At 33.2% G+C, this 51071-nt stretch carries 47 protein-coding genes; 26 read left to right on the top strand and 21 right to left on the bottom strand.

The features are described 5' to 3' along the window. From LPB88_RS23045 to LPB88_RS23020, 6 genes are all read left to right on the top strand, one after another. A partial coding sequence (locus LPB88_RS23045; protein WP_230718025.1) for a condensation domain-containing protein occupies positions 1–729 on the top strand: 729 nt, incomplete at its 5' end. Positions 730–1320: 591 nt separating this feature from the next. Next, positions 1321–3393, top strand: coding sequence for a hypothetical protein (locus tag LPB88_RS23040; RefSeq protein ID WP_230718023.1), 2073 nt, complete (start codon positions 1321–1323; stop codon positions 3391–3393). 207 nt (positions 3394–3600) lie between these two features. Further along, positions 3601–4248, top strand: coding sequence for a bacteriocin fulvocin C-related protein (locus tag LPB88_RS23035; protein ID WP_230718022.1), 648 nt, complete (start codon positions 3601–3603; stop codon positions 4246–4248). A 44-nt stretch (positions 4249–4292) separates the two neighbouring features. Beyond that, the gene (locus LPB88_RS23030) at positions 4293–4688 is read left to right on the top strand and encodes a DUF1573 domain-containing protein (RefSeq protein ID WP_230718020.1); all 396 of its coding nucleotides are present in this window, start codon (positions 4293–4295) and stop codon (positions 4686–4688) included. A gap of 82 nt (positions 4689–4770) precedes the next feature. Beyond that, entirely contained in the window at positions 4771–6630 is a 1860-nt protein-coding gene (locus LPB88_RS23025) for an O-antigen ligase family protein (RefSeq protein WP_230718018.1), read from the top strand. A 474-nt stretch (positions 6631–7104) separates the two neighbouring features. Further along, positions 7105–7563: a TlpA disulfide reductase family protein gene (locus LPB88_RS23020; protein WP_230718016.1), complete on the top strand. Its 459-nt coding sequence runs from the start codon at positions 7105–7107 to the stop codon at positions 7561–7563. 234 nt (positions 7564–7797) lie between these two features. Here the strand turns inward: LPB88_RS23020 and LPB88_RS23015 are convergent, their stop codons facing one another. Both LPB88_RS23015 and LPB88_RS23010 read right to left on the bottom strand, forming a co-directional pair. Beyond that, positions 7798–9075 (bottom strand): hypothetical protein, encoded by a 1278-nt coding sequence (locus LPB88_RS23015; protein WP_230718014.1) that lies wholly within the window; start codon positions 9073–9075, stop codon positions 7798–7800. Positions 9076–9604: 529 nt separating this feature from the next. Continuing rightward, positions 9605–9967 carry a helix-turn-helix domain-containing protein gene (locus tag LPB88_RS23010; protein ID WP_230718012.1) on the bottom strand — a complete coding sequence of 121 codons (363 nt, stop codon included), beginning with the start codon at positions 9965–9967 and terminating at the stop codon, positions 9605–9607. A gap of 118 nt (positions 9968–10085) precedes the next feature. On the opposite strand from LPB88_RS23010, the gene LPB88_RS23005 reads away from it, so the two are divergent. The 7 genes from LPB88_RS23005 (at position 10086) to LPB88_RS23925 (ending at position 14510) form a co-directional block, all read left to right on the top strand. Beyond that, entirely contained in the window at positions 10086–10445 is a 360-nt protein-coding gene (locus LPB88_RS23005; protein ID WP_230718010.1) for a DoxX family protein, read from the top strand. A gap of 49 nt (positions 10446–10494) precedes the next feature. Further along, on the top strand, positions 10495–11373 hold the full coding sequence (locus LPB88_RS23000) for an SDR family oxidoreductase (RefSeq protein ID WP_230718008.1): 879 nt from the start codon (positions 10495–10497) through the stop codon (positions 11371–11373). A 429-nt stretch (positions 11374–11802) separates the two neighbouring features. Beyond that, the gene (locus LPB88_RS22995; protein ID WP_370635909.1) at positions 11803–11982 is read left to right on the top strand and encodes a hypothetical protein; all 180 of its coding nucleotides are present in this window, start codon (positions 11803–11805) and stop codon (positions 11980–11982) included. A gap of 255 nt (positions 11983–12237) precedes the next feature. Next, positions 12238–12996, top strand: coding sequence for a siderophore-interacting protein (locus tag LPB88_RS22990; RefSeq protein ID WP_230718003.1), 759 nt, complete (start codon positions 12238–12240; stop codon positions 12994–12996). A gap of 111 nt (positions 12997–13107) precedes the next feature. Then, entirely contained in the window at positions 13108–13419 is a 312-nt protein-coding gene (locus LPB88_RS22985; protein ID WP_370635912.1) for an ATP-binding protein, read from the top strand. Positions 13420–13649: 230 nt separating this feature from the next. Then, on the top strand, positions 13650–14075 hold the full coding sequence (locus LPB88_RS22980; RefSeq protein ID WP_230718001.1) for a MauE/DoxX family redox-associated membrane protein: 426 nt from the start codon (positions 13650–13652) through the stop codon (positions 14073–14075). Positions 14076–14222: 147 nt separating this feature from the next. Continuing rightward, a complete protein-coding gene (locus LPB88_RS23925) occupies positions 14223–14510 on the top strand; it encodes a winged helix-turn-helix transcriptional regulator (RefSeq protein ID WP_370635908.1) in 288 nt (95 codons plus the stop codon). A 419-nt stretch (positions 14511–14929) separates the two neighbouring features. Here the strand turns inward: LPB88_RS23925 and LPB88_RS22975 are convergent, their stop codons facing one another. From LPB88_RS22975 to LPB88_RS22960, 4 genes are read right to left on the bottom strand one after another with little or no spacing between them, the layout of a single operon-like run. Beyond that, positions 14930–15229: a putative quinol monooxygenase gene (locus tag LPB88_RS22975; protein WP_230717999.1), complete on the bottom strand. Its 300-nt coding sequence runs from the start codon at positions 15227–15229 to the stop codon at positions 14930–14932. Between the two features lie 5 nt (positions 15230–15234). After that, the gene (locus LPB88_RS22970) at positions 15235–16662 is read right to left on the bottom strand and encodes an L-dopachrome tautomerase-related protein (protein ID WP_230717998.1); all 1428 of its coding nucleotides are present in this window, start codon (positions 16660–16662) and stop codon (positions 15235–15237) included. 26 nt (positions 16663–16688) lie between these two features. Then, positions 16689–17447 (bottom strand): acetolactate decarboxylase, encoded by a 759-nt coding sequence (locus LPB88_RS22965; protein ID WP_230717997.1) that lies wholly within the window; start codon positions 17445–17447, stop codon positions 16689–16691. 53 nt (positions 17448–17500) lie between these two features. Continuing rightward, complete coding sequence (locus LPB88_RS22960; RefSeq protein WP_230717996.1) at positions 17501–18100, bottom strand: nitroreductase family protein; 600 nt, start codon at positions 18098–18100, stop codon at positions 17501–17503. Between the two features lie 98 nt (positions 18101–18198). Here LPB88_RS22960 and LPB88_RS22955 point away from each other — a divergent pair, with 98 nt between their 5' ends. The 4 genes from LPB88_RS22955 to LPB88_RS22940 all read left to right on the top strand — a co-directional run bounded on the left by LPB88_RS22955 (position 18199) and on the right by LPB88_RS22940 (position 20792). Continuing rightward, positions 18199–18546, top strand: coding sequence for a helix-turn-helix domain-containing protein (locus LPB88_RS22955; protein ID WP_230717995.1), 348 nt, complete (start codon positions 18199–18201; stop codon positions 18544–18546). A gap of 545 nt (positions 18547–19091) precedes the next feature. After that, positions 19092–19424, top strand: a complete 333-nt coding sequence (locus tag LPB88_RS22950) for an LLM class flavin-dependent oxidoreductase (protein WP_230717994.1) — start codon at positions 19092–19094, stop codon at positions 19422–19424. Next, positions 19411–20430 (top strand): LLM class flavin-dependent oxidoreductase, encoded by a 1020-nt coding sequence (locus LPB88_RS22945; RefSeq protein WP_370635911.1) that lies wholly within the window; start codon positions 19411–19413, stop codon positions 20428–20430. Before LPB88_RS22950 ends, LPB88_RS22945 begins: the two co-directional genes overlap by 14 nt. Positions 20431–20444: 14 nt before the next feature. Then, complete coding sequence (locus LPB88_RS22940; RefSeq protein WP_230717992.1) at positions 20445–20792, top strand: helix-turn-helix domain-containing protein; 348 nt, start codon at positions 20445–20447, stop codon at positions 20790–20792. A gap of 582 nt (positions 20793–21374) precedes the next feature. Here the strand turns inward: LPB88_RS22940 and LPB88_RS22935 are convergent. Beyond that, complete coding sequence (locus tag LPB88_RS22935) at positions 21375–22007, bottom strand: NAD(P)H-dependent oxidoreductase (protein WP_230717991.1); 633 nt, start codon at positions 22005–22007, stop codon at positions 21375–21377. A gap of 149 nt (positions 22008–22156) precedes the next feature. On the opposite strand from LPB88_RS22935, the gene LPB88_RS22930 reads away from it, so the two are divergent. The 6 genes from LPB88_RS22930 to LPB88_RS22910 all read left to right on the top strand — a co-directional run bounded on the left by LPB88_RS22930 (position 22157) and on the right by LPB88_RS22910 (position 28541). Continuing rightward, complete coding sequence (locus LPB88_RS22930) at positions 22157–22462, top strand: helix-turn-helix domain-containing protein (RefSeq protein WP_230717990.1); 306 nt, start codon at positions 22157–22159, stop codon at positions 22460–22462. Between the two features lie 46 nt (positions 22463–22508). Further along, positions 22509–22688, top strand: a complete 180-nt coding sequence (locus LPB88_RS23920; RefSeq protein ID WP_370635907.1) for a winged helix-turn-helix transcriptional regulator — start codon at positions 22509–22511, stop codon at positions 22686–22688. 328 nt (positions 22689–23016) lie between these two features. Then, complete coding sequence (locus LPB88_RS22925; RefSeq protein WP_230717989.1) at positions 23017–23703, top strand: Crp/Fnr family transcriptional regulator; 687 nt, start codon at positions 23017–23019, stop codon at positions 23701–23703. Positions 23704–23785: 82 nt separating this feature from the next. After that, positions 23786–24382, top strand: coding sequence for a peroxiredoxin-like family protein (locus LPB88_RS22920; RefSeq protein ID WP_230717988.1), 597 nt, complete (start codon positions 23786–23788; stop codon positions 24380–24382). Positions 24383–24520: 138 nt separating this feature from the next. Continuing rightward, entirely contained in the window at positions 24521–24943 is a 423-nt protein-coding gene (locus LPB88_RS22915; RefSeq protein ID WP_230717987.1) for a DUF417 family protein, read from the top strand. 1405 nt (positions 24944–26348) lie between these two features. Then, complete coding sequence (locus tag LPB88_RS22910; RefSeq protein ID WP_230717986.1) at positions 26349–28541, top strand: alpha-galactosidase; 2193 nt, start codon at positions 26349–26351, stop codon at positions 28539–28541. Between the two features lie 625 nt (positions 28542–29166). Here the strand turns inward: LPB88_RS22910 and LPB88_RS22905 are convergent. The 14 genes from LPB88_RS22905 to LPB88_RS22840 form a co-directional block, all read right to left on the bottom strand. Beyond that, the gene (locus tag LPB88_RS22905) at positions 29167–30036 is read right to left on the bottom strand and encodes a universal stress protein (protein WP_230717985.1); all 870 of its coding nucleotides are present in this window, start codon (positions 30034–30036) and stop codon (positions 29167–29169) included. Positions 30037–30113: 77 nt separating this feature from the next. Continuing rightward, positions 30114–30704, bottom strand: coding sequence for a TetR/AcrR family transcriptional regulator (locus LPB88_RS22900; protein WP_230717984.1), 591 nt, complete (start codon positions 30702–30704; stop codon positions 30114–30116). 156 nt (positions 30705–30860) lie between these two features. Then, the gene (locus LPB88_RS22895; RefSeq protein ID WP_230717983.1) at positions 30861–31670 is read right to left on the bottom strand and encodes a phospholipase A; all 810 of its coding nucleotides are present in this window, start codon (positions 31668–31670) and stop codon (positions 30861–30863) included. Positions 31671–31960: 290 nt separating this feature from the next. After that, complete coding sequence (locus LPB88_RS22890) at positions 31961–33379, bottom strand: TolC family protein (RefSeq protein ID WP_230717982.1); 1419 nt, start codon at positions 33377–33379, stop codon at positions 31961–31963. A gap of 130 nt (positions 33380–33509) precedes the next feature. After that, entirely contained in the window at positions 33510–36671 is a 3162-nt protein-coding gene (locus tag LPB88_RS22885) for an efflux RND transporter permease subunit (RefSeq protein ID WP_230717981.1), read from the bottom strand. Between the two features lie 11 nt (positions 36672–36682). Beyond that, positions 36683–37906, bottom strand: a complete 1224-nt coding sequence (locus LPB88_RS22880; RefSeq protein WP_230717980.1) for an efflux RND transporter periplasmic adaptor subunit — start codon at positions 37904–37906, stop codon at positions 36683–36685. Between the two features lie 131 nt (positions 37907–38037). Further along, complete coding sequence (locus tag LPB88_RS22875; protein ID WP_230717979.1) at positions 38038–38631, bottom strand: TetR/AcrR family transcriptional regulator; 594 nt, start codon at positions 38629–38631, stop codon at positions 38038–38040. Between the two features lie 342 nt (positions 38632–38973). Next, positions 38974–39870 (bottom strand): AraC family transcriptional regulator, encoded by an 897-nt coding sequence (locus tag LPB88_RS22870; RefSeq protein ID WP_230717978.1) that lies wholly within the window; start codon positions 39868–39870, stop codon positions 38974–38976. Between the two features lie 942 nt (positions 39871–40812). Then, positions 40813–41574, bottom strand: a complete 762-nt coding sequence (locus LPB88_RS22865; protein ID WP_230717977.1) for a lysophospholipid acyltransferase family protein — start codon at positions 41572–41574, stop codon at positions 40813–40815. Positions 41575–41892: 318 nt separating this feature from the next. After that, positions 41893–42687 (bottom strand): DJ-1/PfpI family protein, encoded by a 795-nt coding sequence (locus LPB88_RS22860; RefSeq protein ID WP_230717976.1) that lies wholly within the window; start codon positions 42685–42687, stop codon positions 41893–41895. A gap of 705 nt (positions 42688–43392) precedes the next feature. Further along, positions 43393–44289, bottom strand: a complete 897-nt coding sequence (locus LPB88_RS22855; RefSeq protein WP_230717975.1) for an AraC family transcriptional regulator — start codon at positions 44287–44289, stop codon at positions 43393–43395. Positions 44290–44347: 58 nt separating this feature from the next. Beyond that, positions 44348–45169 carry an SDR family NAD(P)-dependent oxidoreductase gene (locus LPB88_RS22850; RefSeq protein WP_230717974.1) on the bottom strand — a complete coding sequence of 274 codons (822 nt, stop codon included), beginning with the start codon at positions 45167–45169 and terminating at the stop codon, positions 44348–44350. 610 nt (positions 45170–45779) lie between these two features. Next, a complete protein-coding gene (locus LPB88_RS22845) occupies positions 45780–45947 on the bottom strand; it encodes an AAA family ATPase (protein WP_370635910.1) in 168 nt (55 codons plus the stop codon). Between the two features lie 64 nt (positions 45948–46011). Then, positions 46012–46758 carry an SDR family oxidoreductase gene (locus LPB88_RS22840; protein WP_230717973.1) on the bottom strand — a complete coding sequence of 249 codons (747 nt, stop codon included), beginning with the start codon at positions 46756–46758 and terminating at the stop codon, positions 46012–46014. A gap of 297 nt (positions 46759–47055) precedes the next feature. Here LPB88_RS22840 and LPB88_RS22835 point away from each other — a divergent pair, with 297 nt between their 5' ends. The 3 genes from LPB88_RS22835 (at position 47056) to LPB88_RS22825 (ending at position 50581) form a co-directional block, all read left to right on the top strand. After that, the gene (locus LPB88_RS22835) at positions 47056–47175 is read left to right on the top strand and encodes a winged helix-turn-helix transcriptional regulator (protein WP_230717972.1); all 120 of its coding nucleotides are present in this window, start codon (positions 47056–47058) and stop codon (positions 47173–47175) included. Positions 47176–47446: 271 nt separating this feature from the next. Next, positions 47447–48460 carry a GntR family transcriptional regulator gene (locus LPB88_RS22830; RefSeq protein ID WP_230717971.1) on the top strand — a complete coding sequence of 338 codons (1014 nt, stop codon included), beginning with the start codon at positions 47447–47449 and terminating at the stop codon, positions 48458–48460. Positions 48461–49192: 732 nt separating this feature from the next. After that, positions 49193–50581, top strand: coding sequence for an MFS transporter (locus tag LPB88_RS22825; RefSeq protein WP_230717970.1), 1389 nt, complete (start codon positions 49193–49195; stop codon positions 50579–50581). Positions 50582–51071: the final 490 nt, after the last annotated feature.

Below are 51071 nucleotides of genomic sequence, written 5' to 3'. Positions count from 1 at the left end.
GCTTATTGGTTAAATCAATTTGAAGGAGAATTACCTGTTTTGGATCTTCCGAGTTTTAAGACACGTCCTTTGGTTCAGACCTATAATGGGGCTAATATCAGTCATCATTTTCCGAAAACATTTTTAGAGGAATTAAAAGCATTCTCAAAAGCGCAGGATGTTACCTTGTTTATGACACTTATGGCGGGAATCAATACTTTATTGCATAAGTATTCAGGTCAGAATGACATTATAGTTGGAACACCAATAGCGGGTAGGGAACATCCTGATTTAGAGAATCAATTGGGATTATATTTAAATACACTTGCTATCCGCACGAGATTTGAGCAAGGAGGCAGTTTTTTAGATTTGGTATCTGCTCAGAAAAATACCCTTTTAGGAGCTTATGAACATCAGAGTTATCCATTTGATGCCTTGGTAGGCAAGTTAAATCTGCAAAGAGATCCAAGCCGTTCTTCATTATTTGATATTTTGGTTGTTTTACAAAACCAGGGACAATTGAATAATCTAAAAGGCGAAGAACTCAGAGATCTTGAGATGGGACCTTATGAATTTTCTAATGCAACAGCTCAGTTTGATATCAGTTTTACTTTCGTCGAATCAGAGGGATTGAGTTTAATGGTTTCCTATAATACAGACATCTATGAGGAATATCTGATCGAAAGAATGTTTACCCATTTTGAGAATTTACTAACACAATTGCTAAAGCAACCTGAAAATATTATATAAAGGTTAGAAAAACACCAAATAATATTGCTGTTGTTTTTGAAGAAACAAAACAGACGTATCAGGATACTATCCAAAAGAGGAGTTGAAAAACGGGTTAAAATATTGTTTGCCAATATTCTAACCCGTTCGTTTATTGTTGTTTTGTATACTATTTTCCGATGCAGAAATTAGCAATATATTATTTGTAAGGCCTGAGCCATTTTTAGGTACAAATGGGGTACAAATTTTAGCAAAATATCGCAAAAAAATCAGACTACTTTTTTGATGGGAATACAAAATTTTGTTAAAATGTAAAAACAGCCCATTTAAGAAAATATTAACCCAATAATTAAGTCAAAATTATAAGATTTAATTTTAAATATTTTTTTTAGTAAAAATAATTAATTCTTGTTTATTTATATGAAAACAAGTCATAAAAAATGAGATTCATGTCGAAAGTTTTTAATGTTGAACTTCGTTTATATATAATTTAAAGGCTATTTCATTTGTTTCCTTTACTTCAATTCTTAATCTTTCCCAACATGTTTTTAAGAGTGTTGAAGAAGCTTTCTTAACTCTGCTCTTTTTATGTAATTAAAAAAAATATGCGTTTTGCTTGTTATTATAAAAAATATCTTATATTTACAAACCGAACCAAACCAAACCAGACCAAGATACTGTGGAAATAATAGTGTTGAAGAAAAAATCAATATCCGACTTAGTCAAATCGATAATTCTATAAATTTTGCTAAAAATGATCTCATGAAAATAATAACTTTAATTTGGTCTTTACATTTTATTTTAATCTCTTGTGGCAACTCTCTGAGTAAAGTAGAATATGTTTTGAATGAAGCAGGAGATAACAGGGAAGAAATAGAAAAAGTCTTGGCATTTTATAAGGAAAAACAAACCGATAGCTTAAAATATAAAGCGGCCTTATTTCTTGTAGAAAATATGTCCGGTCGTAGTTCTTATCAAAAACTTCCGAGATTTGATGTTTTTTTTGATAGTATTGGTAAATATCCTAACAAAAGTGACTTAGATTATAAGAACCGCATGGACTACTTTAAAAATTGCCAAGATAGTGTCCACAAAATAAATAGTGAGTATTTTACTAAACTAGTTTATGACAGTCAATTGATAAGTTCAAAACACTTTATAAATAATATTGAATTAGCATTTAAAGCTTGGAACAGAATACCTTTGGATAGACGTGCCTCTTTTAATGATTTTTGTAATTATATTTTGCCATACAAAACACGTAACGAACCCATTGAAGAAAATTCTCGTTTAAAATTGTCCCAGCAATATAATTGGGCACTCAAAGAATTACTTGATGGGCGTTCTTTACAATCAGTAGTAGACTCAGTAAAAGCAAATTTCAATTATCATATTAATTTAAAGATTGACGAATTTTATCCTCAGCCGTTAAGTGTTAGCCAAATTGAGAATACCCGATTCGGAATTTGCGATGATGGCTCGAATTATTTAGTTCAGGTGTTTCGATCCCTAGGAATCGTGAGTACTATAGACAAAATTCCACATTGGGGAAACAATAGAAGAGGGCACTCTTGGCTGTATGTTAAGTATGGAAAGGATGAATATGCCACCGACGTTATTTCTCGGAATGATAAACTAAAAGAAATATATAAAAATGAAAGCATACCAAAAGTAATGCGGGAAACTTATTTTTTCAAGAATAACGATACTCTTTATCCCAATCAACAGGATGTCACCGCTGATTATATTAAAACAGTAAACCTTAAAGTAAAAAACTTATTTAACGCACCAAGTAATCAAGCTGTTTTATTTGTTTTTGATAGAGAAAAAGAGTGGCTACCTGTTTGTTCTGGAGAAATTAAGGGTTCAACTTTTTGCTTTATGACTATGGGTTGCAATGTTTTATATATGGCAGCTAGTGTGAAAAACGATAAAATTAGTCCTATAAATTATCCGTTTTTTATAAAAAAAAATGGCGCAATTTCTTTTTATAAGCCGAATACAGATACTATGATTTCTGTCATTTTGACCAGAAAAAATAGTCTTAGTACCCCCAGACTTTATCATAAGCGCAAATGGATAACCGATCTTACGGGAGGTGTCTTTGAAGGCGCTAATAACCCAAATTTTGCTAATCCAACTTTTCTTTACAAAATAGAAAATTTAAATAGCACACAGAGAAAGAACATTAAGTTGAAAACAGATAAAAAATTTCAATATATCCGCTTTTATGCGCAAGATGCTAAAAAATATATAGCCAAACTTATATTTTATGATGAAAATCATCAGCCGCTAAAAGGAGATACATTTATTAAAAACAATGTTGCCAACAGTGAATACGACAAGATTTTTGATCAAACAAACTCCTTGCAATTTGCAGGAGGTTTAGCACATTTCGAAATAGGACTTAAGTTTAAAAAACCGACGAGAGTCTACTCCATTACATTTCAAGCCAGAAATGACAATAATCATATAAATATAGGTGAAACTTATGAATTATTTTATTGGGATAGAGAATGGAAAAGCGCGGGCACTCAAGTAGCAATAGACACCTTATTGAAGTATAAAATTCCAGAAAATGCATTGCTTTGGCTCAAAAACAAAACAGTTGGCAAAGAGGAGCAGGCATTTATTATTGACAAAAACAAAAGACAATATTGGCTTGGATCTGATAATTATAAGTAGTGAAAAAAGACTGTGGAACAAGTCAAATATTTTAAGAATTAACAAAACTTTTAATAAGGTGAAAATTACAAAGAATATTAACCTTAATAAAAAATAACACAAAATTTATTATATAGTGTGTGGTTTATTTCAAGTAACACCTCTCAATTATTAAGATTTTTTTATCAATTATTAACTATTTTCAATTATTAACTTAAAAAAAAAATTATGAAACAATTTTTAACCAAAAATTTGATTTTAACGCTTACTATTTGTCTAATGACTAGCTGTTCAGAAGATAGTACAGTTGAATCTTTACCAGTTAGTATTAAATCTCAACTTAAAATTTCTAAAGTACTAGGTGAAAAAAATGAAGAAAATCAAAAAATAGCCTATGTATTGCTATCGAGTGAAGAAAAATACTCCCTTTGGTCTAATAAGTATGATGAATTACTAAATGATAGAACGCATTTAAAATCTCAAGGAATAATTTTAAATGATGAACAACAAGAATTAATTGAAGAGTTAAAAAATAAAATAACTAAGAAAATTTTCGAAGATAAAGATAGTGATGAAAAAGCTTATTTCAAAAATATCTATACACCAGATTTCCTAAAAAGGGCAAAAAAGGACTTTACTAAGGAACAGTTAGGTATAATTTTCTTTAAATTATCAGCACCTAATTCTAATACTACTTTAAAACAGTTGTCTACATCTCGAATAGCTAATTCTGAAGAAAACTGTGATTGCAATATAGGAGCAATTTTCACATGTCAATGGGGAGCTGACAGATGTAATGAAGCGTCTTGTGAAATTAAATCAAATGCATGTGGTTTTTTAGGGCTGTGGGAGTGTAATGGAATGTGTGCATTCTAATAATCGAGCAAATCAAAATTATTACATCAAATAAAAAAATTAACATGAAATACCTTTTCATATCTATATTGTTGGTGCTTTTAGTAAATTGTAAACTTAAAAAAGATGATTCTTCGGAGCGATTTAAACAATCAAAAATTAAAATAAGTTATACTACTTTTAATTTCGGAAAAATTACTATTGGCGATACGGTTAATTGTACATTCTTTATTAAAAATATATCAGAGGAAAAATTCATCATCGATACTGTCGGAACTAGCTGCGGATGTACAACTACAACTTTTACAAAAGATTCGGTACAAAAAAATGGTTTTGCTAAAATTAATATTCAGTATATCGCAGATAATGTTGGGAAAATCTCAAAATCAATTGTCGCATCTGATAATACCCAGCAAAGCTTTCATACATTTTATTTAAAGGGAAGTGTAGTTAGTCATTAAATGACTTTTAGAATTTATTAGATTTAATCATTCTTTCTAACTTTGATTTCACGTTGAAGTTAGAAAGATTTAAAAAAAAAAATTGTACAATAGTAAACATTTAATTGCAGTTTTTAATTTCATTAAGATGCTCATCCTATGCGCATTATTTCTTTACATTCCAGTAGTTGAAAATTTAGACTTTTACAATTCCACTATAATAGCGAAATTTTTTAGTTTTAATTATTTATTACTTGTTTTATTAGTAATACAATTATTTATTTTTTTAATTAACCAAAAAAGTTTTTGTCTTAGAATAAAAAAATTAGAAATATCTCTTTTTCTTATACTAGCCTTTATAATTATAAATAGATTTTTTATACAAACAGATTACGGTTTTTCCATTCGCTTTTTTGAAATTATTGGCTTATCAATCCTATATTTAATATTAAGAACTTGCAAAATATCATTTCTTATTCTGTTAATTGCAATAATAATTTTATCAGGAATAATCCAGGCCTTTTATGGACTATTACAAATTAAAGGGGCAGCACATGTATATAACTTTAATTTTATTATAACGGGAAATTTTTTAAATCCTGGCATCTATTGTGGTTTCTTAGGGATTATTTTTGTTATTAGTTTTGGAGTTGTACTATTTCAAAAAAAAATTAAAGATCATCTTTCTAAGGAGTATTCTAGTTATAGTAAATTGCTAATTACTTTAATTAAAATTATTGCAATTATTGCATTAACTATAATTACGATTGTTTACACATATATAAATTCCAAAGCCTCTATACTCGCTATAATTTGTGGCTGTTCAATAATTATTTTTCGCTCAAAAATTTTTTATTTAAAAAAAAATAAAAAAACAACAATTGCCTTAGTAATTTCTTTTATTTTATTATCTGTATGCTATTTCTCATTAACAAATAAAAAATCAGACTCAACTAGAGGAAGAATTTTTATATGGAAAATAAATACCCGAATAATTAAAGATAATATTTTTACAGGCATTGGATATGAAAACTCTAAAGCATATTATATGGATTATCAAGCTCAATACTTTCAAGAAAATGTAAGTACAAAAGATGAAAAAAGATTATCAGATGACATATATTATACTTTCAATGATTTTATTCAATATGTAGTAGAAAATGGCGCAATTGGATTAAGTCTTCTCGTATTGAGTATTCTCATTTATATACGTACTTCTGTAGAACATCACGTATTTAAAATTTTTATGACTGGGATAATTACGTCTATTATTGTTCTCGCTTTATTTTCGTATCCATCTCATATTTTGCCGATTAAAATGATTTTTACATTTTGTCTTGCATTTATTTCTATTGATAGTAAAGATGTTTTTTATGAAAAGTCTATAACAGTATTAACTAACACGCAAAGATTGTATATAAAGCTGTTAGTTTCGATAACCTTCATCGCTTGTCTACATACCATGCTATACTTGGGGAAATTACAATATTCTTATAAAATTTGGAATATAGCTATGATAGATTATGATAATAAAAATTTTACTGAAAGTAGCAGAAAATTTGAGGCTGTATCACATCATTTTAGAAAAAATGGTGATTTCCTTATGAATTACGGAAAAACCTGCACATTAAACAATCAAAATGAAAAAGCTATAGGAATACTAATTACTGCAAAAAAATATTTAAAAAATTCTATTATTGAAATTGCATTAGGAAATGCTTATCAATCTGTGGGAAATTATAGAAAATCTGAAGAATCATATAAAAAGGCCATTTACATGACACCAAATCGTTTTTATCCATTATATCTCTTGGCCAAACTTTATCAAAAAACAGGTCAGAAAATTAAAGCCAAAGAAGTTGCTCGCGAGATATTAAGTAAAGATGTAAAAGTAAATTCAACTGCAATAGAGGAAATTAAGGAAGAGATGAGTCAAGTGTTAGAACAATATAATCAAACATGAAACTACATGCAAATGACTATTTAACTGCAATAAATAATTTTAGTAATAAGTAAAACTATAATGAATAAATTCGCTACAAAAAGTAAAAAAATCAATTATCTAATTTGGTCAATCTTACTGATCTTCGTTTATATTTTGTCCCTAATAATATTTGATGGAAATCATATCTGGATGAGCTTCACTGTACAGATAGCTACTATTATAGTGACTTATCTATATGTAGAGATTAATAAAACAAAAATAATTATTGGATTCATAAACATTATACTACCTCTTATAACTTTGCTCTGGGTTCCATCTTTATTTTTCGAAGGTTATTCATATAGATTAATTTGGATTTATTTATTAATGGTACCTCTTCTTTATGTAATAACTTGTTTATTACATTCGCGCAAACATATTTTTTATTTAATATTACTCATTTTTCCTGTTATCACTTCCTTCCTAATTTTGCCAAACGTAATATCGTACAGTTTGAGTTTAGACATAAAAAAAGGAACTCAATTTCCAAATATTAAATTTGTTGATAATAATAGAAAATCATTTAAAATTGAAAACGACAAAATTATACTTTTTGATTTTTGGTCAACAAAATGTGGTATATGTTATGAGAAATTTCCGGATTTGGAAAGACTGTACCTAAAATACAAAGACAATAAAGATGTACAGATCTATTCCGTTCATGTACCATATCCGCAGGATAACTTTAGCAGTACACTAGAGCTAATTGAAAAATTGAACTATAAATTTCCAACACTTTTTGCAGTTTCAAAAAATGAAACAATGGAAAAATTAAACTTTAATAGTTTTCCTTATTACATAATAATTCAAAACAACAAAATAGTATATTCAGGATTTTTTGAAACAGATGAAGGTATAATAGTAGGTAATACAGAAAGGGAAATTGATCGGTTATTGGAGATTAATAAATAACATCTAGTTTGCAAAATTAACTTCGATAAAGTAAAATTTCAACTTAATGAATTTTGACATCAATTAGATAATCTAATGTTTACTCATTTTATTTAAGATTAATAGTAAAATAGTTGGAGGATTGGCCCATTAGAGCAAAACTGCGCAGAAATCTAGATCTTTTTTAGTTAAGATAAGTTCATAAAATTGAGTGAATTTATAAGGACTGGAATTTTATTTTAACCTCATAATAAACTATTTATTAACCGCCTTAGAAACGTGTAGAAGCTCATTCAATCCTTCTTTATCAAATAATATTCTGCCAACTTTGATATTGGACCATCCTTTTTTTAATTTATAGGTAAAAGTTGGCATATCATTAATCAATTCACAATCTAAATAAAATGTAGATATATTATTGTTAGTAATATCTCGTAATTCCTGGATATGAGTGGAAATAAAAAAATATGAATTATTATACTTACTAACACCATTTATTGTTGTTCTACAAATTTCCAAAGCGTCTTCAACATTTGTTCCACTGAAGAGTTCATCAAATACAGCAAAACATCTTTTTCCTTCAGCTGCTTGTAGAACAACATCTTTTAGATTAATAATTTCTGTCATAAAATGACTGTAGCCACTTAAAATATTATCACGCTTAGTAATTACAATTGAAAAATCACTACAAAAAGGAATTATTCCTTTTGATGCTGGAATGGCAAGTCCGAGATTTCCTAAATATATACATAGACTAATGGATTTAAGAAAAGTTGACTTTCCCGACATATTAGGTCCATTTAATACAATAACGTTACTGAAAGCTGTAAAGTTATTTTTAATTGGATTTTTTATTATTGGATGATAGAAATCATTCAAACTTATTTCTTTTTCTTTAAAAGTCGGAAACGAAAAATTTTTATTTTTTATTGCCACACTAATAGAACAATAAGATTCAAACAAAAATAAATCTTCCCAAAAGGCTTCGATCCTTTGTTCAAGCTTTAATTTCAGAATTTTATTGATTAATTCTTTAACATGTTTTCTTCTTAAACGCTTTTCTCTAATTATTAACTCATAATGTTTCAAGTCAAAGAATGAAAGAAAGGATAGAATTCTATTTAAATCTTTTCTATAAATTTCAGGAAAATCTTTTAAAGTAATTCTTGAAAAATAGACAGATTCCAGCCTGTTAAAAAATAATAACATTTGATGCAATTTATTATTTAAAAGAATTTCATCATCACTAGGACCTGAAAAGAGTAAACTCCTCCCTTTGAGATTTACTGCTTTAAAATTATTTAGGAAAAAGTGAACCTCGTTTAAATAAAGCACTGTATAAGAATAGCTCTCCAAAACCTTCATATTAGATCCGAAGGCCTTGAGAATATTTTGCCTTTCTATAATTTTATCTTCACTTATTAAGGGTGTTTCCAATAAATAAAGAATCTTATTTTTTGTGAAAGAATTTAAAGAATTATCAAATATAGGTAATATCTCATTTTTAATATTTAAATCCTGAATGTTATTCATTTTTAGTAATTTCAAGTTAATTTTAATATCTCCTCCAACGATTATTTCTCCTTAAAAATTAAGAATGTGACTGCATTAAATTTATGTAAAATTAGTTAAACCACAACACTAAAATTTAAGAATAAATAAAGTATGAATGGTAGATTTTTCCCTGCTGGCGCGAGAGTCTCGCTCGTGAATAACACTGCTGTCAGATATGATAATTGACATGACCTTACCTCTTAAATGATCAGTCGTATGCTGCTGAAAAAGTATTCTACCGAAGTTTCGAAACAATTGGCTTGATAGGCCTAACAAAAATATGATAAGATAAATGAATACCATATTTGGCTTAACAGACAAAGCAATGAGACAGATTCCTGATAGAAATCCGAAAGCATACCAGTTCGAAAATTTTTCATTTTGATTGCTGAAAACCTTGTGCAATATGACTGTAGCTAAAACAAATCCTAAGGTGTATATTTCGGGAAAAGTGACGAAGAGCCACTTTTCCCGAAATATACAGTTAGCTGCAAAATGTTGGTTTATTCTAATTATCGGTCGTGATTTTCGTTTTGTGCTTTTCGCCCCATTGAGTCAAAGCAGTAATAATATCTTTCAACGATTGACTGTAATCAGTAGGAAGATATTCTACTATTACAGGGGTTTGGTCCGCAAATACAGTTCTTTCCACCAAATGGTTTATCTCTAATTTTTTCAGTTCGCTTGATAGCATTTTTGCGGAAATACCTTTTACGGCTCGTTGTAATTCGTTGAACCTTGTATGTCCGCCTAAAATCGCAATCATAACCCGTATGGTCCACCTACCTCCAAGAACGTATATAGCGTCCTCTGTTGCTGATAGACGGTTTGTACATTGTACAGGTGAATACTCTAATTTATTCTTTGTCATTATTCTTTTTTTCGGGATCTACTAACCAAAAGGTTACTACTTACATTTTAGTAAGTACTCTACTTTAGTTAGTAAATATACATAATTTTGTAATGTCAAATTTTTAAAAATAAAAATAATGAAAGCAACAAAAATCAGTTATTACATTACAACCGGAATTATTTCCGCTATGATGGTATATATTGCGTTTGAGACCCTAACCAAACCTGAAGTAAAAGCATCAATGGCGCATTTAGGGTTTCCGGATTATTTTCGGATTGAATTGGGAATTACAAAACTTATCGGTGCGGTTTTACTATGGCTGCCCGTTAGATTGTTAAAAGAGACCGCTTACATCGGGTTCGCCATTATGTTCGTATCGGCTTCTATAGCACATTATGCAGTAGGCGACCCTGCGGATAAGGTTATCGCAGGAATTGTTTTTCTTGCAATTTTAATTGCTTCATACGTAAGCCACTATAAACTTCAAAACAATTAAAAATTATAGATTGAAATAATTTTTGACACACATTTAAATAAAGAGAAATATGATATTAGTAACAGGAGCTACCGGTCAATTTGGTTCAAAAGTAATTGAACATTTATTAAAAAAAGGAGTATGTCCTACAGGAATTTCGGTTTTAGTCCGAGATTCTGACAAAGCAATTAGTTTAAAACAAAAAGGAGTACATATTAAGGAAGGCGATTATACCGACCACGATTCGATGGTAAAGGCTTTTCGAGGAGTAGATAAATTATTGTTGGTGTCTAGCAATAATAGGGAGGCTATTGAAAACCGTACGTTACATCACAAAAATGTAATAGAAGCAGCCAAGGAAGCAAAAGTCAATCACATTGTATATACCTCCTTTGTTAGAAAACCGGGATATGAGGATTCAGCCATAGCAGATTTCCAAAATTCTCACGTTGAGTCTGAAAACTATCTAAAAGAAAGTGGAATTGACTACACTATACTTCAAAATGCTATTTATGCTGAAATGATACTCGCTTTTGTCGGCGATAAAGTGGCCGAGACTGAAAATATTTTGTTTCCTGCAGGAGAAGGAAAAGCAAGCTGGGTCCTTCGCGAAGAGTTGGCCGAAGCTGCTGCCCATGTTTTAACCACAGAGGATCATAAAAATAAAACCTATTCATTAACCAATTCCGAATCCATTGGTTTTAATACCATAGCTCAAAATATTTCTGAAGTATTAAATAAAAAAGTCAAGTACACATCCTTAGATGTTAATGAGTTTAAAGCTATTATGGAAAAAGCTGGCGTACCCGAAATGTACATTGGTATGTTCACTATGTGGGGTACAGCTATAGCTCAACAAACAATGGACAAAGATGATGATACCTTGTCCAATTTCTTAAATAGAAAATCAACTTCTGTAAGTCAATTTATAGCAAAGGTTTATAGTTAATCGCCTACTTTCAATTCAAAGGGTATCAAATTATTTAGCCTAAAGCTTAACGAATCTAAGTATCAAATAGAGGGAGAGCTATTTATAGATTGAATAAACTAAAGAAATTACATTGCTCAATGAAAGAAAAATATGCAGTTTCCGCAACTACAAGGATAGGGCACGTGCATCTAAAGGTGGTCGACCTTGATTGGTCTCTTACTTTGATAAAGATTTATTAGGCTTTGAACTGACGTCAACCTATGGAAAACAGGCCGCTTTTCTATCAGCAGGCGGTTATCATCATCATATTGGTCTCAATACTTGGCATAGCACTGGGTCACCATGCCCCCTATGAAGGGTGTCGGGCTATACCACACCGCTATCCTTTATGCCACAAGGAAAGAACTTGCCAAAATCTGTCATCGCATACGAATGGCAAAGTATCCGATGACTGGTGCGAGTGACAAGGGAGTTTCGGAAGCCCTTTATCTGAATGATCCAGACGGAAATGGTGTAGAACTTTACTGGGATAGACCAAAGAAACTTTGGTCGTACGACTCCGACGGGTCAATTAATATGTTAATTAAAGAACTCGACCTTGGTAATCTATTTCAGGAACTTGACTGATAAAGGAATATTGAATTATGAATAATTAATGCTGCCTCTTTTTCCTTTACTTGATGAATTAGTTTACGAAAAAACGTTCAGATGAGCGATATATAGAGCCGAACAGGGCAAGTTTCTAAACCAAAATTTAGCGGTACACTATTGCCAAACTATTTCGCCATATTTTGAGACCGTGCGTCCACTATTCAGTCCAAGTCGTCCAGTTTTAATCCTACTGAAATGTGCCCTTGTTGAATAACTTAATGATATAAGAGAATGGATATTAACAATAAGATAATAGCTGTTTTTACAGTAAAAAAACAGGAATTAATAACACCACATTACATTAGAATTACTTTTCATATTCCGGAAAGATTAGTTGAACAACTTAAGAATGTAAAAGAAGGTTCTAATAATAAGCTGTTCATACCATCAAAAGGGACTAATAGTATTTACTTTCCAGATGAAGAAAAAAGTTATACCGTTGAAGAATCAATTGAGCAGGTAAGAACTTATACCAACCGAAAGATAGACTTGTTTAACCGAGAGTTAAAGATAGACTTTGTCTTGCATGAAGATTATGGGCCTGCATCAAGCTGGGCTTCTAGAGCGAAAGTAGGTGACAAATTAAAAGTCGGAATGAAACAAGGTACAAAACCACTTGTCCCAAAATCTGACCGATACTTACTTATAGGTGATCATACAGCACTTCCGGTCATAAGCTGCATTTTAGAACAACTACCCGATGGTGTGGAAGCGGAAATCCTTTTGGAAGTCTACGGTGTAAAAGATGAAATACCTTTACCTTCAAATGCAAGGACTCAAATAACATGGTTGCATAACCCGCATCCTGAAAAAGGAAGTTATCTAGCAAGTATTTCAAAAACTATGCTGCGAGATAAAAAAGAAAATGAAACATACATATACATAGCTGCTGAATTTGAAACTGTAAATAAATTGAGGAATTATTTAAAAAATAGATTAATATGGGACAGTATAAATTACGCTGCTGTATCATATTGGACGGCGGATTAATCAAGTTTAGCAAATTGAACTATATTTCATCTAATTCCATGTGAATTCAAACCGGCGCATTATGACAAAACCACAAAAAGAAACTCCTAATTATGTTTACATAGCCATCTTATCAAGACAAACAGCAGGAATTCGAAAAAACATCTCAAAGAAATTGATAGGATCGAAAAACAAGACCTGATTATTTTAGATGATTTTGGATTGCAATCATTGGAAAATCATAAAAGACAAGATTTTATGGAGATTATTGAAGACAGACATCGCAAGCGCTCTACTATTATTATCTCCCAATTGCCTGTGGCTTCTTGGCATGAAATAATTGCTGAACAAACCATTGTGGAAATGGTACATTACTCACTCAGAATAGATTTATTAGGTGAATCATCGAGAAGGAAAAAATCAGAAAGCACAGCAGTTGTATAATTTAAATTAGTAATTTTAACCCATATTGAGATATACTCTTTACACTTCATTTACACTGCTCACTTTCATAGGAATATGCATTATATTATCTAAATATAATACGCCAACCAAATTTTCATTTATTTAATTAGCAGCGAATATAGGAAGAGCGTGCATATATTTTAAGGCCACGAAGCTTAAATTCTATCATCAGTGCTTATTACTTTAACAAAATAATTAATTAAGAAAAAATGAAAGAAAAAGAAATTAAAATAGCAGAATGGTTTTTACGGATTGCATTAAGTGCAGGATTTTTATCTGCCAGTGCTGACCGATTTGGCCTCTGGCCTAAAAATGTTTCGGCGTGGGGTAACTGGCAAAGCTTTGTTACATACACCCAAAGCTTAAATCCTTATGCTCCGTACAGCCTGATCCCATTGCTGGCCTATACTGCTACCGGTCTTGAAATTGCCTTGGGTATTTTATTATTGACCAATTTTAAAACAATTTGGATAGCCAGGGCAAGTAGTGCCCTGTTGTTATTATTTGCCTTATCCATGACAATTGCAATAAGCATTAAGACTCCATTGGATTATTCGGTCTTTACAGGCTCGGCAGCCGCATTTATGTTAAGCATAATTGTTCAGCTTAGACAAAATAAAAATAACCCAAATTAAAAGGTTGTGATACTAAATATTATTTTAAATTTAAATAGCTATGAAAAAAATAAAATTTAATTATGAGTCCTCCCCAAAAACTAGCAAGTTAAAACTGGAGAATCGGGCGTCAATTATGACAAAACACACATTTGTATAGTTTCTCAAGTGAAAAATGGGAAGCGGATATTGGGCATATCGTACAAAAAAATTAATTTTGTTAATACGTCCAACTTTTTGGGGGCAGTTCAAGGTACATCTCCAAAGATTTTGGCAAAAGAACTCAAAGATTTGGAATTAAATGATTTTGTTAAGCGTACTGTGCATCAGACCATTCCAGTTAGTGTTGTTTATGAGGTAACTGATTATAGTAAGACCTTGAAAAGTGTAATACACGAGCTAAGTAACTGGGGGAAGATGCATAGAGAAAAAGTCAAAGAAAGCATGAGGAAATAAAATCGTAAGTGACTAGATTCAGACGAAGAAACTAAAAATCTTTGTATAATTCTCAGTATTTTATTGTAGAGGAGGGTCACCTGAACTTTAACTTTAAGTCTTTCGATGTTGGGCGATAACAATCTTCTTGAAAAGTGGGGCATCTATTGGATCACTTTTTCCTAGTCTTTTGCCTTTTTCAAAGTTGTGGAGTGTTAACTTGTCGTAAAATTAATAGATAGTAAATACTTCGGATCTAACTTTACTGGTATATTTCAAAAAAACGGTATTAACTTTTTGTGGCAGAAAAGGTATTCACTCCATTGGATTCGGGATTAAAAACAACTACAAAGGGCTGGCATTATGGCTTACCCTTTGTAGTGTAAAGCTTAAAAATTTATAATAGCATAACGGAAGTATGACTAATTCTGTGTTTTTTATTAATTAGAAACCTGTTCTAATTCTATCAATTGTATAGGTTCAAGCATCAGTTCGTTTATTTGCGATGCAAAGTTTTTGAAGTGCGCTGTGTTTCCGTGGGCTTCAAAAGCTTTGTAATCTTTAAACGCCTCGCGCATGTAAAATGTACTGGCCTGATTTTTATCTTCAAAAAGAATATACTCCAAACATCCTTCTTCTTTACGGGTGGGAGTGATGAGTTTTAATAATTCCTCCCGTAGTTTTTCCCGCTTGCCGCTTTTGGCTTTTAGTACGGCCATAGTTATATAATTATTTTTCATGGTTATTATTTTAATTTAAATCTGTAAATATAATAAGGTGGTTTCCCTTGGTCGACACCACCCGTAAATGCAGGAGTAGTGTTCAATTGGTTGGCAGAAATATACATCCAGTTATCTGGACCCAGGTAAGTGTTATCTGGCCAAAGCAAAAGTGTATTGTCTTTTACAATATTGGTTAAAGTACCGTCGATTGCCAGTTTTGTAATGGCGTGCTCCTGCAAATTAGTAAAATAGTGGTTGCCCATTGCATCTGTTATTGCGCCATCGCTAAAGGTTTTTTTACCAGCAATTGTAATGGCTTCGCCAATGGTTTTGTCATTTTTGTTTTCCCTAAAAAGCTTTGCCGGAACTTTGTACCAGCTGGTACCGTTCATAGCACCAAAGAAAAGAGTTTCCCTGTCTGCCGAAAGAGTGATGGGATCTATAGCCACGCGTGCAGGTTTGCCGCCAAAGTTTATTACTTTGCCCTCTATAACCATATCTTTATCTTCTGCCGCCAATGTGTGATGACCACTAAAGCGACGGGCATTTTTTGTTTTCAGGTTAATAGCAATAATACCCGGATTGGCAATATCGGCAAGATAAGCCCAATTATTTTTCTCGTCAATGACAACATCTTGTAAAAATGAACCTTTAGGTGCTATAGAACCTGGTAATTCTATTTTTTCAATGACTTTATTGGTGTTGATGTCAAATGACCATAATCTGGTTTTTCCTAATTCAAGTCCCATATCAGTTACCCAGAGCCTGCCTTTTTTATCGAATATTAATCCCAACATGGCATCAAACTTGGCATTGGTGGCGGGCTGGTTGTTTTTTTGAAAACTTTCATTAGGGTAGGCAACAGCTTTACCGTTGATAATTTCTACCAATTGCATTTTTTGACTGCCCAGAGGATGAATGGTGGCAAACACACGTCCATTAGCAGATACGGCCACATCGCCCGGACGAATATCCATAGCTGCCACGGATTCTAATTGGGGTTGTGCAGTTGCAGTGTTTCCAAAATAATTAGCTGTTCCATTAATCCAATCGGTACGTGGCGGCGCAAAAAAATCAATGTCGAGGGTACCGTCTTCCAGACACTCAAACTCGTGTGGTATATTTGCCGGAATAATCAGTACTTCACCTGCTTTTACTGTGTAATCTTTACCTTGCATTGTTACTTTGACACTGCCTTTGGTAATGTAGGAAGTTTGCTCGTTAGAGTGATGATGTAAAGGGACTTTTGCTCCTTTGTCCATTTTAAATAGTGCCAGCATCCCTTTTTCGCCGTATACATATTTGCGTTGCAGTTGGGGCGCCATCTGTTCCCAGCCTTCATCTTCAAATTTTATGTGCTGTATTTCATTGGGCTTTTGTGCCCATACCGCTTGTACCAACATAGTGGAGAAGGTAATTGCAAGAGTTGCAATTTTTGTTTTAAATTTCATTCTGTTTTAATTTAATAATTAATGTTTTAATAAGAAGATTTTTTGTCGTTACTTTTGAACTTCGTGTTACGAAAACGTTGGTTGTTTTTAAGCAGTTCTACCGTATATCCGTCTTTTTCATCAAGTGATACTATTAGGTTTCCGTTTAGTAAGCCTGCTACCAAATGCCCTCCATATGTTTTATCATCGGCAATAAAATGAAAATGAAACGGAGAAAGATCGATACTGCTGAAGTATGGCGGGTTATAAAAGCCAACCAAAGTGCCCGTAATATTTTTGGCTTTGTACAAGGGCCTGTTTTTCATCAATACCGCAAGGCCTGTAGTGTCAGCTGATGCAATTTTTTCTGCGCCACCTGTGGTAATTTCAGAAAAACTGCAATTGATTTTAATGGCATAAGGCATATTCTGCGATGGCAATAAAGTAAGGAGTTTTTGTTGCAGTTGTTCTGCCGTTCCGTTAAAAGAAAAGGTAATTACAGTATCTTTTTTAAACTGAGCCAAAGAAAAAAATGGAGATTTTCGGTTGGTTTCTTCCACTACTTTTCCATCGGAGGCAATGCGATAAAAAATACCGTCTAAGGCAATTAATTCTCCATCTAAAAGATTATAAGTGCCAAGTCCAAAATTGCCTTTGGCTGTCAGATATTGAATGTTGTGTTCCCCCTCATAAATGCCGTTGCGCATTGCATCCATTACCGAGTAATGGTAGATGACATCATGTTGTTGTGCTTGGGCTTCAAAGCATAAAAAAGTTAAAACGGCGATGATTGGTATTAATCTCATAATATTTTTTTTAAAAGGAATGTTCCTCAAATGAAAATGTCCTTTATAATTGCCTACAAAAATTCGATAACGCTTTCCATCTGCAGACGCTCTTTTGGTTTAACAGCTGGCTGATTGCCATCTTCGGGGTTTCTATAGCCAATTGCAACTGCAAATAATGGCTTATAATTTTCGAGTTTTAAGATGCTTTTGTATTCATCGTTTTTAATCCCTTCCATGGGCGTACTGTCAATTTCCATATTTGCACAGGCACTTAAAAAAAAACCAAGAGATAAATATACCTGATGCTGTAGCCACGATTTAATTGCTGTTTCTGAACCGGTTTTTATAAACTGATTGTAATAACCAACAGCACCTTCTGGCAGGTTTTGATGAATTTGCGTTTCAAATTTTCCAATGTCGTCAATAGCGCTAAAAACTACCAAATGACTTGCTTCATTTATTTTCTGTTCATTGAAATAAGAAACAGCTGCCAGTTTACTTTTTATTTTTTCGTCTGAAACGAAAGTAAATTTCCAGGGTTGGCTGTTGATAGATGATGGGCTTAAGTGTAAAATTTCTTTTAACTGCTGGATTTTATCATCCGTAATTTTTTCGTTTGAATTGTACTTCTTTGTGGTATACCTGCTCTTTGCAAGATTTAAAAAACTCATATTTCTAAAATTTTAATTATACTATACTTTTTATCGTTGCAAACATAAGTATAGTTTGTTATCTTTGCAATAACGGTCAAAATAGATAGTATAAAAAAATGTATTGCATAAACGATAAAGAATATCCATGTAGCACCAGTCTGACTATGAAATATATAGGTGGAAAATGGAAATCAGTCATTCTTATTCATTTAATTGAAAAGAAACGCTACAATGAATTGAGAAAAGAATTGCCAATGGTTACGGAGCGAACCATAAGTTTGCAATTGAAAGAATTGGAAGAAGACGGTTTGATTATACGCACCGTACACACCACCAAACCACCTTTGAAAGTAGATTATGAGCTAACAGATTTTGGAAAAACACTCATTCCCTTACTTAAAGCGATTGCTAGTTGGGGAAAAGAAACAGCTAAAAACAACAAAAGGATAGTTGTTGTGGAATGAGCAGGCTGTTGCTAAAGATAACAGCAGTGGTTGCAGAAGTTAGATGAATATGATTTAAACATATTTTAATTGATTTTGGGAGTGTTTCAGATTAGGTGTTTTAGTATAATAGCATTGTGAGATTGGAAAAATGGGCGGCTCAGACCAGAGTCTTTTAGCATAATTTGACGACTACTTTTAGAATGTGTTGACCAATGTTATTCAATTTAAAGTGATCATCATAATTTGGAATTAAATCTAGTATAAATTATTGTGAGTCAGACTCTATTTTGTAATTATATTAATATGAAGTTCTACGAAATAGACAATAAAATTTAGAACCGAATTTAGGAGGTCATTCCATTTTAACATATAATGGTCAATTAAACTGATTTTTCCAGTGTATTGCTTTTGCTTTCTTTTGCATATGTCTTTCTTAAAGGAAAGTCCTTTTTTTGCGAATTAACACTTTCCTTTGGGAAAGTGCTATCATATTGTAAGTAGGTTTGCGATAACTTTGTTATTATTTAAAATAAGATTTTCTTACATATGATAATAACGCAATAATGGATAAAAATAGAAAATTAAAACTAGGAGTACTTATCGTTGGTAAGGGATTGAACCGCTCATCATGGCGGCATCGGGAAATGCCATCTGATGCCAGTGAGAACATTGATTTTTATATACAACAGGCCAAGTTTGCCCAGGACGCAAAATTCGAGACCTTGTTTTTAGTAGATAAAAGCCATGTTGGCCCGGATGATATCCCGTATTATCTCCGCATGTTCGATGGTTCAACTCTAATGTCTGCCATTGCTATGGCGACAAATCAAATTGGGCTTTCATTCACGGCTTCGTCGTCTTATTCCCAGAAAAATTTAGTCAATAATGAAAAATAAAATAGCTTATTCGGTATTAGAACCTGCATTTGTATCGCAGGGTAACACTTTTAAAGAAACATTAAACAATTCGCTCAAGTTGGCAAAAGTTGCAGAAGCGAATAACTATCATCGATATTGGTTTGCTGAGCACCATAATTTAGATTCAGTAGGTAGTACCGCTACTTCTATCCTTATCGGGTATGTAGCTGAAAACACAACCCATATCCGTGTAGGTTCAGGTGGTATCATGCTACCAAATCATTCACCACTGATTATTGCTGAACAGTTCGGTACATTGGCGCACCTTTATCCAGAACGTATTGATCTGGGGTTGGGCAGGGCTGCAGGTACGGATACGGCAACAGCTCAGGCCATACGGTCTGATTTTATGCGGGCTGTCCAATCCTTTCCAACTGAGGTGAGCAAAATTGAAAATTACTTTTCAAAAGATAACAGAACTTCACCAGTAAGAGTTGCTATTGCTGAAGGTACCGATGTTCCCTTGTATATTTTAGGATCAAGTACAGAAAGCGCACATCTGGCAGCAGCAAAAGGGTTGCCCTATGCATTTGCAAGTCATTTTGCTCCAACACATTTACATAATGCACTGAACATTTATGAGCAAGAATTTCAATCTTCCGCAGTTTTAGATCAACCTTATACAATAGCCGGGATAAATGTAATTGTAGCCGATTCTGATGAGGAAGCGGAAAGATTATTTACCTCACTGATTCGTATGTACTATGGTAAGCTAATTGGAGACAATCAACCTCTACAACCAGCAACAGAGATGACAGAGGAACTGAAGACTATTTTTGAATATTCAAATGTACACCAGATGTTAAAGTTTTCATTTATTGGAGATAAAGTAAAGGTTAAAAAGCAAGTAAAATCCTTTCTGGAAGAGACAAAGGTAGATGAACTTATGATAGTTTCTATTATTTTTGACATCGGGGATCGTATAAAATCCACAGTACTTTTTGCTGAGGTAATGCAGGAGATTAACAAAGAGCTTTTTAATTAAAAAGATAAAATATTATGGCACACAACAATATGTACTTCGACTGCTTAAATACTATAAAACCGGTTAGGGATACACTTGATGTGATTAACGGCAAATGGAAGTTACCAATCATTATTTCTATAGGGTTTGGAAATAGCCGCTTTACGGATATCCAGAAAAGCATTTCTGGAATTACACCGAAAGTAATAGCCAAAGAGCTTAAGGAGCTTGAGCAGCATAAATTGATATCACGAACAGTTATTGATGACTATCCAATTAGGATCATCTATGGATTGGAACCTTATGCAGATACATTGATGCCAATAATCTATGCGCTTAAGGATTGGGGTATAAATCACAGAAAAAAAGTTACCGAGAGATGAGTTCTTTTGTTTTCCTGACAAATAAGCTATTAAAGAGGTTACATCTTTCATTTATTTACTCGTTTAAGAATATGGATAAAGATACTATAGGTAAGTGTTTCAGATTTTTTTTATAAAACAACGATATAATTAACTTGAAAAGATTAGGTTATAAAATTATAAATTCTGATTCATAAAAAGAAGCTGGTTATCTCTTCTTTTTTTTGCTTTTAAAAAGCGTAAAAAACGCTTTAGTTGTGTCTTAGTGAATCAAATTAGCTCATAAAAATAAAATATAGTTTTTGTAATGGAAAATGCATAAAGAACGGATTTCAATATAACGGAAATCAACAGTAGTATTCTAGTAGTCTCTTTTTTGTACCAAAATAATGTGAGACCATTGGAATAGTAATTTTTTGCCCGTTTTGAGATACCTCGTATGGGAAGTACCTTTTATCCTAATTTCAGAGAAAAGCCTTTCAGTAACCTTGTTTTTACTGAAAGGCTTTTGTAATATGCTATCCTAAGTAGGTAATTCTCGAGCCAAATTATAGTCTCACTGACTAAATTAGGTAAATTTAGATGATGGTTTATAGTTAAATATTATTTAATCTCTGTAATAAACGCCTCTCTAGGAGTCCTTACTTTCTTAAGATTAACGAGCCAATCGTTTTCTTCTTCCCTATACCCGATAGGCAGCATTACGACACTTTTTAATCCCTTTTCAGTTAGTTCTAATAACTTATCCATTTCAGCAGGTATAAAGCCTTCCATTGGTGTTGCATCCACTTTTTGTTCCGCAGCGGCAACCATTGCCAATCCCAACGCTATGTAAGCCTGATGGGCTGAATGGTTACTATGCCATTCGTTGCTGAGGGGCTCATACATACCCCAAACTGTCTTTTTGTAGTCATCCATAGCATTAGCCGGCAACCCTCTTTCTGCAATTGTTCTGTCCCAAACCTTATTCATTCTTTTAAGTGAATAGCCGTCCCAGGCGGCAAAAACTATTAAATGCGAACAGTCCGTAATTTGACTTTGATTCCATCCAAATGATCTTATCTTTTCTAGTATTTCTCGATTACTAATTACAAATAATTGATAAGGTTGTAATCCAGATGATGAAGGAGTTAGTCGAGTTGCTTCTAAGATATAGTCTAGTTTTTCTTGTGGCACTATATTTCCATTCATTTTTTTTGTGGCGTAGCGCCATTTTAAGTTCTCTAACAAATTCATATTTTTTATTTAAGATTATTGAACTGCAAAATTCGATTTTATTTGTTTACATTTGTCACTTATTGATAAAAAGTAACAGTAACATTTAGGTAACCAACTGAGACATGACGACAAGAAAATATGATAATTACGATTGTAAAAAAACAATTATGGCAGTACATGATGCTATGGATGTTCTTAATGGCAAATGGAAAATTTCAATTGTAGCTGCACTTTGCTTTAATAAGAAAAGATATTCTGACCTTTTAAAAGATGTAAGAGGTATATCAGGTAAAATGCTGAGTAGAGAGCTAAAAGAAATGGAATTAAATCAGCTTGTTAAGCGGACAGTGTTAGATACTCGGCCAGTAACTGTAGAATATGAACTTACCGATTATGGTCAAAATTTAAAAATAGTTATAAAAAACCTAGCTATGTGGGGTCTTGAGCATCGTAAACAAATTATAGGAAAGTAATACTCAACTCAAAATGGCGGGAGTGCTAAAATAAAGTATACTGTGAGTGTTACGGGAAACTCTGGAAGTAATTGATGGAAAATGGAAATTGTCTATCATAATTTTAGTAAGTATAGATAACAGCCGTTTTACTGAAATTCAAGAGAGCATTTCTGGATTAACTTCCAAAGTTCTATCTAGAGACTTAAGGAACTCGGACAACATCAACAAATTAAAAGCGTCGTAATTGATTCATATACTATAAAAATATCTTACATCTTGGAACCTTATGCGGATACATTAAAGCCAATTATATAATATATGCAATGAAAGATTAGGGATTAAACCACTGCGAGAATTTTTTTGAGATTAAACAAGTATAGTGTTAAAAAAGTTTCGAACCTAAATCCGTTGTATCTTGATCTTGCTGGATGTTAGGGTCTTGCAAAAAATAATAATAAATGTTTACCATAACTTTATATTTAAGAACATTCATTAAAAAATAAAAGAAATAGTCTAAAGATGAAAATTATTATTTTTTGTTTTGGCTATATTTACGTAAAGAATTATTAATTATGCACGAAGATTTGAAATATTGGTACTTACGTGATCATAAATTATTTAGAACACTAAGCTCTTCACAAATCAAGCAATTGTGCGTTATTACAGGTTTTAAAAAAGCATCAAAAGGCGAAATTATTTATTTTTCATCTTCGGACTTGCCCCGGGTTTTTTTACTTAAAAAGGGCAATATTAAGATTGTTACTATTGATGATAAAGGCAATGAAACTATAAAAGACATTATAAAAAAAGGAGATTTATTCGGCGAATTGGCTTTAGAAGCGGATAATAAAGTCGAAGAATGCGCAAAAGCTCTTTCAGATGATGTTGCCATTTGCAGTTTTTTAATTTCTGATTTTGAAAATTTGCTGTTAAGAAATCCGACATTGGCACTCTCATACACGAAATTTGTGGGTTTGAAAATGAAGCGTATCAAGAATAGTTATGCCAATTTAATTTCAAAAGATGCCAAAACCAGATTGTATCAGTTCCTGAAAGATTGGGCAGAGCAGGAGGGAATTCAAAACGGAAATACAGTGGTAATTGAAAATTATTTGACCCAAAATGATATTGCCCAAGTCATTTGTACTTCCAGACAAACTGCTGCGCAATTATTGAATGAAATGGAGGCGAATCATCTTTTAAGCTATAATAGAAAAGAAATTATCATTAGCGATATTACTAAATTGCAATTATTTTAGTCTAAATGTAAATTAGCCGACATTTTGCTTTTTCATAATACAATAATTTTGCATCATCTAAAAAGATGTAAAACCATACACTATGAAAAAGTTACTTTTTATGTTTGTAGTAACCCTCACATGGGTTGCTAATGCCCAGAATGAGATTCCTAAATCTGAGAATGATATTGCTCCGTTATTAATAGGAGAGAAGATTCCAAATATTACTTTAAAATCGTCTGAAAATACAGATGTACAAATTTCAGATTTGTTTAAAAAGAAAAAGACAGTTCTGGTTTTTTATCGCGGGGGGTGGTGTCCGTTTTGCAATATTCATTTGCAGGCGCTGGCTGAGTCCGAAAAACAAATTCTGGATTTAGGGTATCAAATTATTGCTGTAAGTCCTGATTCTGCTGAAAATTTGAAAATTACTGAAGAAAAAGACAACTTAAAATACACCTTGCTTTCTGATTCAAAAGGAGAACTCATAAAAGCAGTGGGAATTGCTTTTGAAGCTCCGCAAAAGTACGAAACGGTAATTAAAGTACATTCTAAAGGGATCAATACTAGTTTTTTACCAGTGCCGTCCGTTTTTGTTTTAAATACTGAGAGCGTGATACTTTTTGAATATGTTTCTCCTGATTTTAAACAACGGATAACAGCGGAATTACTTGTTTCAGTATTAAAAAATTTAAAATAAAAAAAGATAAAAAGGCTGGTATTAAATTTCGTAGACAATTGACAGTAATTGATTGATTCTTTCTTTTATGTCAAGTAACTGACAATTACCAACAAAAGAAGGTGTTGTTTTGAATATTATAAAATAAAAATTAATATTATGATGAATTTAAATCAAATTGCATACGGAATTGGCGTCATAGGGACGGTAATTATTTTGATTTGGGTAGGGCTTTTTAAATTTACAGCCATAGAAGCGAGTGCTATAAAAGATTTAGTCGAAAACCATTTTGCAATGGGTTGGATGTATAAAGTAATGTCTGTACAAACAGTTTCTAATATTATAGGAACTTTTGAAGTTCTAACTGGAATAGGTTTACTACTTTCTTTTTTTTATAAAAAAGTCGGAATGTATGCTGGTTTTGCATCGGGAGTTATATTTGTTACAACTTTGAGTTTTTTGATTACTACTCCAGAAGTTTTTAAGATGGTTGAAGGTTTTCCTATAACAGATTTTTTCATCTTAAAAGATATTCCGTACTTGGCAATTTCGATAATGGTTTTTTCAAAAAGTAGAGGCTAAAAATAGTATTAATGGACGTAAATTAGACAAAATATTACGGTTATTAGTTATTTACCGTACATAATTTTTGTTCATGAAATTTCCATTTGAGCGGATAATTGCTGTCTTCAGCTTTGTATAAATTGTATGAGGTGTTTGTGATTTCGAATTTCCTCTATTGCATAAATTTAAATTACTTGTGAAAGATTGAAATAAGACAATGCATGTTGCGTATTTTCTTCAAAATAAAAATATTTAAGTGTTTTTAATATTGAAGAATTCACTAACGGATTAAATTTATAAAATCACCACTTAGCTCTTCATAAACCAGTTGTGATAATACTGCAGGTCCGGTATTAAAATTTTACTGTCTGTTTATTGTTTCTAATTTTATGTAAAATTGAAAGATTTCTAATCAAAATTAAAAGCTTTGTTTTACATTCGTTTATACCTTCGTTTTCTTTAAAATACGCCCTCACAAGAAAAAACATAAGGATTAAATGATAAAATATATAAAGAGTTTAGATAGCATATTTGAAATTATCCTTCTAATGATAATTGTAGAAAGTCTTTTGAATATTAATTGGTTTTTCAATCCCGTATTCGATTCCTATTATGCACTTTGTCTGCTTTTCCTTATTTTTATTATCTTTACCCTTATAGCAATAACTATAGGGTCTGTTCGACTATATTTAAACCTACCAGCATTTTATCTGGGATTATGGTGTTTATATATTTTACTACGTCATGCTACTTCTAAACTTGATTTGGATACATTTCTGATCTATATGAGTATAAATTTTTTATTAATAGTTGGTGCAATGCCTGTTTTAAATATGCCGATCTTTAAATTAAAGCAATTGGTAATAATTACAAATCAGAAATCAGAAACATTGACAAAAAGCGGATCAAATATCGGCGCTATCAGAATTTATAATCAATGTTCATTTTCTAAAATAGTGATCCGGATGACTGCTGCAAAGAACATTGTCGAATAAGATTATCGTTTTATCAAGTGGGGAACTTTAAATGGATTGGGGTTAAAAAAAAATGAATCTGCCAGGCGAAAGTTATGTGGAATAGAGGTGTTGTATACATGCTGGGAAAGGAAAAGATGATTAATTCTGGGATTACTACGTTTAAATCATTTTGTTCCTTAGTAGCATAATGCACTTTAAGTACTAATAATAGATTTGTGCCCGACAGATGCCAGAGAACCATTACTAGCTAGTAATCTATTGTATTAGCTTTTTCTTTTGCCTTTTAAGCATAAAATAAAAAGAAAGATAAATGCATGCAGAAAAGAAATTTGGAACAGTTTTTTTATCAAACCAAACAGCACAAATAAATATAAATAGAAAGACCATGGGAAAAGCTGATTTCAATATCAAAGTTTCCCGACTTATTAATATAAAATCCACATAAAATGCATTCAAAACTTTTTAAAACCTGTTTCGTGGTGATGATACTTTTTATCGGGAAGGCTACTAGTCAGGAAGTAATTACGGTATCAACTGAAAATACAGCTCTTGTACTGCAAACAGACAAAGACAGCTCATTATTGGCTACCTACCTTGGGAAAAAACTTAAAAATACAGATGAATATGCTGTCATCAATTCGCTGGATAAGTTTAAGGTGGGTAATGATGATTTGTTTAACAAGCGGGAAGCTTATGTGGCATCGGGCTCGCTTAACCTGATGGAGCCTGCCTTGTCTGTAACCCACAGCGATGGGAATAAATCAGCAGTGTTGCAGTATGTGAGTCACGAAGTAAAAAAAATTGATGATAACCAGACGTTGACCACTATTGTGTTGAAAGATACTAGGTACAAATTCCAGGTTACCTTATTTTACAAGGCCTATTATAAAGAAGATGTAATTGAGCAATGGTCTGAAATAGAACATAAGGAAAAGGGTAATGTTGTGTTGAATAAATATGCTTCTGCCAACCTTACGCTTCAGGGGAAAAAGTTTTTCCTTAAAAATCATTACAGTGGTTGGGGCCGGGAGATGCTCTCGGAAGAACAGCAGTTACTGCACGGTATCCGCACACTCGATTCAAAGCTTGGTACACGCAGCAACCTTTTGCATTCATCCTCTTTTATGATATCCATCAACAAGCCAGCAGAGGAAACAGAAGGTGAAGTAATTGCCGGTTCATTGGAATGGTCTGGTAACTTTAAAATTGATTTTGAAACCTTTGATGAATACTATTTGCGGGTAACAGCAGGCATCAATAATTTTTCATCAAACTACACATTAAAATCATCTGAGAAGTTCACCACACCACGTTTTGTTTACACGTATTCTGATGAAGGTAAAGGCAGGGCCAGCCGTAATCTGCAACGCTGGGCCAGAACCTATCAATTGGCGCAAGGCAGTGGCCAACGCCAAACCATATTAAACAATTGGGAAACTACTTATTTCGACTTCAATGACGAAAAGCTGAACGAGCTCACTAAAGATACAAAGAAACTAGGAGTGGATGTTTTTCTGTTAGACGACGGGTGGTTCGGTAATAAATATCCTCGTAACGGCGCCTCAGCAGGACTGGGTGACTGGCAGTATAATAAACAAAAACTCAAGAATGGTATCAGCTCCATAGGGAAGGAAGCTACTGCCCATGGCGTAAAGTTTGGTATATGGATAGAACCCGAAATGGTGAATCCTAAAAGCGAATTGTATGAAAAAAATCCTGACTGGATCATCAGGCAACCGGGTGTAAAAGAATTTTATATGCGCAACCAACTTGTGCTTGATCTTACTAATCCAGCGGTTCAGGATTTTGTGTACAACACTGTGGAGCAATTGTTCAAAGAAGTGCCTGAATTGGCGTTCATCAAATGGGATTGTAATTCGCTTATCTACAATGCCCACTCACCATTCTTAAAAAACCAGGATCACTTTTATATTGAATATGTTCGTGGTTTAAACAAAGTATTGGAAAGAGTAAGAGCCAAATATCAAAAAATACCCATGATGCTTTGTGCAGGTGGTGGCTCAAGAGTTGATTATGCTGCGCTGCAGTACTTCACAGAGTTTTGGCCAAGTGATAATACCAATCCGTTCGATAGAATATTTATGCAATGGGAATATTCGTATTATTTCCCTTCTATTGCTGTGGATAATCATGTAACGGATATGGGTAAACAACCCATCAAGTTTAGAACAGATGTTGCCATGATGGGCAAGCTGGGTTTCGACATTCGTGTAAATGAATTAGATGCTAATGATTTATTGTATGCGCAAAATGCAGTGAAGCTGTATAATGGAATTAAAGATATCATTTGGCATGGCGATCAATACAGGCTGCAAAATCCACATGAGGAAAAAGTAGCGTCAATGGCTTATGTAAAGGAGAATCAAGAGGAGGCAATTGTGTTCAACTATTATGTAGCCACTACATTCAATACCACAATTGGATTGCCTATTAAAATGCAGGGACTCGACCCAAAAAAACAATATAGAATTGAAGAAGTAAATCTTTATCCCGGAACACAGTCACCCATTGATAGCTCCAAGATTTATTCGGGAGATTTCCTGATGAAGGTTGGTTTTAATCCTGAAGCTAATGCCAAAAGAACCAGTGTGATCTTGCGGGTGAAGGTTGTGAATTAAGTTGTTTTTTATTTGTTAAATCAGAAAATAAGCTGATTGGTACGAATGATTAATTGTTGAAAAAACACAATGAAAAACTAAAAATTTGCAATATTTAGGCCAAATAAAAAATAATTAAAATGAACCAACGAGTTTTATTATCAGTGATTGTTCTCGTAGGGCTTTATAATAAATTAGAAAGTTATTTTTACGAGGCTACGTAGTCTTAATTATAATTTTGGTGAAGCTTTCACTTTGTACGGTAAGTATGCAACTACCTAATCGGTTTGTTAAGGATTTTTATGAAATTATCTACATTAATTATAATCAATTGTTTTTACTTGAGAATATTTTAATAAAGTATGTTTATTTAATTAATACTTTTTTATAGGGTAAATAAAAGATGTAAGGATGATTTTATTTAGAACTAAAAATGTGTTTTTGTTTGATTAAAATTATTTTAGAGGCAATTAAAAATATTGTTCAGATATATCTTATCACAATCGACCATGCCTATCTTTTATTACGGTTCTTTTTCAATCCAGTCTTCACTTGTATCTACTGTCTGGCAAGTGGTTTCATTATTTAGAACCGATGAAGGCCAAATCCGCCCACAGCTTTCATAGATAGTTGCATTCATTTTAAATTATTTATATTTTTCTAATACTTTATATTTTTCTGGACCAGTTTGAAAATTTGGGAGGGATAATAAAGGTATCTCAAGCTCCGAAGCCATAATGCGGGTTTTAATGATATGCATCACAGAATCCCAAAAGCCATATTTTTGAGGGGTAATTACTAAAAGATCAGCATTGTAATTTTCAATTTCCTGTTTAATTTCCCTAATTACTGTATTTGATTGAATATTTTTGTAAACCAACTTAATTGCCATATCTGATTTTTTATTCTCTACACCTAATAGGTATTGTTCCTTTATTAGTTCTGGCAGCCTTTGATTAAGATCAAAAATTTCCACTTCTGTTTTTAGTGCTTCTACTTTCTGGGCAAACCATCCTAAACTTTGAATAGGAGACAAACCCTCACGATCTAAAGCAAAAAGTATTTTTTTTAAGTTTACAAAACGGGCATTTATCGGAACTGCCAAAACTGGAATATTTACATTCTTTATTATTGATGTTGTGGCATTACCCATTAAATCCTGTTGGAGTGAGCAATCTGCCATTCCCATTATAACAAGTTCTGCGTTGGTATCGTGAATTAAGGCAAGAAGCTGCTCTTCCAAAAAGGAATAACTGCAGAAACAATCTACCTCAATGGCAAACAAATGGGACAGTTCCCTGCCAATTGTTTCGAGCCTCAGCGATGCCGCATCAAGCTCTTTCTGTATTGCTTCGGCGGAGATTCTGGAATTTGCACTATGTATGGATATTGAAAAGGAATTAAAAAGAATAAGTTTTGCACCGGTAGCTTTTGCGAATCCGGCAGCGTAGCTAATTGCATTATTTGCCTTACCAGAAAAATTGGTAGCGGCAATTATTGAACGGGATAAAGTCATAAAAAAAAAGTTAGATTAAATGTTGCTATCGTATTAACTCTAAAGCGATTATTTCTCCATGGTTCAAAACATTGCTCCTAAGGCGGGGAAAGCAGTATTTCTGGCCCGATTCGGCTGAGAATTCCATGTAAAAAAAACCTGTTTATATAGGATAAAAACTTAAACCTATCCGATAACATTATTTGGTCTTCAAGAGCAAAATCTAATTGTCTAAAGTAAAGCGCTGCGGTTATGTCGGGGTCAAGAGATTTCCTGTAATAACCTTCAAAAATGCCCTGCTTGAGGTTTTGAATAAAAAAGGGGAGGCATTTTTTGGTTTTTGATTCCAGAATCAATTGATGTATTTTTGGATAAAACTTCACAAGGTCTTTTCTGAAAATCGGCGTAAATACAGTAGTATTACGCTGCATGAAATTAAAAAAACTTATAAGCTGAGTTGGTGCGTCAGGTGTTATACTTTTGAGTTTATCAATATGGTTTTCTGTATTTAGCAGTGCCATTTTTACAATATCATATACAATAGTTTCTTTGTCCGTGAAATACTGGTAGAATGTTTTTTTAGAAATACCACAATGATGGCAGATCAGGTCTATAGATGTTTTCTTAATTCCATTTTTGGCAAAAAGCATTGAAGCGGTGCTTATTATGTCATGTGATTTGCTTTTCAAAACTTCAAGTATTAAAATTTTAGTTTAGAGCTAAAGATAATGTGATATTAAGGCAAGGCTAATTGTCAGTCTAAAACGAAGTTGTTTATACAATTCTTTAATAAAAAGTTAATTCATAGCCTGGATTGATGTATTTGCGGTTTTATAAAGCACTGATTAGTAAAACCTGTAAAGAGTGGGCTTGAATACAAATCCCACACGAAGCATTCCCCGTTCGGATTTAAAATCGATAAGACTCTCGCTGTAGCCCTGCCACCACTGGAGTGTAATGAGCTGATTGGCTTTTTTTGTTAATCGATAACTGATTCCTGTATTAATACTTCCTTTAAAATCCCAGTCAGCACCTTTTCTTACTGTTAAATCAAAAAACAACCTGTCTTTGTTTACGGCCCATTGTAGATGTGCTTCGCCATAACCTATATATTTTGGTAAAGACGGATTATTATCAATCAAAAAAGGCACCCATGCTTTTACGCTTACAATTAATTGGGGAGAAAAAAATCTTGTAAACTCTATAGATACTGTATTTAAACTTCGGGAATAAATACTGTCACGACCATTAGATTCATGTTCTATTGCAAATGTTAGCACACCGAAAAATTGGTTTTCCCGAAATACAGGTTTCAATAGCATTAATCCGGGATTATAATTACTTTCTTCGAAGGGACTAGAGGCTTTATATACTTTCCAGAAAGATTTTTGTGTGTAAGTAAGATAAGGATAAGCACCTAAAATTGAAGGTTTATTAGATAAGCGGTGCTTGAAGCTAAGCTGAAATTTGGCATCTATTGTGTTCCTTGTTGGACGTTCTGCTAAATTTATGCCAGTAACAAAATAATTATCTTTATAGATTGAAAAAGCAGGTAGCTTCGTTATAATTTTTTCTATAGAATCTCTTTCAACTGGAAATTGGGCATATCCCAAAAAAGAAGTTAATAATAGTGTATAAATGCAGATAAGTTTCATATAATAAAATAAATATAGATCAGTAATGAAGCAGGTAAAAAGGCCTGATTATGGTCAATGTGAGTCTAATTCACGCTTATTTGATCAAAGTTCGAATTCATTTGATAGTTACTAAGACCATCTCCAGGTGATGCGGTCCATCACGTATGGTTTTTTTGTCATAGGTACAAATAGTTAAAGGCAGCAAGGGTTGATCAGGGGGGGCATTGCACGGTTATAAAAAACGCCATGAAACTAAAAGTCTCACAGCGTCTTCAACTTAAAAAAAATAAATAATTAATTAATGGGTATTATTTCCAACCTCCGCCTAGTGCACGATACAACTCGGTACTGGCAGAACGTTGCGCTCTTTTTATGTCTGCAAGTTCTAACTGGCTTTGCAATAAATTGGATTGCGCAGTTAGCACTTCAAGGTATTCAGCCATACCATTTTTGAATAACAAATTGGCATTTTTAATGGCTTGCTGCAAGGTTTGTACACGTTGTTGTAAAAAGGATTCCTGCTGTTGCAGTTTTTCTACTTTTACCAAAGCATCCGAAACTTCACTAACGGCTACCAAAACAGATTGTCTAAAACTTAAAACCGCTTTTTCTCTTTCGGCAAGGGAAATATTGTATTGTGTTCTTAGCTTTTTATTGTTCAGTAATGGTTGGGTCAGACCTCCGGCAACAGTCCCGAACAATGAAGCGGGAAGATTGAACCAATTGTTGGTTTCAAATGAATTTACGCCGCCTTCAGCGGTAATTCTAAGGGCTGGATATAAATCAGCTTTTGTGATTCCTACGTTTGCATTGGCAATTTTAAGGGCTAATTCAGCGCTTTTAACATCGGGTCTTCTGCTTACTAATGAAGACGGTATTCCGACTGCTTTATTGTTTTTGACATCAATAGTACTCAAACGAACACTTCTGGTTTTTGAATTTGGAAAAGACCCTGTGAGTACACTCAAAGCATTTTCCTGAATGGCAATGTTTTGTTCTAATAACGGAATCAATTGCGCAGCGTTTAATTTCTGTGCTTCTGATTGTTGAATCGCTAATGAAGTTACCTGTCCAGCATCATATTTTAATTTGATAATATTTGTTGTACTATCATTTAATTTATAGTTCTGTTTGGCAATTTCTAATTGCGCATCTAACATCAAAAGATTGTAATATCCTTTAGAAACATTAGCAACTATTGTAGTCTGCAATGCTTTTTTTACTTCTTCTGACTGAAGGTATCCGGCAAAAGCGCCTTTTTTCTGATTGCGGATTTTTCCCCAAATGTCCGCTTCCCAGGAAAGTGTAGCTCCGGCAGAGTAATCATTAATGTAATTTTGACCTAATGCCTGGCCTAAATTCTTTCCTGTAAAACTATTGTCAGAGGGATTACTGGTACTGGCACTTACAGATAAATTAACCTGCGGAACATTTCCCCATTTTGATTGTGTGAATCTGTATTGTGCGATTTCGATGTTTTTCTGAGCAATTTGCAAATCATTGTTTCGGACAACTGCACTATCGATCAATTGAATAATATCTTTTTCTGTAAAGAAATTTTTCCACTCCAAATCTCCAATACTCGTTGTATCTTTTGAAACCGATGCACTCCTGAAATTTTCAGGAAATGCATCTTTTGGAGTTTCAATATCCTTGGAAACCTTACAGGATATTATAGTGGTGATCAAAATGGCGATCATCACGATTTTGGTTATATACTTTTTCATTTTATATGTTGTCATTAAATTTCTGTACAAGTATCTTTTCTGTTATCAAGATCTTTATAGATTTTATAGGATATGTATCCAATGCCGGCAATGATGGCTAAAAGGATTGCTGTTATATAATTTTCCATTTTTATTTTTCTTCGTTATGAATTACGGCTACTGGTTTTCCAGAAACCTTTTCTTGTAAATGCTGGAAGATGATAAATAAAACAGGTATAATAAATAAACCAAGTATTACTCCTGAAATCATACCTCCTGCAGCTCCAATACTAATCGAGTGGTTACCCTGAGCTGATGGTCCTGTGGCGCTCATCATCGGGATTAATCCCACAATAAAGGCCAGTGAGGTCATGATAATTGGTCTTAGACGTAGTTTGGCTGCATCTATTGAGGCTCTTACTAGTTCCTGACCTGATTTTCGTTTTTGGACGGCGAACTCGACAATCAAAATTGCATTCTTGGCGAGCAGTCCAATTAACATTACCAATGCAACTTGTACATAAATGTTGTTTTCGATTCCGGTTAATCCAATAGCTACGAATACTCCAAAAATACCTACAGGGATAGATAAGATTACGGCCAAAGGCAAAATGTAACTTTCATACTGTGCGGCAAGTAAGAAATAGATGAATATCAAACACAGTAAGAAAATCGTTGCCGATTGACCTCCGGACGAAATCTCTTCACGAGTTTGTCCTGAAAACTCAAAACCATAACCCGCAGGTAATTGTTGTGCTGCAACTTCTTCGATTGCTTTAATTGCATCTCCGGAACTAAATCCAGGTTTCGGAATTGCATTAATCGAAATCGAATTAAACAAGTTGTATCTCGAAGCGGTTTCAGAACCATAAATACGGGTTAGTTTTACCAAGGTATTTATGGGTACCATTTCGCCATTTTTGTTTTTCACAAAAACTCTGTCGATCGATGATGGATCAGCTCTGTCAGCAATATCTGCCTGAACAACAACTCTGTAATATTTACCAAATCGGTTAAAGTCGGATGCTTGCGCACTACCAAAATAAGCTTGCATCGTTTGCAGAATATCTTTTACTTTAACGCCTAATTGATCTGCTTTTTCATCATTGATATCCAATTGCAATTGAGGATAATCGGCTTTGAAAGTGGTAAATGCTACTGCAATTTCCGGACGTTTCATTAATTCTCCGATGAAGTTTTGAGAGATTCCACTAAATTTATCCAACTTACCACCGGTTTTATCCTGAAGTACTAAATCTAAAGCTTCAACGTTACTAAATCCGGGAACGGTTGGGAAACTAAATACAAAGAAACTTCCACCGGAAATAGCACCTAATTTGCCACGAATTAGATTCATAATTTCGTCGATATTTTTAATATCACCACGCTCTTCATTAGGTTTTAACAATACGAAAACAATAGATGAAGACGGGCTTGTAGAATTGGTCAACAAGTTAAAACCTGAAACTGCTGTTACAAATCGTGATGCATCCAAACTTCTTAAAGTATTTTCAGCCTGAGTCATTACTTTTTGAGTTCCGTCAAGAGATGTTCCTGATGGTGTGTTTACTGCAATGGCAATAAATCCTTGATCTTCAGTTGGGATAAATCCTGCAGGAGTTGTTTTAACCATTACTATAGTAGCTACAGTGATTAAAGCCAAACCACCAATGCTTAACCATTTTCTACGTATTAAAAAATTCAAACCTCCAACATAACGGTTGGTTAATGACTCAAAACTACTATTGAATCCGTTGAAGAATTTCTCTTTAAACCCTTGTTTTACGTATAGTGTATCTCCGTTTGCTTCATGATTGTCTTTTAAGAACAAAGCGGCTAGGGCAGGACTTAAAGTCAAAGCGTTTACTGCTGAAATTACAATTGCAATTGCCATTGTAAAGGCAAACTGACGGTAGAAAACTCCTGTTGAGCCTTCCATAAAACCAACCGGCAGGAATACCGCAGCCATTACCAAAGTAATCGAAATAATTGCACCCGTTATTTCGTGCATCGCTTCGTGTGTTGCCACTTTTGGAGATAAGTGTTTGTGTTCCATTTTAGCATGGACAGCCTCGACGACGACAATTGCATCATCGACCACAATACCAATTGCTAAAATTAAAGCAAATAAGGTCAATAAGTTAATTGAGAATCCAAATAACTGCATGAAAAAGAACGTTCCTAAAATTGCAACAGGAACCGCAATTGCCGGAATTAAGGTTGATCTAAAATCCTGAAGGAATATAAATACTACGATGAATACCAATATAAACGCTTCAATTAAAGTATGCTTAACTTGTTCAATCGATTGATCCAAAGAAACTTTTGTACTATAGAAAATATTGTGTTTTACTCCTGTAGGGAAATCTTTAGAAGCCTTAACCATTAATTTGTTAATGGCAACCTGAATATCATTAGAGTTAGAACCTGCTAACTGGATAATACCAATTACAACTCCTTTTTTACCATTCAAACGTGTTAAACTGTTATAAGAATAAGCACCAAGCTCCACTCTGGCTACATCTTTAAGACGAAGTACTGAACCATCTGCATTAGAGCGAATGGCAATGTTTTGATAATCTTCGGGTTTGGTTAATTTCCCTTTGTATTTAATTATATATTCAAAAACTTCTGTACTTCTTTCTCCAAATTTCCCTGGAGCAGCCTCTAAACTTTTGTCCTGAATCGCTGCCATTACTTCGTTAGGAGTAACTTTATAAGTTGACATTTGCGTTGGATTTAACCATACACGCATCGAGTAATCTTGTACACCACCTAAAAGAGTGACAGCACCAACTCCGGGAATACGTTTAATTTCCGGTATTACATTAATTTGAGCATAATTGGTAACAAAAGTCTGATCGTATTTTGACTCATCTTCGGTAAACATACCAATGGCCATGATAAAACTGTTTTGTTGTTTAGCAGTAGTTACACCTTGTTGTACCACCTCTGCCGGTAATTGGCTTGTTGCCTGAGCAACTCTGTTTTGCACGTTAACGGCAGCCTGATCTGCATTAGTTCCTAGTTTAAAGAAAACCGTGATAGCAAGAGACCCGTCGTTACTGGCTGTAGAGCTCATATAAGTCATGTTCTCAACACCGTTTATAGCCTCTTCCAGAGAGGGGGCAACAGAACGTAAAACCGTTTCTGCGTTAGCTCCCGGATAAGTCGCCGTTACCAAAACCGATGGTGGTGCAATATCAGGAAACTGTTGTAAGGGCAACTTCGTAAGACCAAGTATACCTAATATTACCAACAAAATGGAAATAACAGTTGCCAGTACAGGTCTTTGTATAAATATTTTGAACATTTTCGTAAAAATTATTTTTTGTTAATTATTTGGGTAACTTTTGCAGGAGATGATTTTTGAGGTTGGATTACTTGTCCTTCCTGAAGTTTATCGATGCCGCTTAACACGATTTGGTCGCCAGATTTTACACCATCTTTGATAAGATAATTAGTTCCACTTTTTCCAATAATCGTGATAGGTATTTTGGTCACTTTGTTTTCTTTATTAACTGTAAAAACAAAAACTTTATCCTGCATTTCTACAGTAGCCGATTGCGGAACCAAAACAGCATCGTCATGTTGAAGACCTAAACGAATTTTTCCTGTATTTCCTGAACGCAAAGTTCCGCCGGCATTAGGAAAAGTCACTCTTAAAGTAATCGCTCCGGTAGTTTTATCGAATTGACCATCTACCATATCGATTTTTCCGGTTTGTGGATAAGCGGTATTATCCGCTAAGATCAAAGTTACCGGCGGTAGTCTTTTTAGTTTATCTCCTAAACTGTTTCCTGTATATTGTGCTTTAAAGTTGATAAAATCAGTTTCACCTAAAGAGAAATAAGCATAAACTTCATGAACATCAGATAAGTTTGTTAAAGGCTCAACATCCGTTGCAGAAACCAAACTTCCTTGTTTTTTAGGTAATCTTCCAATGTAACCGCTCACCGGAGCTGTTACAGTAGTATATCCTAAATTAATTTTAGCCGATCCTACTTGGGCTTTTGCCTGTTCGATGTTGGCAGCAGCGATTTTTTGAGAAGCTTTAGCAGTTTTTAATTGATAATCTGAAACTACTTTGTTTTGTACCAAAGGCGTTAATTTATCTACTTCTAATTGTGCGTTGATTAAAGCAGCTTCATAGGCGTGAAGACTTGCCAAAGCATTGTTTAATTGCTCACGAAATGGACGCTCGTTGATTTTAAATAAAGTTTGACCTTTTGTTACATATGCACCTTCGTCTACATAAACTTTTTCAAGATTTCCGCTTACTTGCGGCCGAATTTCTACATCTACAGTTCCTTGTATAGAAGCTGGATACTCAGTATCGGTAGTTGTGTTTTCGCTTGAAATAGCTAAAACGGGTAATAAGGGAGGAGCGGGAGCTGCAGGAGCTTGCGACTTATCTGCACAGCTGCTTAGCACGAGTGCCAGAATAAAACTGGTTAGAATTACATTTTTCATTTTTGTATTGGATTTAATTTGTTGAACATTCTTTTGAGTTAATTTTTGTGGTATTCTGACATTATCGGTATTCATATTTAACTATATTTAATTATCTAACGTTGTTAAGTGCAATTGCGAAAAAATTCTAATAACTGTACATTTCAAATCTATTTAAGAAATGGTGTTAAATCATTTATTACTGTTAAGTTAATGTGAATTTTTTTTTATTGTATTGATTTTATAATGCCTCCAATGGCATTTTTTAAGATTTGATTGTTAATGGTTTCCATTATTTCACTTTTATTGATGATATTAATTGCAATCAAACCATGTATTGCAGAGAAGAAAGTGAAATATTTTTGTTTGATAACTTCGTCAGTAGGATTACTTTTTTGGGTAATCTTAGCAATTACCGAAGTGAATAATTTGTAGGGTATTTCGTGTGCTGAACACTGCTTTGAACAGCAATTCATTTGCACTCCAAACATCACCTGATACATTTCAGTATCTGTAAAAGCAAAATTCCAATATGCCATCCACATGGCTTCTAATTGTTCTTGCGGTTTTTCGAATTTATCCCGGGCTTCCTGAAGTTTTTTTGCTAACTTGATAAAACCTTTTCCGGTCAGTTCATTAAGGATAGCTTCTTTATTCGAGAAGTATTCATAAATGATAGGAGCTGTATATTCGATCTTATTAGCAATTTTTCGCATACTCAGACCTTGCCATCCTTCTTCTTTGACGATAGCATAAGCAGCCTCAAGAATGTTACTTCTAGTCTCTTCTTTTTGTCTTAAAATACGATCTTTACTAGCCATTTTATTTAAGTATTAAATTGTGTAACACTATTGTGCACATATTTGGTGTTTTTTCTGATTATGAAATAATTTGTCATAATATTTTCTTATTGTTGTAGAGACTAGTATTAAAAAACTGCCATAAGTTTTTAATTATAAGGTCTTCTTTAATTTTGTATTTTTTATGAAGCAGAGTTTTAAAAAGTACTTCTTTTATGGCTCTTTACTTATACCAACCTTTTGAGAATGTAAAGTTTTTTTGTAAAATATGTTACTTGAAAAATCTCCCTCTTTTTCCCGATAAAACATTATTTTTTTTTTACTTCTGTAAAAAGTTACGAATCATTTCATAAGATTTATCTATTAATTTAATCTGTTTACTTTGAATTCGTTTGGCGTGCTGCCTACTTCTTTTTTAAACAGGCGAGAAAAGTAGGTTGTGTTTTCAAAACCTAGCAAATGAGAAATTTCAGATATGTTCAGCTCACCTTGGATCAATAAGTTTTTTGCTTCACCCATTAAAAAAAGATGTATAAGTTCTAGAGCGGTCTTTCCTGTTTCCTGCTTAAGTAAATCAGTTAAATATCGAGGAGATATATTTAGCTTCTCTGCCATAAGAGATACCGTTGGCAATCCAATGTTTTTTATTTTTCTTTCTTCAAAATTAGCAGCCAGCAAAGCATTGAATTTGGTGAATGTAGACCCATTTAGTTCCGTGCGGTTAATAAACTGTCTTTTATAGAAGCGCTGGGCATATTTAAGCATTGCATCCAGATGACTTACAATAATAGCTTTGCTTAGTTCGTCAGTATTATTATTGTATTCTTTTTCAATGCTGAAATACAAATTCCAGATGATATTCTCTTCTGCAGGTGAAAGACATAATGCCTCATTGACCTCATAATCAAAATAACTATATTTTTTGATTTCGTTGTAAAGTGCTGTTCCTTGTAAAAAATCTTCATGAATAACAATTAGAAATCCATGTTCCTGTAATTCCACATTTTTAAAAATCACTTTCTGATGGGGCTTTATGAACAACATTGAACCACGCTCATGATGATATTTTGTTTTTCCATACAACATGCTGCCGGATTTCAACTTTTTAAATCCTATGATATAAAATTCGGACGAAAATTCAAGAGTACTTTTAGATGTACATTTGTCTCCTTCACCATATGCCGTACTAAAAAGGGGGTGCTCCGGAGGTTTTATATCCATGGCTTGATGCAGATCACTGATTTTTTTGAAATGTTTCATTTGTAGTCTTTATTAAAATCAAAGGCCGGCAAAGCCAGATTCTGATCGTTTTTTTTTAATTTTTATTAACCATGTGCTGCCACCGAAAGATCCTGACATGATTCCCATGTTTTGAGCCGTTCTACGTAAGTTTGCTTTGTCCAGGAGCAAGCGGTTTACCTGAAATTAATCTTTCAATGGTGGATTTTCCGAATTCACCAAGCTAAGAATAACATTAACAGTTACTGCAGGGTTAGCTAAATTCTGATCAATATCGAGTTATGATAATGACCGGAGTACATTGGTTTCAAATTCTGCCCTAACATCTTTTTCATTTAGTTTCTCTATCGCCCAATGTGTCCAAAGCCAGCATTATTGATTAATATGTCAATGGTGCCGAAGTATTTTTTTTGCAGTTTCAATTGCTTTAAAACTTTCGCATCTATCATTAACATCAGGCTTTATAAATAGTAGGTTAAATAAAAATTCTTTTATAAGTTTTGTTAATGTTTCGGGATTGCGAAGAGCCACAACTATTTTATCGTCACGTCTTAAGAATGCCTCTGTCTAAATCTTTCTTAATTCACGGGATGCACCCGTTATAAAAATTGTTTTTGTCATTATTTATTTTTAATAATTAAATTGAGGACAAAGTTCTGATTATTGAGGACAACGATTGTGATACAAAAGTAGGCAATAATGAAACGTTTTAACGATTTGTCCCTATTCTAACTTAGTACTTATATCATTGATTTATAAAATAGAGGATACAAAATGGCTTAGGCTTTAAAAATTTTCAATATGCAAAGAGAACTCTTAGTGGAATTGAGGTTGTGCACATGCTCAGAAAATGTCAAATCATTGACCTTGGGATAACTATGTTTAAATCATTTTGTTCTTTAGTAGCATAACTTTATACTATTAACAACTTATATGTTTTAGTAAAATAGAGGCGACAGAACCTTATTTCCAGCGTTTATGCGACCATAGCCATAACGAAGGATCTTTTTTGATGCTTTTTTCAAGTTCTTTTATATAGGATTGTGATATATCGCCTTCTATAGAGTTTCCTGCTGCATTTGATATTGTGTTTATAGAAAGTTGCCACCCAAAATTACTGTTTGGGATAATTTCAGCATAACCTACATAAGCATTAAGATATTTTGCAATATTCTCAGCCCCATTAAATACATGGGTTTTTTGATTTAAAAAATTGACAGATAATCCTCTTCCATTAGTAAACTGATCGGCTATAAATAAGGTTAAGTGGCAGTCTTTTTGTCTCGCCAAAGTTCGCAGACTATTAGAATAATTTATTAATTTCACTCCATGTTTTGTTCGTCTTCTAATCATTAACTTATTAAAAAAAATATTTTTTATAGGTTTGTATAATACTTGAACTTTTAAGCCTGTAATATCATGTAGTTGATTTGTTGCTTCCCAGTTGCCGTAATGTCCTAATAATAAAATAATATGTCTGTTCTCTTTTTGTAAATCACTCAGCAACTGTAATGACTTCTCTGTGACCTTAAGAGGAGCGCTACCACAGATAATGTTCTCAAAGAGAAGTCTGCCCAAATTTTGATAGTAGTCCTCTTTTTTCTTTTTAATTTCATTATATGATTCATCCGGAAAAGAACGAGACATGTTTTGAACGATCACACTGTTTCTATATCTAAACACTTTTCCAATTATAAATCCCAACAATACATATATCTTCTCCATGAATTTATTTTTAATTTGATATTTGATTTTTAAAGAGGATTTGAGCCTTGACTTATTTTTACACTTTCTTAGTTGATGGAATTAGTTTTTTAGTCAAACTAAGTACACAGGATTCATTGTAAATTCACGAAGGTTTTAAAATATTCTATCAAATCATTTTGTTGTGCATCAGTTTTAACGCAACAACTCTATTTCGAATGTTAAATCCGCCCTATGTAAAAAGGCAAACCTTTTTTTTAGTGATTGTTTTTTTACAGTCTATTTCTCATTCCCATTTACGAACTGCAATTAAAATTACTTTTGCTTTTATATACTTGACTAAACTTTTCCCGAAAGATATTTATCGATTTTATTTTTTAGTTTACGTCCAAGTTCATCAGCACTTGTAGAATCTTGTCCGGTTATAAGTTCTCGATCTTCAATTACAAGCGATTTGCCTAATAATAGATTTTGTACAATACCGCCTCTTCGTCTAAGAATTGGAATGGGATAATCATACATATGTCCGCCTGAATTGAAAAATGAAACATCTTCTACCAATCGTTGAGCTAACATTGATACACATGTCATTTTGTAACCGCTGTAAATCCATCGTCCTTCAATGCTGGGTGCGGCTGCCAAAGTCGCACTTCCATGGCCGATAGTAGCTGTTATTTTATTGTTTTGATGAAAATGAAGTAACAATTCTCCTGTTTTTTTATTGTATAGGAAGTTTTTCGACCAATTTTTATACAATACATCGGTAATCGATGTTTGTCCACCTGGAATGAAAAGAACGTCATAAGAGCTTAGCAATTGTTGGTTTTTTAATACGCGTGAAACTTTCATAGGATTAAGCATACCAAGTTCATAGAGTTTTTCTAAAAAATCAAGAGATTTTTCGCGTTGTTTTTTTGAAAAGCGCCAACAGATTAAATTAAATGAGGCTTTGTCAACAATGGCAGAGGTCTTGCCGTGACGACTTATAAAATCAATTTGATGTCCGGCTTCATATAATGGCATCAAAGGCTTAACTAATTCGTTTAAGAAAATACCTGCTTCCTGTGAATTTGCTTTCCTATACGGTACCTCTGTAACTGTTGATAAGTAAACTAAAATTTTTACTTTTTTCATTAATTATAATTTAATGTGTGTATCGCCTGCTCTTTTTGAAAGAACCGGTTGTAGTTGTTATTTGACTATTGGTGTGTAACTTTTGTTATGCAAGTGCAACAAGACCATTCAGCGACACATATTCTTCAGGCAATGTAAGTTTTTAAGGTTCTTTCGGTGATTGAAAAATGTGATAACTTACAATGCTAATTTCCTGCAACTTGTGTTTTTGTAGTTCGAAAGCAAGTATTTTTAATACCTGCTAAATGTTTATTTTTATCTGCCAATTAGAAATTACAATAATTTTATTTTTTGATACGGTAAAGATTCAATGAGTAAATCGGGAAAATCTCAGAAAAATTAAAGATACAAGTGCAAAAATTAAATTTGTTTTGATTTTCAATATTGCAAAAGCGTAATTTTTTCTTGTTTCTTAAAGAAGTTAGCAAAATGCGCAGACTTAGTGAAAGACAAGCGACAGTCCAATTTTTTATGAAATAGCTGGTTTATGTATTTCAATGTCTCGCTACCTACAAAAGAGCTATGTGTACATGATTCCGTGCGGTTTTTTTAGCTTTTTTTTGGTAAGACTTAAAGGGTGTAAGGGAATGAAAAGTTTTTTTGCAAAATATGTTATCGAAAAGTCTTTCTCTTTTTTCCGATAAAATATCAGTATTTTTTTTGCTTTTGTAAAAAAGTTATGAATCATTTTATAATATTTTAAAATTAATTTAATCTGTTTACTTTGAATTCATTTGGTGTGCGGCCTACTTCTTTTTTAAACAAGCGAGAAAAATAGGTTGTGTTTTCAAAGCCTAGTAAATGGGAAACCTCAGAAATGTTCAGGTCACCTTGGGTCAATAAGTTTTTTGCCTCACCCATCAAAAAAAGATGAATAAGTTCTAGAGCGGTCTTTCCTGTTTCCTGCTTAAGTAAATCAGTTAAATATCGAGGAGATATATTTAGCTTCTCTGCCATTAGTGATACTGTTGGCAGTCCAATATTTTTTGTTTTTCTTTCTTCAAAATTTGCAATCAGCAAAGCATTAAACTTGGTGAGTGTAGAACCAATTAGCTGCGTACGGTTTATAAACTGCCTTTTATAAAAGCGCTGTGCATATTTAAGCATTGCATCCAGATGACTTACAATAATGGCTTTGCTTAGTTCGTCAGTATTATTATTGTATTCTTTTTCAATGCTGAAATACAGATTCCAGATGATATCCTCTTCTGCTGGCGAAAGATGTAATCCCTCATTGACCTCATAATTGAAATAGCTATATCTCTTGATTTCGTTGTAAAGAGCTGTTCCAGGTAAAAAATCTTCATGAATAACAATTAGAAATCCATGTTCCTGTAATTCCACATTTTTAAAAACCACTTTCTGATGGGGCTTTGTGAACAACATTGAACCACGCTCATGATGATACTTTGTTTTCCCATACAACATACTGCCGGATTTCAACTTTTTAAATCCTATGATATAAAATTCGGACGAAAATTCAAGAGTACTTTTAGCTGTACATGTGTCCCCTTCACCATATGCCATACTAAAAAGCGGGTTCTCCGGAGGTTTTACATCGAGTGCTTCATGTAGATCGCTGATTTTTTTGAAATGTTTCATTTGTTTTTTTATTAAAACAGAACTGGGCAAAGCCAGATTCGGATATTTTTTTAAATTTTTATTGACCATGTGCTGCCACAGCAACATCTTGCCATAATTCCCATGTTTTGAGTCGTTCTTCGTAAGTTTGTTTTGTCCAGGAATAAGCATTTTTGCCCAATAGTAATCTTAATGGCGGATTTTCCGAATCCACCAAGCTTAGAATGGCATTGGCAGTTGCTGCGGGTTTGCCGAAATTCTGCACAATATTGAGGTCATAAAAATCTTTTTTTATGCTGTCGTAAACTGGTATTGATTCGCTGAGTGCAAGAGAAGTTGCTTTGAAGAAATCTGTGGAATAACCAGTTGGCTCTACAATGGTCACATTAATACCAAATCCACGAACTTCGCCGGCCAAAGTTTCAGTAAGACCTTCTATTGCAAACTTGGTAGCACTATAAAGCCCCATTAGTGATATTGTATTCAATCCCAGGGCACTTGAAAGTTGAATGATATGTCCTGAGTATTGCTCACGCATAATTGGCAGAACTGCCTGAATAGTCCCTAATGACCCCAGTACATTGGTTTCAAATTGCGCCCTAACATCTTTTTCATTTAGTTCCTCTATCGCCCCAATGTGTCCAAAACCGGCATTGTTGATTAAGACGTCAATGGTCCCGAAGTGTTTTTTGGCAGTTTGAATTGCTTTAAAACTTTCACTTCTATCAGTGACATCAAGCTTTATAACCAATAAATTTAAAGAGAATTCTTCTGCAAGTTCGGTTAATGTTTCAGGGTTGCGGACAGCCGCAACTACATTATCGCCACGTCTTAAAAATGCCTCTGTCCAAATCCTTCCGAATCCACGGGATGCACCTGTTATAAAAATTGTTTTTGCCATTATTTTATTTTTAATAAATAGTAAGGACAAAGTTGTGCTTATTGAGAATAGCGATTGTGATACAAAAGTTGGTAATAATGAAACGTTTTAACGATTTACCTCTATTCTAACTCACAACTTGTAACTCATTTCAAAACCATTTCCCTGATATTCGGGAATCATATTCTTTTTAGCGATGAAGTTAGATAAGTATTTTTCTGTCAACGTTGATAATTTGAAAATTTTGATTAAATCGTATTACCTTAGTCTCTCCATATATTCCAGAATATCGATAATTTGCCGTTTTTATCTACTTTGTCCGATTTTTGATAAAAATTACTTTATCATATTTAGTTTTTAAGTTAATACTCAAATTGATTTAAAAATTTTGAGAGCTGCTACTATTAATGACAGTGAATTCTTGGGAAATTCACATCTTTTAGTTTTCTTTTTTGCTAAGAAAAAGCCTTTAAACATCGAAATTTAAAGGCTTTTGACTTTTAAAGTTTCTTTTGAAACTAGTGGAGGAAGCGGCTGCACAAACTTTGATTTAATCCCAATAAATATTGGACTTCATACAGTACTATAAGAACAGGGACCTAGAGGAGCACTTGCTATTTTTTTATATTTCTTAATAAAGAAAATAGTCAGGACTAATATTTAGATTACAAAGAATAATAGAATTTGAAAAATCATATTCTGTTGCTAATTGGTCATGAAGTTTCCATTTACCCATAATTTGCAAGAATGGATTTTGTATATCGCAATGTGCTTTCTCTATTTTGTCAAATAATACAATTAAGTATGTTTTTTATCTTATTTCCCAATAATCGACCTTATTCATAAAGAAATAAGTGATGGTTTTATTTAAGCGCATAATTGATATATCCTCCGTCAACTACAATATCAGTTCCTGTGATAAAACTAGCTGAATCCGAAGCTAGGAATAATACTGTTCTTGCTATTTCAGATGGATCTCCTAATCTTTGTAGTGCAAAAGCATTATTAGCTAAGTACTCTTTTACCTCAGCAGTTGCGACCCTATTTAAGCCAGGGGTTACCACTGGCCCAGGGCTAACAATGTTTACACGTATTTTTCTCCCTGCAAGTTCATTTGCTGCAATATGAGCAATTTTATTTAATGCTCCTTTGGTGGCAGAATATACACTAGTTGTTAAATTTGCCGATATTGCAGTTGTTGATGAGGTAAATATGACTGATGCGCCATCTACTAAATAAGGAAGCAATTTTTGCAGAGTAAAAAAGTGACCTTTGACGTTAGTATTAAATTGTAAGTCAAATTCTGCTTCTGTTACCTGAGCAATTGGTGTAAATTTAGCTACTCCTGCATTAAGAAAAAGAACATCTAATTTAGTGTTGCTATCTGAAAAAGCTTTTTCCAAAAGAGAGATATCTTCAAGTTTTGAAGTGTCTGAAACTACAGTTTTCAATCTTGTACTATTGATTTCGATTGCCGCTTTTTCCAAATTTTCGGCATTTCTTCCTGTAATCCAAACATTTGCTCCAGCATCAATAAATTCTTTTGCGGTTGCAAATCCAATTCCTGCACTACCACCAGTAATGATGACATTTTTGTTTGTGAAATTCATTTTTTAATTATTTTGCTATTTATTTTACGAAGTTAGTGTAGTTGAATTTATTTTAGTCACTTTGTAACAAAAAGTAACAGTAACATTTGAGTAACAAAGCAACTCATGAGTGACAAAGAATGTCAAATCGGACATAAAAAAAAGTAAGGGTGTCCATGATGCGATGGCTGCATTGAATGGAAAATTTCTATTTTTTCATCTATTTGCTATTACAACAAAAGAAGATTCTCTGATCTTTTAGTTGATGCTAATGGTATTTCAAATAAGATGCTGAGCAAGGAATAAAACGAGCTGGAGTTGAACAAATTAATAACCCGTACTGTTTTAGACACTCAGCCTGTAACCGTACAATACCATCTAACGGAATATGGCAAAACGTTGGGAACTATAATAACAATCTTACTGATTGGGGCATAAAACATCGAAAAGTAATTATAGAGGATAAATAAATTAAAGACCTCTTTTTTAACTTATAATAACCCTTGCCAAAATATGAAGGCTATTGTAGAGAATATCTTTAATGGTAGTAGACTTGGATATTAAAACGAGTGTTAATGTATGTAGGTATGTAAAGCATTTCACATTTAATGATTGTTGTATCTTTATTTTGTAATATAAAAAACTAGTCTGGTCTGGTATTTATTGATGCGTTTGTCTATATTTGTTTCAACTATTTTAATTATCGTTTATGCTTGAACATTTAGAAATTAATCCTGAATCTAAAATCCCGAAATACAAACAGTTAGTAGATACTATTGTTGATTATATAACATCCGGAAATGCTCAAATTAATGATAGACTTCCCTCTGTTAAAAATATTTCAGATAAATTAGGACTCAGTCGTGAAACTGTTTTTAAATCATTAAATATTCTTTCAGAAAAAGGAATTATTGCCTCGTCTAATAGAAAAGGTTACTTTATTACTAAGGTAAATACAAGTATTCAATATAGAGTTTTTTTTATGTTAGATAAGATGACTTCATTTAAAGAAAGAATCTATGATGGTTTAAGATTTAATTTAGATAAAAACTCTGAAGTTGATATCTTTTTTCATCATGGTAATAAAAAAGTTTTCAAGTCATTGATAGTCGAAAATCTGAATTCTTATACTCATTTTGTGATTAGCACTTTTTTTAATGAAGGTGTAAGTGATGTGCTCAATTTAATTCCAGAAGGCAAATTAATTCTAATTGATCAAAAAGAGCAAGGAGTTTTAATGCAGCATAGTCAAATTTATCAAAATTTTGAGAATGACATTTTTGAGTCGCTTTCGAAAGTTTCTGATAAGATTAAGAAGTACGATGAAATTTGCTTGGTTGCTCCTTCAACAGCCCCACATAGAACTTCAGTCCTGCAGGGTTTTGAAAAATACTGTGCTCGTTTTGGCGTGAAAAATTCAACTATTGATCACAACGAAATTGATGAGATTAAAAAAGGAAATTTGTATATCTTAATTAGTGAGAAAAATGATGATCTTGTGAAAATTATTAAGTTCTGTAGAAAAAACAGCTGCAATCTTGGAAAAGAGATTGGTGTAATATCTTATAATGAAACACAGTTGAAGGAAGTTTTAGAAGGAGGAATAACTGTTATTTCTACTGATTTTTTTAGAATGGGACAACGAGCTGCTGAGGTGATAAATAATAATGAAACTGTCACAGAAGTTAATCCTTCAGAAATTATTATAAGAGATTCAATATAGAGTTATTTTTTGTTCTTTTAAGTTATTGTTTTTTACGTGTTTGCTTTGAAAATTTTCATTGTGTTTATTTTTTAAAATTATCCTTATCCTTGGCGTAAATCAAGATAAGGTTTTTTTTGATTCCCTCTTTTGTTTGTGCCTATTGGGTGTATTTACCTTCTTCTTTTTGATTATATATTGCTGTACTGGTTAGCAGGATCTGTTTTTTGTTATTTGAAAAAAATACGGTTTTTGTTTGTTATTCTAAAAAATGTCCTATATTTACCAACCAAACCAAACCAGACTAGTTGTCGTTTCAATATATCCAGGTTGACATATTTGTGCAATTGTAATATTTTTTAAGGATCGGTTTTGTTACCGGACTTTAATTTTGCAGCCGATAGAGGGGGGGACTACTCTTATAATTGAGATAGGATTGCTACATCAGATCGGTAGTTGTAACTGGAGGATTAGCAGGTTTGGGATATGTTATAGATACTGCCTGAGATAAAATTGTTGATGACATTAGCCGAGATATACCTAATATATCTAATGAAGTACTATTAGAATTTAGGGAGCTATATATCACTTGGGTAATAATAATTAAGGGTCTGGAGCAGGAGGAATGATTAACTGGATTTTGGAGAGAACATCTATCGAAATGAAAAAAGAAATACTTTGACCTTTGATGCGGTATTGCTTGAAAAAGGGATTAATAAAAAGAATATTATTTAACTGATTAATAAATTAAATATGAAAATAAAAGGCATGCGTTGGTGGATTATTGTATTATTATTTGTTGCTGCCGTTCTAAATTATGTTGATAGGCAAACCTTATCTGCTTTAGCTCCGACTATACAGTTAGATTTGGATATGGATGATCAAGAATATGCCAACGTTATCAATATATTCTTAATAGCTTATACTATCGCTTATTTGATTTCAGGTCGAGTTGCTGATAAAATTGGTACTCGTGCCAGTTTGTTTTTCTTCGTAGCATGGTGGTCGGTATTCAACATGCTTACCGCTGCTGCACGTGGCGTAAACTCTCTAAGTTTTTATAGATTTGGATTAGGTTTAGGTGAGGCCGGCATTTGGCCAGCAGCGTCAAAGGCCGTTTCGGAGTGGTTTCCGGCAAAAGAAAGGGCGTTGGCAATAGGCTTGTATACTATGGGCGCTACTGTTGGGGCTACTATTGCCCCTTACATTGTTATCCCATTAGCCACTTATAATTATGTAGAGATAATTCCTAATATAGCCAATTGGTTAGGCAATGGCCAAGGTTGGCGTATAGCATTTATACTAACAGGATTAGCTGGTTTGGTATGGCTTATCCCTTGGTTAATCATTTACAGACAACCAGAAAAAAGTAAGTTAATCACCACCTCTGAATTGACTATGTTGCAAACTGCTTCACGAGCTGAAGATGGAGAAAGTTCAGAACGTGTAAATCCGTGGTCTTGGAAACAAGTGCTCTCTTTTAGAGGAACGTGGCTTTTATTATTGGCCCGTTTAATTACTGATCCAGTTTGGTATTTCTACCAATTTTGGTTCCCGAAATATTTAAGTTCGGATAGAAACCTTACCCAAGAGCAATTGAAAATTACCTGGGTAATTTACGCAGCAGCTGGAGTTGGGAGCCTACTGGGAGGCTTTATATCAGGTAAAATTGTAAAAAAAGGAGTTATGCCTGTTGCTAGTAGAATGTGGGTTATGTTGGTATGTGCTTTGCTGATGCCTTTGTCAGCCTTTATAGCATCAGCAACAGATTTGAATATGTCATTAATATTAACTTTATTAACAGTAATAGGTGCTTTGGCCTGGCTAATTAACATTAGCTCGTTAGTAGTAGATATTGTACCTAAACATTCATTAGGAACTGTATTTAGTGTTGTAGCTGCTGGTAGTACAGTTGGCGGGATTATTATGAATATGATAGTGGCTTCTATGGTTACAGGCCCATCTAATAAACCAGCAGGTTTTTTAGACAAAGCTTTTGATATGCTATTAGATCCAGTATTAAATGCAGTACAAGGTCAAGGGTATGCCCAGTGGTTTTTAATAATGGCTTTTTTGCATCCAATAGCATGGCTATTATTGAAATTTGGAGGAATATATAAAATTTCAACAAATACAAAATAGTATTCACTTTTATTGATCAGGAAAATGAATGATCTAATTGATGTGTAAGAAGAAAGAGTTTTGTTGGTATGGCATTGTTTTGGCCCAAATTTTTTTTATGGATTAAGTATAACGAATTTCATCAATTATTCTATTGTGCCGACTTAGAATAAAGTGAGAGAATAACTGTGTCTTAATCTCAGCGAACAATACCGCTAACTAAAGTATTTGCAAAAGCAGGGCCGGATCTTGTAAGGTGACCTAATATATTATTTTATTGGTAGTGGTTTGGGCCCGAGGTTCAATGTTCTGCTTTTGTTTAGGACTTCACAAAATATTTTCAATTTGGTATTTATACCGGGCTGGACAACAAATGAATTCCCTGCCTTCGCAGATAATCAACATTGGGTATTTTCCTAACAATTAATTACTTCAATCTTAAGCTTTTGTACCCATAAACGACTGAATAGAATAAATAATTTTACATATATGAAATATATTGTTTGCGAAA

Source organism: Flavobacterium sp. JAS (assembly GCF_020991455.1).
In the GTDB taxonomy this organism is placed as follows: Bacteria; Bacteroidota; Bacteroidia; order Flavobacteriales; family Flavobacteriaceae; genus Flavobacterium.
This window is presented reverse-complemented; position numbering and strand designations above follow the sequence as displayed.

Coding starts and splice junctions, on each gene's coding strand:
- LPB88_RS22825 (WP_230717970.1), top strand. CDS start 49,193: ATGAAAATAAAAGGCATGCGTTGGTGGATTATTGTATTATTATTTGTT.
- LPB88_RS22870 (WP_230717978.1), bottom strand. CDS start 39,870: ATGAAACATTTCAAAAAAATCAGTGATCTGCATCAAGCCATGGATATA.
- LPB88_RS22935 (WP_230717991.1), bottom strand. CDS start 22,007: ATGAATTTGTTAGAGAACTTAAAATGGCGCTACGCCACAAAAAAAATG.
- LPB88_RS22990 (WP_230718003.1), top strand. CDS start 12,238: ATGGATATTAACAATAAGATAATAGCTGTTTTTACAGTAAAAAAACAG.
- LPB88_RS22830 (WP_230717971.1), top strand. CDS start 47,447: ATGCTTGAACATTTAGAAATTAATCCTGAATCTAAAATCCCGAAATAC.
- LPB88_RS22975 (WP_230717999.1), bottom strand. CDS start 15,229: ATGAAAAATAATTATATAACTATGGCCGTACTAAAAGCCAAAAGCGGC.
- LPB88_RS23035 (WP_230718022.1), top strand. CDS start 3,601: ATGAAACAATTTTTAACCAAAAATTTGATTTTAACGCTTACTATTTGT.
- LPB88_RS22965 (WP_230717997.1), bottom strand. CDS start 17,447: ATGAGATTAATACCAATCATCGCCGTTTTAACTTTTTTATGCTTTGAA.
- LPB88_RS23010 (WP_230718012.1), bottom strand. CDS start 9,967: ATGACAAAGAATAAATTAGAGTATTCACCTGTACAATGTACAAACCGT.
- LPB88_RS22940 (WP_230717992.1), top strand. CDS start 20,445: ATGGCACACAACAATATGTACTTCGACTGCTTAAATACTATAAAACCG.
- LPB88_RS23030 (WP_230718020.1), top strand. CDS start 4,293: ATGAAATACCTTTTCATATCTATATTGTTGGTGCTTTTAGTAAATTGT.
- LPB88_RS22895 (WP_230717983.1), bottom strand. CDS start 31,670: ATGAAACTTATCTGCATTTATACACTATTATTAACTTCTTTTTTGGGA.
- LPB88_RS22905 (WP_230717985.1), bottom strand. CDS start 30,036: ATGACTTTATCCCGTTCAATAATTGCCGCTACCAATTTTTCTGGTAAG.
- LPB88_RS22910 (WP_230717986.1), top strand. CDS start 26,349: ATGCATTCAAAACTTTTTAAAACCTGTTTCGTGGTGATGATACTTTTT.
- LPB88_RS22995 (WP_370635909.1), top strand. CDS start 11,803: ATGACTGGTGCGAGTGACAAGGGAGTTTCGGAAGCCCTTTATCTGAAT.
- LPB88_RS22930 (WP_230717990.1), top strand. CDS start 22,157: ATGGCAGTACATGATGCTATGGATGTTCTTAATGGCAAATGGAAAATT.
- LPB88_RS22950 (WP_230717994.1), top strand. CDS start 19,092: ATGGATAAAAATAGAAAATTAAAACTAGGAGTACTTATCGTTGGTAAG.
- LPB88_RS23015 (WP_230718014.1), bottom strand. CDS start 9,075: ATGAATAACATTCAGGATTTAAATATTAAAAATGAGATATTACCTATA.
- LPB88_RS22925 (WP_230717989.1), top strand. CDS start 23,017: ATGCACGAAGATTTGAAATATTGGTACTTACGTGATCATAAATTATTT.
- LPB88_RS22915 (WP_230717987.1), top strand. CDS start 24,521: ATGATGAATTTAAATCAAATTGCATACGGAATTGGCGTCATAGGGACG.
- LPB88_RS23005 (WP_230718010.1), top strand. CDS start 10,086: ATGAAAGCAACAAAAATCAGTTATTACATTACAACCGGAATTATTTCC.
- LPB88_RS22890 (WP_230717982.1), bottom strand. CDS start 33,379: ATGAAAAAGTATATAACCAAAATCGTGATGATCGCCATTTTGATCACC.
- LPB88_RS22980 (WP_230718001.1), top strand. CDS start 13,650: ATGAAAGAAAAAGAAATTAAAATAGCAGAATGGTTTTTACGGATTGCA.
- LPB88_RS22880 (WP_230717980.1), bottom strand. CDS start 37,906: ATGAATACCGATAATGTCAGAATACCACAAAAATTAACTCAAAAGAAT.
- LPB88_RS22885 (WP_230717981.1), bottom strand. CDS start 36,671: ATGTTCAAAATATTTATACAAAGACCTGTACTGGCAACTGTTATTTCC.
- LPB88_RS22860 (WP_230717976.1), bottom strand. CDS start 42,687: ATGAAAAAAGTAAAAATTTTAGTTTACTTATCAACAGTTACAGAGGTA.
- LPB88_RS22920 (WP_230717988.1), top strand. CDS start 23,786: ATGAAAAAGTTACTTTTTATGTTTGTAGTAACCCTCACATGGGTTGCT.
- LPB88_RS22970 (WP_230717998.1), bottom strand. CDS start 16,662: ATGAAATTTAAAACAAAAATTGCAACTCTTGCAATTACCTTCTCCACT.
- LPB88_RS22840 (WP_230717973.1), bottom strand. CDS start 46,758: ATGAATTTCACAAACAAAAATGTCATCATTACTGGTGGTAGTGCAGGA.
- LPB88_RS22850 (WP_230717974.1), bottom strand. CDS start 45,169: ATGGCAAAAACAATTTTTATAACAGGTGCATCCCGTGGATTCGGAAGG.
- LPB88_RS22875 (WP_230717979.1), bottom strand. CDS start 38,631: ATGGCTAGTAAAGATCGTATTTTAAGACAAAAAGAAGAGACTAGAAGT.
- LPB88_RS22960 (WP_230717996.1), bottom strand. CDS start 18,100: ATGAGTTTTTTAAATCTTGCAAAGAGCAGGTATACCACAAAGAAGTAC.
- LPB88_RS22855 (WP_230717975.1), bottom strand. CDS start 44,289: ATGAAACATTTCAAAAAAATCAGCGATCTACATGAAGCACTCGATGTA.
- LPB88_RS23000 (WP_230718008.1), top strand. CDS start 10,495: ATGATATTAGTAACAGGAGCTACCGGTCAATTTGGTTCAAAAGTAATT.
- LPB88_RS22865 (WP_230717977.1), bottom strand. CDS start 41,574: ATGGAGAAGATATATGTATTGTTGGGATTTATAATTGGAAAAGTGTTT.
- LPB88_RS22955 (WP_230717995.1), top strand. CDS start 18,199: ATGTATTGCATAAACGATAAAGAATATCCATGTAGCACCAGTCTGACT.